A 57671-nucleotide genomic window follows, 5' to 3' on the forward strand; every position below is an offset into this window, starting at 1 on the left:
GCTTTGGTAATCTCGGCGACCTCGAGCAGCCCTGATCCGCCCTCGGGGAAAAGAAAGGTGCCGCCGCTGATCGGATCGGCGATCTCCCCGCCCGGAGCCAGATTGACATCAAGAGGTGTAATCGTGCCGATGGTAAATGAGCTTCCCGAGGGATTGTCGGGATCGGAGAGTTTCTCGCGGCCACAAGAGAAGAAGAAAATAGATGAAATACAAATAATCATGGCGAGCGATAGAATTGCAAACCGGAGCTTCATAGTGATCTCCTTCTACAGGGGCCAAGTTCCGAAAGCTCATTCCAGCTTTGCGCTTCCCAAGTTACAGCATCTTCAACCTGCCCATCAAGGGGATAATCCAGTTTTGAGGCTGCGTTTGTAGACACGTCTCGCCTCAATGAAGAAATCGTTAAACCGCCCGTCGATGAAGTCGGGGAAACTATGATCGGGACCGGAGAATTTGTTGAAACGGTAGCGGAGGCAGGTATGCGCCCAGACGCCTTGACCCATATATATCTTGTCGGCTGCGCCCTTCAATGAAGCAAGAACAAGTTTGCCCATATCAAGGTAACCGGGATCCAAATTAACACGGCGTCGTTTTTCAACGGCGAACTCATCCTCAATCAATCCTGTAAGGGATCGGTATTTGGGCAGTTCTTCAGGATTGAATAATTTGTTGAAACAGAACCATGTTCTGTGCAGATCCGTACCCATCTCAGCTTCATAGTAGTCGGTATCAGCAAAGGGAAAGGGATCGCTCTTTAATCCAATCTGACCAAAATGATGGACAAGGGCGTCCTCTACAAGCGGCAGCAGGCTTGGATAACCGGTGAGACAGCTGCAGATCCGCAGGACCGGCTGTGGCGCGATCATTTCCGACATTGCTGCCGCTCCCATTCCTCCACGGCGCACTGAGCGATTTTCTGAGAGATGCCGAAGCGGGCTGCAATCTGTTCCGCATAGCTCCCGCGCAATTTAACATTCTCCTTGTCCCGGCCGGTATCGACGCGCAGATTCATTCCATGTGCGGAAAGACGGGCGTCTGAGGTGACGCGGTTTAAATGAAGCTGATTCATTCCTGAGGTCTCAAACGACTGAATCCAGAATTGAATGAAATTCTCTTCCGGAATACCCCAAGGGCGGAGCCGGTATCGATAAGTCTCTTCACCCCGATCGTTCACCATATAGAGCCCAATTTCCTTCCCTTGATTAACCGGCCGGTATTCGAGACGGTATCCGGGGAGCCGGATGGTGGTGGCGCGGGCCGAATTCAGTGAAATCGGTTCGGGAACGAGATAACCCGGATCCAAGAGAAACCGGCGGTCGCCCAGCTCGACCATTAACGCACAGTGGATATTGGCCCCATGTTTCATATCGGCCATGACGGGGTAGGTTTTGAAACCCAAATCGCCGGTGATCCGGCGAAGGGCGTTGGTGAGCGAGAAACAGGTTCCGCCGGTTCCCACCAGCGCATGATCTCCGATGACCTCCTCACTTCGCCGCAGTGGAGCGGTTTCGGAGGGTGGGAGAATCTGGGCATCAGAACCCGGCCTATGCGGATTCGCCGGCTGATGTTTCTTGATAAACTTGGTAAGATTTTCCCAGGGGAGATTGGCGAATTGATGGGAGACCTCACCGAGGAGATGCAGGTCAGGGGTTTTCGGCCGGATATTATACAAATCTATAAAAATGGCCGAGGTTTTTGAGATCTGGGTCAAAGCCGTGTCCTTTATTGATCCGCACTAAATCATGAGGATGGCGCTCAGTTAAAGCCGGAATACAAAATTATGATAAAAGTCCTTCCACGATATCGCAAGCTCAACACCTTCCTGCGTTCCCTCTTTGGAGAGAGGGTTTACCGAGTGAGCTTGCGGGGGGATTTTACCTGTCCGAACCGGGATGGGCGTCTTGGTTCTGGAGGGTGCCTTTTCTGCAATCAAGAAAGCACTGAACCGTTGGGATTTGTGCCGGGACAGCCGCTATCGCAGCAATTGAAACAGGGAGCTGAATATCTGGGCCGACGATATGGAGCGAAGAAATTCATCGCCTTTTTCGAGAACTATACGACGACTTACAAAGACGTCGGCACACTGGAACGCCTCTATTGTGAGGCATTGTCGTATCCCGGCATCGTAGGGCTTGCGGTCTCGACGCGGCCGGATTGCCTGCCTGACGAGGTTCTCAACCTTCTCAAGCGAATTTCCCGCGAGACATTTCTATGGGTTGAACTGGGGATCCAAAGCGCTAATGAGTCCTCGCTCGAAATGATGAATCGCTGTCACACCGTGGAATGCTCTGAGCGGGCGATCCAAGCTCTGCATGAAGGGAATATAGCTGTTTCGGCTCATGTGATCCTGGATTTGCCCGGCGAATCAATGCAGGAAGTATCAAAGACGGCCGCTTTTTTGGCGGATACGGGCGTGCAAGGGATAAAGATCCACAATTTGCATGTCATCAAGAACACACGGCTGGCAGAAATGTACAACAATGGCGATTACACGCCCATGGAATTGACTGATTATGTCGAGCTGGTGATCCGCTTTCTTGAAAAGATCCCTCCCCATGTAATTATACAAAGGCTTAGCGGCGAAGCGCCCCGCCGGCTGACGGTGGCGCCGGAATGGTCCGTCAACAAATTGGCGGTGCTGAATGCGATCGAGGACCGGTTCGAGCAAACCGATTCTTGGCAGGGGAAGGGGTTGGGAATCTCTCGTGAAGAATTAATGCGCCCCATCAACCTCCCCGGCCGCCCTGCTGACTGACCGCATCCCTCCATCCCGGCCGCGCGGTGGCCTCTCTCCGGTATGAAGGAACAGCTTTCATTACCGATAACTGATACTGAAGTCATAAGATAGAAGACTCCAGCTATGGAGATTCTCCCTGAAGGAGGAGGGATAGGGATTGCCAAGCACATTCTTCTTGGGGCAGTATTGTAGTGGTTAATCGATTGAAAGATAATGGAATAACGTTCGCGGCCGCTTACGAGCCCTTTCAAATATTTCAAGGCTGAGGGTATGACGGACAGATCCAAGATCTTATGCGCCATGGCCATCCTCTGCGTTTTGGGCGCTGCGGCGGGGAAGGCCGGCGCCTTTCATGAACAGGGGACGGCCAATTGCAGCGGTTGCCACACCATGCACAACAGTTTGGATGGAATTCCGGAATCGCCCTTCAGCCACCCCGGCCTTCTGCGTTTCGAATCCGCCACGGATCTCTGCTTATCCTGTCACGCCGTTGAAAACGGAGCGGTGTTTGGTCCCGATCCGCTCAATCCGCCGCCGGAAAAGGGCGCGGGGAATTTCACATTTCTTCTTGAAAATAACATTAACGACGGCAATAACGGGATTCAAAATCCGATCGAAGGTCATCATGCCGGACACAATGTTTCGACTTCGACTTGGGGTATCCCCATAGATCCTGCGAACAATGTCGCCCCAGGCGGGTCTTATCCGGCGGACCAGCTGGGTTGTACAAGCTGCCATGATGCCCATGGAAATCAAAATTTCCGGATGCTGCGGGATACCCAGACAGGCAGCCGTGATGGTTTCGTCTTCATCTATCCCGCGCCAATCGCCTTAGGAATCAATATTCAGCAGGGGCAGGAAAGTCTGACAAATCATACAGCTTATCAATCCGGATGGGCGGATTGGTGTGCAAATTGCCACGGATACTATCATGAAAATATCGGCCAGGGGCACGGCTTTGATCATCCCACGACTGAATTCATGAGTGGCGAGGAGTACATGTCCTACAATGAATACAGTGGGCCCAGTGATCCATCCGGCGGGGATTACATGGTGGCTTATATACCTGAAGTTCCCTTTGAGGATGAGGATGTGACCATTTCAAGCTCAATCGGCGCATCCGCATCGAGCAGGGTCATGTGTCTGTCGTGTCATCGCGCGCATGCCACCAGCGCGCCGATGAACACCCGCTGGGATCCGAATATTGAATTTTTAGATGAAGACGGTCAGGTATCCAGCTCCTACCCCATTCCCAGTCCCTATCCGGAGCCCGGGCAGCGCGCGCTCTGCGTCAAATGTCATTACAGGGGTTTGGAGAGTCATGGTTTGAACCAGCCCTGTATGAGGTGCCACCGGTCCGGCGGGCCGTAGCTCCTATTTCCGCTTCCATTTGGAGCGCCGGGTCTTTTTGCGACCCGGCTTCTTCTCAAACGGCGGTTGTGATGAGATAAGGCAATTAGCCCCATCGCCCACTAAATCAAGTCGTCCCGCCTTATGGAGGGCGTTCCTTACATCCTGCCAATTCTCCAGTTTGAAGTATTGCATGAGGGCCCGCTGCAGTTTCCGCTCGCCGAGGTGTTTGGCGATATAGACCTGCTTCATTGTGATCGGATCGTACCCTGTGTGATACATGCAGGTCGCAATGTCAAAGGGTCCAGGGATGAAATCCTGAACCTGGTCGGGCTCGTAATTATTCTTTTTTAGAAATACGGCGAGATTGATCATTGCATCAAGATCACTACCCGGGTGCCCGGAGATGAAATAGGGGATGAGATACTGCTCCTTGCCGGCACGGCATGAGGCTTTGTGGAACTCCTTATGAAATTTCTCAAAATCAGCAATGGCAGGTTTTTTCATAAGGGCGAGAACCCGGGGATCGGTATGCTCGGGCGCCACCTTCAGGTACCCGCCGACATGGTGCGAGACAAGATCTTTCATATAATCCGGGTCTTTGCGGGCCAGATCCATGCGAATTCCGGATGCCACAAAGACCTTTTTAATACCAGGAACCGAGCGGGTTTCACGCATCAAATTTTTTAGGGGATCGTGGCTCGTTCCGAGGAATTTGCAAACGGTCGGATGCAAACAACTCAAACGACGGCAAATCTTTTCGATTCCGGGTTCTGTGCAACGCATTTCATACATATTGGCTGTCGGGCCGCCGATGTCACTGATGACGCCTTTGAAATCACGCTGGGCCGTCTTTTGCAGCACTTCTTTTAAGATTGATTTTTGGGACCGGCTTTGAATGATGCGCCCCTCATGCGCTGTAATCGAACAGAATGTACACCCGCCAAAACACCCACGCATGATCTGGATCGAATCACGAATCACTTCAAAGGCCGGAATCTTCGAGTTCCCATAAGAAGGATGCGGCTTCCCCGTGTATGGAAGATCATAGGCATGATCCATCTCAGCCTGTCTCATCGGAAAAGCCGGCGGATTAACAACGACGCGGTTGTTGCCGCATTTCTGAATCAGACCTCTTGCATTGAATGGATTCGTCTCGCGATGGGCGATACGCGTCATGGTACAGAACGAGATCGGATTCGACTTGACCTCTTCATATGACGGCAATTCGATAAAATCGTCGCCCTGCGGCGGATCGGCGCTGGCGCCCAACGGGTAAGCAACGCCCCGCATATCGCGAAGATCGGTGATGCTCTCACCGGCGCCCAATCTTTTGGCTGCTTGAACAATGCCGAGCTCGCCCATCCCGTAGATCAGCAGATCGGCCTTGCAATCCATAAGGATGGGACGCCGGACCGTATCACTCCAGTAATCGTAGTGGGCGATGCGGCGGAGACTGGCCTCCACGCCGCCTGTTATGACAGGTACCCCCTTGTAGGCCTCCCGCGCTCTTTGACAATAGGCTAATGTGCAACGATCCGGCCTGCGGTTGATTTCGCCATTGGGTGAATAAGCGTCTTCATTCCGGACCTTGCGGCTTGCGGTGTAGTGATTGATCATCGAATCCATATTGCCGGCGCTGACCGCGAAGAAAAGACGCGGCCTTCCAAACCGGCGCCAATCATCCGCCGAGTGCCAGTCGGGTTGACTCAAAATGGCGACACGAAATCCCTCTGCTTCCAAAACACGGCCCAAGATGGCCATGGCAAAACTGGGGTGATCGATATAGGCGTCACCGGTGATAAAAACGATATCCACGTCGTTCCATCCGCGCTCCTGGATTTCCTTGCGGGTCATCGGCAGGGGCGGGGACTCAATGGGTGGTTTGTGATTCATCGCATTCCTCTCATGGATCCTTCCTTGGACAGACTCTACCGTGATTGTATTCATTTTCCCAGGAGGGGATTGAGATTCCCTCCGCACACTCAGGCATGCGAGCACAGATAGGATGGGTTTTGATTTTGAGTCGGGTACATAAACCCTGTAACACTCACCCTGTAAACAAAATAGGGTATCTGCTCTTGGGTTGTAAAAACCAGCATCGGTGGGTACACTAAAACTTTTGAGGATCGGAAGACACTCCATCACCTTGGATAATCGAAGGAGCGACTGATGACAAGTTGCATAAAGGTTCTGGTTTCTGCAGGCGCTATTTTTATCTTTTCAGCCATGGTTCCTGCGGCCGCACAAAATATTGATGCCAAAGAGTACTGGCTGGACAATGGCATGCAGGTGCTGATGGTTGAGAGACATGAATCACCGACGATAATGGCCTCTATCTTCGCCAGAGTCGGTTCTGCCAATGAGACGACCGGTATCACGGGTATCTCCCACCTCTTTGAACATATGATGTTCAAGGGAACCGAAAAAATCGGAACCAAAGACATCAAGCGGGATCGTGAAATCATGGCGCAGCTCGATTCGTTGCGAGCATTGATGCGCGATGAAGAGAAAATCATGCGCGAGCAGCTCCGGCGCGGTGAAATCGAAGACATGTTGGATCCGGAGGCAAAAACACCACGATATCGTGAACTCGACGCAAGATTCGATGCATTGATTCTCGAGCAGCGCGATTTGATTATCAAGGATCAGCTTAACGAAATCTACAATAAGAATGGCGGTTTTTTTCTAAATGCCTTCACTGCAGAAGATATGACCGGGTATTTTGTCCGTGTTCCCAAGAACAAGATTGAATTGTACATGTGGCTCGAATCCGACCGGTTCAGCAATCCTGTTTTCAGGGAATTTTATTCCGAGCGAGACGTTGTCCGCGAGGAGCGCCGGCTGGGCGTCGATTCGACGCCAACCGGACTGATCGAGGAAGATTTCAGCGCTATGTTCTGGAAATCATCGTCATATCATTGGGGTGTTATCGGCTGGTCTTCAGATCTAGGAAGTATCACCCGCGAGCAAGCTCATGATTACTTCGGAACATATTACGCGCCGAACAATCTGACCATGATTCTGGTGGGTGACCTGGAGCCGGACAAGATGATCAAGCTGGTCAAACAGTACTTTGAACAGATTCCGCGTGGAAGGAAACTGCCACCGGATGTTTACACATTGGAAGAGAAGCAGCATGGTGAGAAGCGGTTAATTGCCGAGGCGGAAACAAACCCCAAGGCCGAGATCTGGTATCACACCGTTGCATGGAAACACAAAGATAGTTATCCCCTTGAGGTTTTGGCCGGCATCATGAGCGGGAAGACCGGGCGGCTCTATAAGGAACTCGTGGAGCAGAGAGGGATCGCAAAAGGCTCCAGCGCCGGCGGCAGACGCATGTTCGGTGGGGGGGGGCTTGGAGGTCAATGCCAGCCAGCAGTCGATGAAGTATGCCGGCGCCTTCATGATTTCCGCCGAGGGTCTTTCCGGTGTCCGTAGCGAGCAGTTGGAGGAAGCGATTTATGATGTTATAGGCGATCTCCAGAATAGCTTGGTTTCGGCAGAGGAGTTGCAGAAGGTGAAGAACCAGATCCGGGTAAGGAAAATCCGCGCGATGGATATGATGTCCGGGATTGGCATTTTGTTTTACATGGGAGGTGATGCCGCTTATGGCGATTGGCAGGAATCCAATAACAACCCCCAGAAGATCGAATTGGTGACGGTTGAAGATGTTCAGCGGGTGGCGAAGAAGTATTTTTCGAAGGATCAGCGAAATGTCTTGATCATCAACGCCAAAGAGGGTGCCGGCGAGGAAGGACAGGGCGAGAACCCCAGGATTACTCAGGCCATTAACATGATCAAGTCCATTCAAGATCCAGCGCAATTGGAGCAGATGATAGACATGTTTTCCATGCGGTTGGAGCAAGTTGAAGACCCAGAGGAAAAGGCACAAATGACAAGGGTGCTTGAAACTGCGAAAGAGCAGCTCAAAAAGTTGAAAGCCGCTGAGCAAGAATAACGGGAAAAGCGAAGGAGAGGCGAAAATGAAAATGTTTGTCATTCTGTCATCTGCGCGAGTGGTAATGCTGGTATCCATTCTTGTCCTTGGCGTGTTGCCGGTTCTAACATCCGGGTTGTCTGCTGATGGTATTGTTGATCACCCGGATCAATTGAGATTTGAAGCGTTGAATTATCAGCCGCCCAAGCCGGGCGATTACCGGCATGAGTTGAAGTGCGGTATCAGGGCCTATATCGCAGAAAACCAGGAGGTGCCGACATTTCAAGTCACCGTATTGATCCGGACCGGCTCGATTTATGAATCGCTAGAAAAGGCCGGATTAGCTTCAATGACCGCCTATCTTATGCGGAATGCCGGTGTCGAGGGGATGACCTCAAAGGAACTTGACGAACGCCTGGCCTACTTGGCGGGGGAAATCACGATCCGCATCAGCGATGCTGAGGGACAGGCTACGCTCTTTTGCTTGTCAAAGGATATAGATGAAGGTTTGGCGCTCTTGAAAAATGTTTTAAAATCTCCAGTATTTGATCAGGAAATGGTGGATCGTTATAGAACCGATGTCCTATCAGAGCTGGAGCAAAGGAACGCCGAAACGTCATCAATCGAGTCCCGCGAATGGAACTTTCTGATGTATGGCGATCATCCGAGCACGATAGGGGATCGCAAGACCGAACAGAGTATTAAATCAATTACGCGTGAAGATCTCGGGGCCTTTCACAAAAAATACTTTTTTCCAGAGAATTTCACGCTCGCTGTCTCCGGCGATTTCAAAACAAGGAATATATTATTGAAATTGGATCAGATGTTTGAGGGGTGGGGCAATCAGCCTCTCGATCTCCCGATCATTCCAGATCAAATTCCTGATCCAATACCCGGGGTCTATTTGATCAAGAAAGCGGATGTGAATCAGTCGAGAATCAGAGTGGGCCACCTGGGCGCCAAAAGGGATATTGAGGACCAGTACGCTTTGATGGTGATGAATGACATTCTTGGAGGAGGCGGATTCACATCGCGGATTACGCGGCGAGTTCGATCCGACGAAGGCCTTGCCTACAGTGCCGGCAGCAGATTCGGGCGTCCCATCCTATATCCAGGAACATTCTATGGGTTCTTCCAAACCAAGCATGCGACGGCGGCCTTTGGAACGCGGCTCATTGTTGACGAGATTAGGCGTATCCGCGAAGAAAAATGTGATGAAGAGACCGTAGAGAATGCCAAGGCCGGTTTCATTAGCAATATTGTGAATCCCTTCAGCAACAAGAACTCCATTGTCAACACGTTTGCGGAGGATGACTATACGGGGCGGCCGGATGATTATTGGCAAAATTATACAAAAAACATCGAGGCGGTCACGGCGGATGATGTGCTTGCAGCTGCACAAAAATATCTGCATCCCGACAAGCTGGTTTTCCTGGTTGTTGGAGATCCAGAGGCGGTGGAAGCCGGTTCAGATAAGCATGCAGAGCGCTATTCCGACTTCGGCGATATGACCATCCTCCCCCTAAGAGATCCAATGACCCTCGAAGTGAAGTAGACAATCCAGAACCTGTCGTGGTCCCGGCGATTACCATTGCCGGGGCCCTTCTGATGCCCTTTAATGTGACGCGAATGAACCAGGTTGATGTAATCCCCTAAAACATAAGGCGTTAGGGCTTACTTGTAAGTGGCAAAGAAACCCCCGAATGCCGCCGATAATATTGTGGATATGCCATCAAACCAGGCCCGGGCGTTGTGGATTCACGCTGGAGGGACACCAGGAGTTAAAAGGGGGGATGCTTTATGCGGCTAAAAGTAATGACGTTTATTCTTATCGGCATCTGTTTTCTTGCCGTCCAGGCCGCGCCTGCGGCTGAAGTTCAGTTCGGAATCAAGGGCGGGGCCAACCGCGCGCAGACCAGCCTGGATAATCCTCCATCTGATCAGGACAGAGGCGCCATCACCGGTTTTGGCGGGGGCGCGGTTCTCACATTCGGCCTGGGGGAAGTCATCAGCTTAGATACGGAAATTCTATATCTCCAAAAAGGTGTCCATACAGAAGCTGTTCTTGATGATGGAAACTGGGCTCAGGGGTTCGAAAATGATTTCAAGCTCGACTATGTCACCTTTTCCCCACTATTGAAGATCGGGGGGCAAGGAAAGTCCTTCTCACCATACTTTATCGCCGGTCCGGAGATCAGTTATCTGGTGAAGGCCACCGCCAATGAAACTTATTGGTATGGATCCCCATCGGAAAAACAGAAAAAGGAAACCACCTTGGATGAATTTATGGAGGAGCTTACGTGGGGCTGGACCGCGGGTGGTGGCCTCGAGATTCCGACAGAGAGTGTCTCCATTTTCTTCGAGGGACGCTATGCTCAAGGCTTGAGTAATATCTGGACGCAGGAAAGCACTTCCGCCTGGGGTGAGGAGAAGCCGAGCGGGATCTACATTTTTGGGGGCATTCGGTTTTAATTATCTGACGATGCCGCTCTCAAAACCCCGGTAGCGCCGGCTGCCGGGGTTTGTTTATTCGGGGCTCTTTTCATGAAAGAGACAATATTCTGGCAGACGAACAAATGATTAGATGCCTCGACGCCCTCTGGTAGGAGCCATTTCCTGTGTACGACTGTAACGGATATTTGACAGATTTAGCACGGTGAGTCCCAATGTGTACGCCATCCTGTTTCATTTGTGGCGCTTAACTTCTATCACCTAACTACTTTATGGAAAGGAAGTTGAGTCTCTATAACCACTGTCACGCCCCTTGACAATCGAGCTAATCGATGCTAATATAATAGTGCCTTTTGGGTAATGGCGGGGAGTGTGCCTCGTCATCTGGGCAGAGTCATCTGTGCAGATTTTTCTCCGCAGTGACATCTGGGGCTGCAAATGAAAGGAATAATAATATGTACACCGATAACTTCAGAGCGACTGGCCGCCTAGTCGCTCCTTTTGTTCTGGTAGCGCTGCTGATGATCTCATCAGCCGTGCTGGCGCCGGTGTTGGGTGATTGGGATTTGCATTCTGTTGATACCAACCTGACTGGTGCGAAGAGTGTATTTGCGGCCGACATGAATGATGATGACGTGCCGGATCTGGTCGCAACAGGCTCAACGAATCATGAGGTCTTCTGGTACGAAGCACCTCTCTGGACCAAACATGCTATTGATGACAGCTTGGGTGGCGCTCAAGACGTCTTTGTCGCTTTTGTGAATAACGATACCATTCCGGACGTTGTGGCCACCGGCTTAAGTGCCGATGATGTTGTTTGGTATGAAGGACCCACATGGATAAAGCATTACATTGATGCTGAATTTGATGGAGCAAAAAACCTCTTTGTCATCGATCTCGATGGCGATCTTGATGTTGATGTTGTCGCGACCGGCAGAGCGGCGGATGAGCTTGCTTGGTATGAGAATGACAATCTTACCTGGACCAAGCATACAATCGATGCAACTCTGGACTATGCCGAAGCGGTTTATGTCGCTGATCTCAACGGTGATGATGATCTCGATATCGTTGCTACATCCTATGGTACGGGTAGTGTCTATTGGTATGAAGGACCGAGTTTTACAAGGCGCATCGTTGCGTCAGCTCAAGTCGGTCCCATGTCGGTCTTCGTCGCGGATGTAAATGGTGACGACATTCCAGATATCATCGGGACGGAGCAGGATATCAGTGATGTTGTTTGGTATGAAGGACCTGGGCCTCTCTGGTACAAGCACACGATCGATAATGATTTGTATTCGGCCCGCGAAGTTGTTGCTGAAGATATGGATGGCGATGAAGATCTCGATATCGTCGCATCCGGATACCTGGCGGATGACGTTGTTTGGTATGAGGCTCCATTCTGGACCAAGCATGCTGTTGATTCAAACCTTGACGGTGCTTATGGAATCGTCGTCCATGACATGGACGGTGATCTAGGACCTGATGTCGTCGCGGTTGGGCAGCAGGGCGGCGATGTTAACTGGTATGAGAACCCGAATTCCTCGGTTAACGTTTACATTATCCCTAATCCTGTTCAGATTAGCCTTGCCGATGAGAATGGCGGAGATTATTCCGATTCATTTGTTTGCTATTATCTCGGTGGCGGCTCCGGTGGCGTCTACGGGTATTCAATCGATGTGGAGTGGGACAATACAGTCGTCTCCGCCTCGAATTTTGATTTCCAAAGACCGGATACCGGACCCTTCGCCTCAGCTATTCTCTTCCAGGTAACGACAAAGGCGTCTGATGGAAATGGGATTTACAGAGTCCAGATCGATGCCGCTCTCGGAGGTGGTGGAAGTGGAACATTCGGTGAGGATGAGCTGTTCAAGGGGCTGTTCACTGCTGTCGGCGCACCGGCTTATGCGACGTCGAATCTGAACCTCATTCTGAATGAGTTCAGAGACAACCTGAACCAGACGCTGAGCGGATTTACCGCCCTTGATGGCTTGGTACTCGTCGATCTGATCAATCCTTCGGTGGTTGGGGTAGCAATCGCCAACCAGACCTTGGCGCACACAGATGATTTTATCAAAGACACGGATGATGCTCAGGTTACGGTGACAGTTGTCGATGCCAACCCTGCCTTCTCGCTCGCGAATATCGAGGCGGATCTTTCTGGCTTGGGAGGCGGCGCAGCGGTGAACCCGGACAGCTATGTAGCTAATGTAGCGACATGGACATTGCCGGGAGTCGTTTTAACTCCGTCGGATGGAACGGTGACGGTGACGGTAACGGCCACGGATCCGGAGACGAATCAGACTGTGAATTCCGGAACCATTACAGCAGATAACACCAAGCCGACAGCTTTTACCGGAATGACTATCCTGCCGGGTCATCAGACAATCAGCCTCAGCTGGGATGATCCATCAACGTATGATCTGAACTATGATGGTGTTGTTATTCAATATAACAACTGGGGCAATTACCCGGCCTACGCATATGACGGTGGTCCGGCCGATCCGGGATTCCCACAAGGTGAGGCAGAGGGAACGAACCTCTATACCGGAACCGATCTACTCGTCGATCATACGTTTGTAACACCTGCTCGCGATATTTACAGTTATGCCGGGTTTGTCTATGATATCGCCCGGAACTACAGCGATCCGGAGGTGAGCGGCGACAATGAAGGCCGTGCGACCAACTACTGGCTGGCCGATGTTGTCCCGAACACAGCATGGGATGGTTTCGTCAGTACGGCTGATATCAGCGCTTTGGGAGCGACCTATTACCAGTACACTAACAACCAGTGCGACGTGGGGCCTACCAACAATGGTTCGCCGCGGGGCATCCCGGTGCCCGATGGTACGATCGGTTTCGATGATCTTATGATCTTCGCCCTGAACTATGGTGTGGTTTCTCCTATCCAAGCGCCGCCGGCATTCTCTGATGACATGATCGCCGGCGCCGGCGTTGGTATGAATCTTGAGCTTCCGGAGGCGATCAGTACCGGCAGCGAGTTTGTCGCAACCGTCATGTTGGAAGATGAAGATGCCATCGTTAAAGGTGCCCGTTTTGTTGTAACCTTTGATGCGAGTGTTGTTGAGTATCTCGGCGTTCAGAAGGGCGCGCTTCTTAATTCCTTGGACACCTTCTTCAAAGAGGTTTCAACAAACGGCTCGCCCGACCTTCATATGGCGGCTTTGGGCGCTGGGATGACCTTCGGCGGTTCCGGCGAATTGGTTCAACTCCGGTTCCGACTGATCAGCTCCGGTGACATGATGCTGAAGCTGGAGAATCTCATTGCCCGCGACGTGGGTAATAATGACCTGATGCCGATGACCACCGATGTCATAACCCCGTCATCGACAGGTATTCCTACGCATGTTTATCTGAAGGCCAATATGCCCAATCCGTTCGGCCGTTCCACGAGCATTGTTTTTGGAATGCCTAAAGCGGGTTCGGCGCAGTTGGCTATCTATGATACTTCCGGTCGTCTCGTACGAACCCTGGTTGATGGTTCGTTGCCGGCTGGTGAATACAATTACACTTGGGATCGCCGTTCAGCGGCCGGTAATCCGGTTTCCAGTGGTTTGTATTTCTATCAGCTTTCAACGTCAGGACGCACCGTTACCCACAAGATGGTGGTTGTAGAATAGCTGTAATGATCTGATAAACCTCAGGGGGTGGTAATCCACCCCCTGAGGCGCTTTCTATAGTGATGTGTTCACCTGGGCAGGGAAACCCAAGGGAGTAGGAATCTGGGGGGGAGTGTGGGAATGACAACAAGCGAAAAAAAGTATCAGCTCATTAGATTCGCCTCTGCTTTCACTCTTTGTTTACTCATTTGGTCAACATCTGTATATGGCGGGATTAGCGTTTCAATTTCCCCCGGCACTACTTCTGTTCAGCCGAATGATGAGTTCACCGTGTATCTCAGCATCGATGAAGCGGGTAGCGAATTTGACAGCTATGAGACCGTTATTGAATATGATGAAACCTTGATCGAGTTGCTCTCCGCGAGCCAGGAAGCGCTGATGTTGGACCCATGTGGCAATACATGGTGGGTTCCACCGACGCCAGGCGCGGATAGTGCTTTCATATCGCACGTTTTGCTTTGCGGCGGCTTGACTGTAACGGGGCCTGGGAATCTTTCCTCTCTAACATTCCGGGCGCTGCAGAACGCCAATGCAGAGATTACCTTCGATTATATTTATTTTTGGATAGCCGGCGAACTTGTCCCGGATATTGTGTCGCATGATGGTTTGGTCATTATTGGCGGGGCGGGTGCAGTTAATGATATAGATGGGTTTACTGGTTTGAAACTGGATGTTTCGCCGAATCCGGCGCAATCCGGCCTTCGGCTAACAATGGATATGCAGGAGAGAGGAGCGATCGATCTCACCCTATACGATCCGGCCGGCCGCAAGGTCAGCGCCCTGGCGCAAGGCCGATTTCTGGAGGCGGGTCAGCATGAGCTGGCTTTTCATTCCCGGGATCTGCCGGCGCATATCAGTCAAGGCCTCTATTTTGTGGTCCTTCGCACCAAAACAGAGCAGATCGTGCGGAAGGTGATGTTGATTCCTTGATCAGCTGAATTGAAAACTGTACCAGTTATGGGTGGACGAAATGCAATTTTCGTCCACCTTGTTTTATGGTAACCTGATGCGGATTATGGGTTGGCAGCCAATATTTTGCATTGCCCCATGTCGGTGTTGGGGAGTCACCGGTGGCTGAGATTGTGGGCTACCGGTTGCTCTGGGAAGTCCATTTTAGTTGGATGGTTCCGGTTTCCGATGTAAAAATTCAAATATAAATGAAACAGAGAAGAATCTGAGATATGGAATACGGGAGGCCGCATGACAAAGACAACCGGAACTTACCTGAAACACCTCGCTAGGATCCAGGGGTTGTATGGCGATGGTCATTCCCGGTGTAAGACGGATCTCCTCCAGCTTCTCGATCGCCGGCGATTTAAAAAGGCGGGCGAGGTGCTGAGGCTCCACGAAATCCTCTGCTTTCTCAGGGCTTATCCGGATGACCGTGAATTGCTGGCACATGTTGAGGATCAATTATCCCGCTTTGCTGATCGCTCGGACCTGCGGCGGTTCCGCAAGGCGCTTGCCGACACCGGTGTTGCGGGGACCGCGATTAATTATCAGTTTTTCTGGTTTACCGCTACATGGCTTGCTCGTCGTTGGCCTCAGCAGATTTCCATCAATTGGACGGATTTTGATCGGAGTGACAAATTGGCGGACATGCTGCATCTCTTGTTGCTCTACAGCGAAACTCCAGCTACGGATGAATTGGATTTTTCACCACGCGAATGGATTGATCAACTGAAGCATCCAGATGAAACCGATGCCGCCTTTGTCATCCGCCGTTTTGACGCTCTGCGGGCGACCTCTTTCGGCCGAGAAAAGTTTTATGAAGATCTGGATATTCCTATGCAGATTAAGTACAAACCCGGAACGGCTTCACGCACCCATGCAAAGTATAATAATTCCCCGGTCATCTTCCAGAATAGACCTCTTGATTATTCCCGGCCGGATATGTTTCAGGCCATGAATCAACCAGCAAAAGTGATCCATTCCGTACCGCCTCACGAGGGGCAAAATCTGATCAATATGGCGCGGGAGGCGATGATCACCCGCAGCCGTGATCTGGATTCCTTCATGCACGCCGACAAGAATGATGTACGACTGGTGGATTTCGGCGACGGGTATCAGTTTGTGTGCTTTGGAGCGATACCAGAGCGGCGGCTTATTTTGGAATCGGTCTATGGGTATCTCACACTGAAGAACGGTGTTCCGATCGGCTATGTCTTGACAAGTTCCCTCTTCAATTCCGCCGCTGTCGGTTATAATGTTTTTGAAACATATAGGGGCGCCGAATCGGCAGCCGTCTATGGCCGGATTCTTGGGATGACGCGGGCGCTCTTCGGCGTCGATGTTGTCTGTGTGGATCCGTATCAGCTAGGCCACGACAATACGGAGGGTCAAGAGTCGGGAGCTTGGTGGTTCTATCAAAAACTCGGTTTTCAGTCCCATGATCCGAATATTTTAAAACTTATGCGGAGGGAATTGGCCCGGATAAAACGGAATCGGAAATACAGGTCCAGTAATGATACCCTCCAGGATCTTACCGCCGAACACCTGTTTTTGTATCTGGACAAACCCCGCGAGGATGTTATCGGCCGGATTTCACTTGGGAATATCGGCTTGCAGATTGTCCGGTATCTGGCAAAACACTTCGGTTCCGATCGCGAGACTGCGGCCCGTGTTTGCGCAGACGAGGCGGCGAAATGTCTGGGTGTTCGATCCCGGCGCTCTTTCACGGTCGGAGAGAAACAGGCGTGGGAGCGGTGGAGCCCCTTGATTTTGGCGCTTCCAGGGATCAAGCGGTGGAGTCTCACAAACAAAAAGGCTCTGGTTCATATTGTAAAGGCAAAGGGCGGGCGGCGCGAATCGGATTTTGTGAAACTATTCGACAAGCATCATCTTTTGCGCCGGGCATTGTTAAAATTGTCTGAGCGTGACTAGAATCCACCACGTCCGAGGCCGGTTCCTTGCTAACCGGTCGACTATCGCAAAAGTGTTAATTTCTGGGCTTGATATTTCTGTTCAGAATGAAAACCCAAATAGTAGATGCCGGGCGGCGCCATCCCACAATTTTCATCTTCTCCATACCAAGTGAAGTTATGCCAACCTGTTGATTGTCGGGTCAGGCCGCTTGTCCAAATCTGCCTGCCTTGGACATCATAGATGCGAACCTCAATCGGGAGCGCTTGGGGAACCAGATACCGTACTGTAGTTGATGAGTAAAATGGATTCGGCCGGCCCGGTTCCATTATTAGAAGATTCTGCGCAAGCCTGCTCAGGCTCGACCGGCTTGTATCTTCATCGATAATCTCCTCGATGGGGAGCCCCTCCTCAAAAGGGTTATCAAATCCCATCAAATATCGGATTGTGGGCGCGATATCCTCGATGGCGTAAGTATTGGAAGACGTTATTCCCCGCAAGATGCCGGGCCCAATAAAAATCGCCCAGATATCTCTACAGCCGCTACAATTCTGAGCACATTCCAAATGGCCGGGAAGCCATCCATGCCCGTGATCCAAAAAGCCCTGTTCGACATCATCAAGATGGCGCCCGTGATCGGTGCAGATTACCAGTAATGTTTTGCCGGAATAGTAACAATGCGATTGCAGGAATGGCCAAAGCACATCGATAATCTGATGTTCCGCCTCTTCATAAACGGTTTTTAGCCTATCCCAGTAACATGCCGTATCAAATTCACAACATTGCATTCCCTGAATGTGGGCAAGAAAATCGTATTCCGAAAGATTGATGCCCATCCACTTGACATCGTTTTCATTCAAGTGGCTTATGGCGCGAGCCATAATCAGCGAGTCGGGGCCTTCGTAAACCGGTAAGCACAGACAGGGTATAGGAGGGGATTTGACATAGAGTGTGCAAGCCTGAAATGCTATCCCATAATCTGGATGCTGTGAGTAAATTGTCGCAGCAAGAAGATGCCATTTTCCACTGACAATAACGACTGCCGATTCCGGATATCCCCGCTGGTGCCGCAGGAGTTCCGGAAGCATCGGATTAGCCGGATGACCTTCCATATTGTTACAAAATCCAGGATCTCCACACCCGAACAAAATGGTGTGGTTAGGATCTGTTTTGCCTCGAGTTTCGTTATAAACATAGGGCAAATAGGCTCCGAGAGAATCGGTCCACTGCAATAATCGCTGATTCCATTGGAGGAATTCGGACATGCGGATACCATCGATGGTAACCATGACCGTTCTCAAGTTTTCTGGTTCGATCGGCGGGTCCGCTGGAGCGTTGACCGGAAGAGCTACAAGCAACCAGATGGGTAAGAGTCTATGCAATATACCTGACGCTGAACCTTGCCGAATCATATGAACCCCCAGGCACTGGATATCGATCGACAAAGACAACTGTACTCAGCATCCGCGAAGGGCGGCAGATGCAAGCAGTGCTTCCAATTCAAAATAATTTCAAGGAGACAGCTTCACTGGACAACTCCGCTTTCCTTTGGCCATTATTTTAATACAGCATATTAAGGATAGTCAAGAATATGTTGGTGTCCCGGGATTTTAAAAAGCCCATATGGGGACCCTCAGCCCTCTCTCCCCTAAAAAGAAAAACGATTATCTGTTGTCCTGCAACGAGTTGAGAGATCCATCCGATTGGGCTTTTCGACCCACCTTCTCTCCGGTGGTCATCTTCCTCATAAGCGTCTGTCCTCTCGTCCCCGATAATTACCGGTAGAAAGGCCGGATATACCGGCAAGGGTCTCGGGTTTGGTTGGATGTTCATTCAAGTGCAAAATTACATTCACCTTCTTGCCGATTGAAGAAGATTCAGAGGGGCGCTTCATGGCGGCTAAAGATGAAAGAACAAAAATAATCCGGCGGCGCTTTTTTATCGGCGGGAACCGGCGATCAAGATCGAAAGAAGCTTGGGGTTGGATCTTCCTGCCGATTGGAATCCTCATACTCGGAGCGATCGGTCTCATTGTCACCGCAGTCGGTAACGCCTATGTATTGGAGCAAGTTGAGATGCGTGTCCGGGACACAATGCTTCAGTGCCGGGCATTCCATGAGTACGTTCAAAATGATCTTCACCCCGCATACTATAAAATGATGGAGGATGAATATCTCCCGGCAGGTTTCTATGCTCCGGAATTACTTTCATCTTCATATATTACGAGGAATTTCCAGAAGCATTACACGGAAGAACGGCAAAAGTACGGATTGCCGGAAATCACTTATAAGATGGCGGCTGTGAATCCGCGTAATGAAGTGAATGAGGCGACACCTCTGGAAGCCGGTCTTATCGACTTCTTTAATGAGAATCCAAACAAGACTCATTATAGTGAAGTGATCAAAGAAAATGGTGAAAAGTACTTTTTATATGCCCAACCCTTTCTTCGCAATGAGGAGAAGTGCTTGAAATGCCATGGTGAACCGGATGAGGCGCCTACTCAACTTCGTATAAAGTACAACTGGACTAGTGGTTTTCAGCGAAAGGTCGGAGATATTGTTGCCGTCGAGACCTTCCGTTCGCCCTTAGAAGGAGAGTTTAGCGCTGTATTTTCAATCCTCCTTGGATTTTTATTCCTTTCCGGTTTGGGTCTTTTCCTTCTATTCATGAATCAACGTCTGAGGTTTAGGGTCAGCAAGGGAACAGAGGCGCTGCAGGAGAGCGAAGAAAGGCTTAGGGCCATCTTCGATTCCACGCGTGCGTTAGTCTATATGAAAGATCGTGAGCTTCGCTACACTCACTGTAATCCCACCATGGAAGAACATTTCGAGCTCTCGCACAAACAGATCCTTGGTAAAACCGACAGGGACCTGTTCCCTGAAGAAAAGGCAAATGAGATAGCCGTAATAGACTATGAGGTTCTAAAAGGCAAGACTGTTCGGAATACCTATGCCTGGACTATCGGCTGCCGCGTGTTTTTGCTCGACACCACCAATTCCCCTGTGCGGGATTCTTCAGGCCGTGTCATCGGCTTGTGCGGAGTTTCGCAGGATATTACCGAACAAACAAAGCTTCGAGAGGAGAATGATAAACTCGTAGAGCAATATCATAAATCTCAGAAAATGGAAGCGATCGGGTCTTTGGCCGGAGGACTGGCACACGATCTAAATAATCTACTGACGCCGGTTCTTGGTTACGGGGAAACCCTTCTCGGGGATTCCTCACTAAAGGATTCACAAAGAGCGTCAATGGTTGAAATCCAGAGGGCCGCCCATCGAGCAAAGGATCTGGTACGTCAACTGCTTGCATTTGGCCGCAAGCAAACTCTTGAAATCAGACCCGTAGATCTCAACAAGGTCATCAAAAATTTTGAGAAGCTTCTCCTCCGGACAATTCGTGAAAATATAAAGATCCAAATGAAACTTGATCCAGATCCTCCAGCGACAAAAGCCGACGTGAACCAGATTGAAAGAGTCATCATGAATCTGGTGATTAATGCGCAGGATGCCATGCCGGATGGGGGCAACTTAATTATCGAAACAAGCGCGGTGGAATTGGCCGAATGCCGTGAAGAGGGGCATCTTGGAGTGCGCCCCGGCGTTTATAGCCTGCTGACAATAAGTGATGACGGCTGTGGCATGGATTCCGAAACCTGCGAACACATCTTCGATCCATTTTTCACAACAAAAATAATCGGCAAAGGGAACGGGCTCGGACTTGCAACTGTATATGGAATTATTAAGCAACATTCCGGAAACGTTATGGTCAATAGCAAGCCGGGAAGGGGTACGGCGTTTAAAGTATATTTACCCGCAACTTACGATGCTGAATATAGGGCCGAAGCATCCTCGGAAGTATATTTAGACAACACTGGAACTGAAACGGTCATGGTGGTCGAAGAGTATGATATGGTTCGAAACCTCGCCGTGAGAATTCTCGAACGCAAGGGGTATAGGGTTCTGTCGGCGGAAAATGGATCGAAATGCCTTGATCTTCTTGAAAATCACCGCGGGCCTTTAGACCTTATTCTTATGAATATGAAAATGCCGGATATGAATGGTAAAGATCTCTACAAGGAAATCTTAACACGCTACCCCTTGGCAAAAGTCCTCTATATGTCAGGGCTTTCGAACCATGAGATCTGCCAACAGGGAAATTTTGTGGTAGATGCTGGTTTTATCAAAAACCCCTTCTCGGTTGAAGACCTTTCCGGGAGAGTGCGTGAGGTTTTAGATGGAGCGGATAGTTCAGGTCATGAGGAGGCGGCTGGATAAAACGTTACCTGCGCACTGAAGGCAAACAAGGTATGCGGGGCAGGCAAATAAGGACATATCATGAAAAGTAATGACCATATTGAAAACAATATTCAGAATGAACTGAGTGAGGCAAATGTTTATATTGCAGCGCTTGAGTATTTCGTAGCTGAACGCTATCAATCAAGGGAAAGAATCAAGGCGTTGAGCAAGTTAAGGGGAGATCTTCTTTCAAAGGGTACATTGAAGGATAAACTCAAACTCATCAGTGATAGAGTTGTAAGAATATTTGAGGCTGATTTTTGCCGCATCTGGATAACTCAATCGGGGGATCTATGTGAAAAGGGCTGCATCCACGCACAAGTTCTCGAAGGTCCGCATGTCTGTAAGTACCGGGACCGATGTCTTCATCTCATCGCCAGCTCAGGTCGTTACGCCCACATTGACGGAAAAGTGCATAAGAGAGTTCCTTTTGGGTGTTATAAAATAGGCCGGGTTGCCGCCGATATCGATCCTAAATTCATCACCAATGATGTAACCCATGACCCGCGGGTTCACGATCGAGCCTGGGCCGCGGAACTTGGACTGGTTTCTTTTGCCGGGTATCGTTTGCAATCTGATGAGGGCAGGTCGATGGGTGTGTTGGCTCTGTTTAAGAAGCACGAAATATCACCCGAAGAAGACTCTCAGCTGGAGGATATTGTTTTCACGGCGGCGCATGTGATTCAGGAAACCGCGGCTATAGAAGCGTTGCGGGAAAGTGAATATAAGTACAGACGATTGTTTGAAAATGTTACAGATGCTGTGATGATCTTTGAAGCGGAGACACAAAAGGTCGTTGATGCAAACAAAAGCGCCGTTGATTTGTATGGATATACAAGGGAAGGATTGTTGGAACTCAAGTATCCTTATATATGCGCCCAAGTAGATGATACAAAGATCTCAGAAGGAGGGATGTCGAAAGATACCGGAAACACCGGCCAAGTCGGCTATCATCGGAAGAATGATGGAACCATCTTTCCGGTTGAAGTGTCTGAAGCCGTCTTCATGCTGGGCTCAAGTAAAATGATCTGCAGGTTGGTGAGAGACATAACGCAACGTCTGGAGAGTGAGCGCCTGAAGGAGCAGCTTCTCCAGTCGCAAAAAATGGAGGCCATCGGTACGCTCGCAGGCGGAATTGCCCATGATTTCAACAATATTCTTTATGCCTTGATCGGGTACGCAAAACTTGCCATCCTGGAGTCGGATCCAAATTGCAACGTTCATGATTACCTCAAGCAAATTGAAATTGCCGGACACCGAGCGGCTGAACTTGTAAGACAAATTCTCGCCTTCAGCCGGCAATCGGAGGGCACCCAAAGACCTGTTAAATTGCAGGCCATAATATCTGAAACAATCGCTCTTCTTCGCGGCACCCTTCCGGCCACCGTTGAGATTTATCAAAGGGTCTCTGATGATTGTCCTCCGGTGGAAACGGACGGGGTCCAAATTAATCAGATGCTCATGAATCTTTGTACAAATGCATTCCAGGCCATGCAGGATAGACGAGGTGTCCTGGAAATCGGCCTGGATGAGGTGATAGTTACCAAAGAGCAAGCCGCTCGTGTTGAAGGACTTAGACCGGGGAAATATGCACGTCTGGTTGTTACTGATAATGGAGTTGGCATGAGTGAATCCGTCGCCAAGCGGGTATTCGATCCCTATTTCACGACAAAAAGACCTGGGCAGGGATCGGGTCTCGGGCTCTCCATTGTTCACGGGATTATAAAAAGCCACAAAGGTGCGATCAATATAGTGAGCTCACCAGGGCAAGGCACCAAATGTGAGGTTTATCTACCAATCAAATGTTCAGACGGGAATGATTATGAGGAACCAGAGAATCAGGAGAGGGGCGAAGCTTGGACTGGAACTGGGCATATTCTATTTGTTGATGATGAGAAAATGATTACAGATATGGCGGATAATATCCTGTCAGATCATGGATACCGAGTTTCAGCGTTTACTGATAGCACCAAAGCCCTCGCGGCTTTCCGTGAAAGCCCAATGTCTTATGATTTAGTCATTTCTGATATTACCATGCCGAAAACGACGGGTATTGAGTTGTCTCAGGAGATTCGAAGACATCGGCCGGACATACCGATTATCCTTTGTACTGGATATTCAGATGTCTTGGATCTTGAATGGGCCGAAAATTTCGGAATAGAGGCTTGCCTCGAAAAGCCGATTGATCTGGTATACCTAAAACGCGTCATTTGGGAGGCGCTGGAATTCCGGCCGGTCAAGGAGGCATGATTGGTTCATCGGGTATTGCAGCACTAACCTCATGACTACCTTACCGGACGCATTTTAGACCCATGCTGTGATGCCCATCCTCACAAAAGCCGTCTCCGTTCAGCAAATGATGTTTGCAGCAATGAGTTTGGTGGATAATGATGGTTGGAAGATCAATGGGCCGCCCTGGATAAAGGGGGGTCGCATATGTGGAAGGTGAAGATATGACAGCGTATCGTGTAGAAACGGATTCTATGGGCTCAATTAATGTACCGGCCGACCATTATTGGGGTGCTCAAACACAACGTGCGGTGTTGAATTTCCCGATCGGCGTTGCTCGATTCCGCTGGCAACGGCCTATCATCCGAGCTCTTGGAGTATTGAAGTGGGCCGCCGCTCAGGCCAATAGTGATCTTGGTGAGCTTTCAGCGAAAATGGCAAGGCTTATTGTGACGGCTGCAGATGAAGTCATTTCCGGCACTCTCGACGATCATTTTCCCTTGGTTGTCTTTCAAACAGGTTCGGGAACTCAATCTAATATGAATGCTAATGAGGTCATTGCGAACCGGGCCATTGAATTGGCCGGGGGAGTCATGGGCTCAAAGCATCCAATACATCCAAATGATCATGTCAACAGGGGGCAATCATCCAATGATGTCTTTCCTACAGTCATGCATATTGCTGTTGTCGAAGAATTAGACAAAAGACTTCTGCCGCCTCTTATACAATTACGGAATACTTTGGCTGGAAAATCCATGGAGTATATGAATATAGTAAAGACAGGCCGCACCCATCTACAGGACGCTACACCGATTACACTGGGGCAGGAAATCAGCGCTTGGGCCGCTCAACTTGAATTTTGTATAAAAGCAATCGAAGGATCTCTGGCCGGGCTCTACGACCTCGCCATTGGCGGAACGGCGGTGGGGACCGGCTATAATGCCCAACCGCAGTTCGGTGAGCGTGCCGCCCGGTATATTTCGGAATTCACAGGGTATCCCTTTCGGGTCGCGTCCAACAGGTTCGCCGCCCTTGCGTCTCATGACGCCATAGTTCAAGTCTCGGCCGATCTCCGAATGTTGGCCGGAGGGTTGATGAAGCTTGCGAATGATGTCCGGTGGCTTTCCAGCGGGCCCCGCTGCGGAATCGGTGAGATGAGCATTCCGGAAAATGAGCCAGGTTCTTCAATCATGCCTGGAAAAGTCAATCCGACACAATGTGAGGCATTGACGATGGTCTGTGTTCAGGTATATGGAAATGATGCAGCGGTTGCATTTGCAGGGAGCCAAGGTAATTTTCAGCTCAATGTCTTTAAGCCGGTCATGGTTCATAATGTTCTCGAGAGCGTCGAATTACTTGGAGATGCCAGCAGGGCTTTTCATGACTTCTGTGCGATCGGTATTGAGCCGAATATGGTGAGGATACGGGAGAATCTAGAAAAAAATCTGATGTTGGTCACGGCGCTAAACCGCCACATCGGATATGACAAGGCAGCTCAAATAGCAAAAAGGGCTCATGAGGAGGGTTTGACACTGCGTGAATCGGCTTTGGCCTCCGGATTCGTCACCCTGGAGCAATTCGAACAGTGGGTCTCACCGATTGATATGACGCGGCCCGGGTGATTTTGTATAGGACATTTCCTGTGGAGACTTTCAACGCGATCACCTATGCTCGTAAATGTTGATACCTTTTATGTTGACGAATTCCCGCAAACCATATTTTGATAACTCACGGCCGATTCCACTTCTCTTTATTCCACCAAAGGGCATCCTTGGATCGGATTTTACGATTGAATTGATAAAAGTCGTTCCGGCCTCAATCTGTTCAGCCAAGCGGATACCGCGGTCAATATCCCTTGTCCAAACACTGCCACCCAAGCCGAATATTGAATCATTGGCGACGCGTATCGCTTCCTCTTCATCTTTTACGACAATAATCGGAGCGATAGGGCCGAAGACCTCTTCAGACACGATTCGCATCTCAGGTCGCGTGTCGGTGACAACCGTGGGCTCGAGAAAGAAGCCTTTGCGATCTAAACGCTTACCGCCCGTCACGACTTTAGCTCCGGCTTTAACGGATTGATCGAGCTGTGCCAGCAGTTCATCAAGCGCCTTTTTATCTACAATAGCTCCTACGTCAGTCTTGTCGTCTAGGGGATCACCTATTACCAGGTCATTCATCAACTCGGAAAATCGTGCGGTGAAATTGTCGGCAATATTTTTCATGACTATGAATCGCTTGGCGGCAATGCAGCTTTGTCCGGTGCTGACCATCCGACCCGTAACCGCATTACGGGCAACGACCTCAATATCAGCATCCTCCAGAATAATGAAGGGATCTGATCCGCCCAATTCGAGAACGACCTTTTTTAGATTGCGGCCGGCCGTTTCCGCAATCCGGGCGCCGGCGCCGGTGCTGCCGGTCAATGATATCCCTTGAATCGCAACATCTGCCATAAGGCCGGAAACAGCTTCATGAGTGGCGAGAATTGTCCGGAATATGTTTGGTGGAAACCCGGCCTCTCTGAAAAGCTCTTCAAGTCCGAAGGCACACTGCGGCACATTGCTGGCGTGTTTGAGAAGGCTCGTATTGCCCGCGATCACACCAGGAACGGCGAAACGCATGGCCTGCCAGTAGGGGAAATTCCAGGGCATAATGGATAGGATCACGCCAAGGGGTTGAAAGATGACACGATGCTCTTTCCCGTCGGCTTCCACCCGTTCCGGTGCCAACCATTCTTCAGCCTTCTGAACATAGACATCGCAGAGTAGAGCGCATTTTTCAACCTCGGCCCTGGATTGGGTGATGGGTTTCCCCATCTCAATCGACATAAATCTTGAGTGTTTCTCCAGGTTGGCTCTGATGACCCCCGCCAGGTTTGACACCAGATCCAATCGTTCCTGCAACGGACAATCCCGCCATTCAAGATAAGCGGCATGGGATTGCCGGGCGATCCCCAAGACCTCGTTCTGAGACATCGTCTCATAACTATCTATAATTTCTTCAGTTGCCGGATTGATCGTCTCGTAGCGCATGAGGAATCCTCCCTGATGAGGTGGCTGATCGATATAGGATGGATCCTATCAGGTTTCTGGAATTCGATGAAGCTCGATGGGAGAGGCCCATTACCGATACGACTCGATGGAAGCGGCCACTTACCGATACGACTCAATGGGCGCGCCCGGCGTTAAATCCCTGCCGCGCAGGCCCGGGAAATTAGAGTCATATCTATAGGTCCTGAACACGGCGTTCAGATTGGCAATGGCCGTACTGGGGATGAGGTCGCCCTGCTGAAGCGGTCCCGAATCGGCAACCGGATTGACATATTTCCATAGCATGACGCTTGAGGCGGTGACCTCATAGAATGTCCCGTGCGCTCCCTGGCAAATCAGTGTGTTGCCGTTGGGCAGCCGTTGGGCGCCGGAAATAAAACTCGAATAAAAATCGGCCGGATTCCCGGCCATATAGCTCCAGTGGGGGCCGGATGGTCCATATGTTTGGCCGGTCAATGTATATTGTCCCATCGCGTCTACCGGAACTATAATTTCGTCAACAGATGAATAATCACCCCCCGGTCTTCCATCGCCGTTGTTGAATACCAGAACATTCCCTTCCCCCGGCAATCCTTCCGCAATCCATTGGGCATCATGTTGTACAAATAGTCTTTGATCGTTTCTGTCGCCGGCCCCATAGGCGGCGGGATTGCCCCAACGATAGAGCAGGTCGCCGCCCTTGCCGCTGTTTCCACCGGAATGCCCGGCCGCCTCTTCAGTGGTCGTGCTGTGATCGATGATCCAAAACTCGCTGAATTGACGAACACTGACGATTATCTGATCGAATGTCTCGTTATAATCGATTCCGTTTGTGTGATTCCAGTCGGCCCGGCCGAATCCGTCTTGATCGTAGTTGATGTCAATAAGTTCCAGGTGTTCGGCGACAACCCCATAGTTGGATTTTTCCGGGTATTCCTCTTGTATCAAGTGATCCCAAACATGCCATTCCCAGACAATGCTCCCGCCGGATGATTCGCCCGGGTGGATCTCGATTATATGATCCGGCCAGAGCGTTCCTTCACTCAGGGTGCCCAGCCGGCGTCCGGCCGCGTAGGCTTCTATTGCATTTTTGTATTCCCAAGCGAGCATCAGAAGGTTTCCATCGGGAAGGAACTCAATGTCATGATGAGAGAGATGGGTGTCGCTTACATATTCAAAATACCAAACAATCGAACCATTCCAATCGATCTCTTCCACGCGCCCGCCGGCGCCCCCTCCCATGAAGGGCGGCACGCCGGATGGATCGAAGGCCGCTGTTCGAAGCAGATGGCCGTTTTCGAGAAGATAGGCCGAGTTTCCCGGAACATATTCACTGGGCCAAGAATGTACAAGATTACCCTCCATATCGATAAGGTAAGTGGCGCCGTATTGCAAGGGCGCGAAGAGAGTATATCCGGGGTATGTCCCTTCTCCATTGATGAAGAGTCCGATGGTCCGCGGCGCCGTCAAACTGGAAGCTTCCACAACAAATCCGGAAAGTGCTTGTACACGGCCCAAATCATTCCAGGTCGGAATCATTGTTCCTTGGGATTCTCCGTAGTGAATCCGATCCTGATTCGAGTTGTTCCGTTCATCAGGCTGGTCGGCGGTCCAGTTTGTGAAGGAGAACTCCTCCCCAGTGATCCAAAACCAACTCCCAAGAGGTTCCACCGATCCTTCAGGCTGATAGGCGCCGATCCAGGGTCCGGCCAAAACCCCATTGGGTCGCATTAGCCAATATTCAGAGCTGTCGATTAAATCGAAGATAAATTCGTTTTCGGTCTCTGAAGTTATGGTCGCTAAATATCCACCCAGAACGTTCGCAGAATCAAGAGCGGCATCCCAGCTGATACCGGCGGGGGCCGATACCGGAAGATAATGATGCGTTGTGCCGTCCGGATGATCCCAGGAGATCCAGCCATTTGCCGGGTCGTCTCCTTCTCCGGGATCGGTGATGGTTGAATTCTCATCGGAGCAGGCGAACAAGATGATTGGAATGATAAAGAGTATGTTGAAACAAATATATTGAAGCGGCCGAGTGCGGTTCATTTATACCTCAGAGCCTGCTCATCGTGATCCGGATCAATATCAAGGGTGTGATCCGGCTAATATGCTGTCACTGGTATAGTTCGACCGCTTCAAGCTTTGACTGAACTCTTATTTTAAAGTGCAGATCTTCATTCCCTTAGAAGTACCAGCTTCCTGGATTTTTGCTCATCACCGGCGCTGATACGGCAAAAATAAACCCCTGATTGGATATCGCGCCCCTGGTCGTCCCGCCCGTCCCATACGAGAGAATGGGGTCCGGAGGACCTGTAGGCCGAGGGCGCCAAAGTTCGGATGGTACGTCCTGTAAGATCATAAATAGATATGGTGACGCTGGTCGATATTGACAGGTCAAATCGCAGAGTCGTCAGATCCCGGAAGGGATTTGGGGAAGCATTGTAAAACTGGAAATGACTCACTGCGATCGGACGGTTTATTCCGGCGGTCGGTTCAGCCCCTTCCGGGCCGTAGCCGGGGATGGGATATCCCTCTTCATAGGCTCCCAAATCAGCTGTCAGACCGGACACATTGTCGTGAATGTTGTCCAGAATGATACCGCCATCAACCGCAGTGCAACCGGGAGCCAAACGCAGGTCCTGGCTGCCGGGGTCATAAGGTTCAAAGAACCCGCCTTCACCGAGATAGGGGCCCAGAATGGGTTCTTCCGCATCAAGGAAAATACTGATGTCGATTAGTTTGGCGTTTAGCTCCATGCCGGTGGCCGATTGAAAGTCTTCGAGAGTAGGATAAAGCGGGCCATTGAAATCAGCGAAACGTCCCTCATAGGCCTGGTACCATCCATTCCAATCCAGGTCGGCCCGAACACCCTCGGTATAGAGGCAGATCGGATTGCCGGAATACCCCGGATTGCTGCCGCCCAGGAATAGGTTATTCCGAGCAATGGTGTTTCGCCATTGCCCGCCGCCCCAGCCGCGGGGATCAGCGCCCACGAAGGTATTGTTATAGACGATGATTCCAGTGGGCCAAAGGTGGAATTTCAACGGCTTCAGCTGCCAATTATAGACAACATTGTGATGGATATAAACGGGGCCGCCATAGATCGGCTGGCAACTGATGCCAGTCAGGACATTTGTAAAACGATTTTTATAGACTCGGATATTGTGCCTGGATCCGTCTGTTTCAATTCCGTCATCGGTGCAGTTATAAATTTCATTTCCATAGACGTCACAACTGGATGTTTCGATGGAACCGTCTCCAGCGCCGATGTGAATGGCATCATACCAGTCGTATATTTCATTGAAGCTGATGACATGTCCCTTGCCCAGAACATTGATGGCGTACGCATCCTCATCCCTTCCATCTTCCCAATTGAGATGCCCCTGGATGATATTTTCTGAGATAAGCGCATCCCGATGCCCCGCGCCCAAAAGATAGATGCCCCCCATTTCATAAGTTGTTGGAACAGTTACATCGATCATACATTTTCTTATAACGACGCCGGTTGTCGTATAACCTCGGATTGCCATGTGTTTGGGCCGAATCACGGAAACCTGCTCCAAGTGCACATACTCACTTGATGTCAGATCGACGACAGGTTTTGTTATACTCTCGCCGTCAAAAATAACTTGGGAAACATCAGTCCCTCGCCAGACGATCGGATTCTCCGGAGTGCCACAGGTCGTCAGGGCCGCGACGCCGGTATAAACACCGGGTTCCAAAATAAAGATATCGCCGGGTTCCGCGGCGGCATTAGCGGTGCTGATGCCTTGGAACGGGTCCGCCTCGGTCCCCGATCCGCCGCCGCCGCCCGGTATGACATAGCGAATGCGGGGATTTGCCGGGTCTTGTGGAACATGACGCGTTCTAACCGTTCTTGTTTCCACCGCAGTACCGCCGTCGGGGTCGGATAATGTCAGACGAAAATCGTATTCTGTGTCCGGATTCAAATTGAAAATGGATCCCGCCAATAGATTCCCTGGATCGATATTGTCATCATTGTAACTGCCCGGCTCCACCCGTAGCAGGGGTTGCGCTGGAGTCCATTCGGTGAGAGAACCTTTGCGATATTCCACTTGGACGCTGCAATCGAGGTTGTCATCGCCTTCGATGAACCATTTAAAATCAACATTTTCTATGGTCGCATTCTCTTCAATTTCCCCTGGCATGACCGAGTCGGCCGCTAATACCGGGGTTAAAGAGAGGCACGTCAAGAGCATCATACGAAAGATGAGTATGGATGCCTTCGAAATGGAGAGGGGTTGAGGCAAAGGTTGATGCATGGCAGCGTCCTTTCCTGGGTGTTGAGCAAAATGAAGACGGACAGCCACGGTATGGCACCGGAGCATGGTGTGCAACATTCATCCGAACGATTCTCCCCGTTCGCCCGGGTGCGGGACATCAATCCGGGCCGATGATCATGACGATCAGATTTGATATCGGCCGATTGATAAAAATCCCACACAAGCTGAATGTGCCTGACACGGTTGAGGTATTCTAGGTGCGGCATGTGTGCGGTGCAATGAATATTAAGTATAGAGATCGACGCTCGCGCGCGGGAAAGCCCTGAAAAGACAGGCTATATCTATCTTTTTATATTCCATATGGTTAGGCGTTCTGCTTTTCCCAGGAGCCTATCCCTCGGTGACCTATACTCCGTAAACTCTAATCGAACCATGGACCGGAAGGAATTCGATCAAGCCGCATCTATCTTCTTCCGATACAATGAGATGAGGTCCATGTCCTTTTGGAAGGGGATCCGGCGCGGACTGCGTGATTCCTTTACCTAAGGTGAACCGGATCGTGGAGATAGTATGCGAATTCTTATAGCCGAAGACGACTTGACCTCCAGAAGGATACTGGAAACTGTCTTGAAGAAATGGGGTCATGAGGTCATTTCAACCAGTGATGGTGAGATGGCCTGGGTCGAGATTCAGAAGGCTGACGCCCCGAGTTTGATCATTCTGGATTGGATGATGCCGGGGATGGATGGGGTCGAGATTTGCTACAAAATCCGAAAGGCCGATGATCACAAGCCCAGATATATCATTTTACTGACCGCAAAAACTGAAAAGAAGGATATTGTTCAGGGTCTCGATGCCGGAGCCAACGATTTTGTTTCGAAACCATTCAACAGGGATGAGTTGGAGGCCAGGATCAATGTGGGCCGGCGCGTCGTTGAGCTCGAAGATAAACTGGCGAAAAAGGTGACCGAATTACAGGAAGCATTGAATCAGGTTAAAACGCTGCAGGGGATTATTCCCATCTGCATGCATTGTCATAAAATCAGAGATGACCAGGAAGCCTGGCAGAAAATGGAAGAGTATGTGGAGGATCATTCCGGTGCGGAATTCAGCCACAGTCTGTGCCCGGAATGCTTGGATAAATACTACCCTGCCGATCCCGACGATGATGAGAAGGACGAGGATAAGGACCAGGATAAGAAAGGCCTGGCGTTTGGTTGATTGCGGTTATTGAGCTGCCCCCCCTATTTGCTTTGATCTCTGGTACTCATACCCATGAGTGTATAAGCTGCGGTAGACAATCCGTATGAGCCCGCCTTAAAATCGGATGCCGCCAATTCAAGTATCCTGCCCGAAGGATCCCATCTTACAAGACATCCTTGCCCCCAAATCCTGGGTTGAGTTGAGCCGCTTCCATCGATGCGCAAAGACATTCCGGAAGGGGCATCCCGGCCGGATCGGCGGAAAACGACATCTCGAAAAGTCCGCATAAATTTGAGCATAATCTCTGGATCTGCGAGACCATTTAGGTTCTCAAAGTACATCTCATAGACGACCCTCATAAAGTACTGGGCATACTGTATTTTCTGCCATCCTTCATCATGCCCTGAGATCTGATGCTTCCACCGTAAAGTCGGAGCATCTTCGCCGACGACATCCAAGTGCTCCCGCAATTGACCGGCGATTTCTTCGACGCGATCGAGATAAAATGATTTGCCTGTGATCTTCCAGAGATAAAAGGCCAGACGGAGTTGATTGGCTCGGGGATGAACGAATCGCTTGTAGAAACCCGATTGATGATTCCAGGCGGCAAGAGAATCATTCCGACAACGCGCATACCACTTGGCCAGAAAGTGATTTTCAAGATAGTCCAACCAGTCATCCGCTTGCTCCGCATATTCAGGTTTAAGATCACGATTAACATGCAGGGCATATGTGATGAGTGCGATATTCCCATGGGTCATCGCTTCGTCCATGGAATGGGCGTCGGTTCCGTAGTAAGGCGATTTCGGATCTCCCTGCCACCACCATCCGAGGTTTCCATCCGTGGATCCATCCTGAAGGGAGTCTCTTAACTGGGCTTTTGCAATGTTGCACAATTGCAGAACCCGGTCGAGAAATGACAGGTCGCCGGTCGCCCGAAGGACCATAAGTAAAGCGGCATTATAATCGCCGAAATACCTTCCATATATATAAGTATCATTGGAATCAGCTCTGGAGGTTGCTGTATCCCAGCTCCTTTCGATGGAGGCAGAGACCTTGTCGTACCACGCCCGTTCAAGGACGGTCAGCGAATCACGGTGGAAGTCGGGATTCCCCCGGAGGGAAATCATGGGCTTTTGAGCCTTACCTGCGCATAAGGAACCGCAGAGCAGGATGATGATAAGGCTCATCTTAACCAATGAATGTGCAACTCTATTTGCGAAGGGTATTTTCACAAGACTCCCATGAATCGGTTAACCCTCTTTTATAAAGGCTGCGTAGCCGGAGGGGAGAGACGCCGGGATTTCCACCTTTCTTGAAGTAAAGATAAATCCAGAGGTATATCGAAGATCGAGGAGCCGCCTGTATTGTGCTGCGGCATGCCGATCCCCGGCCTCCGGCCTGCGGGCCACGCGAAGCATAATAGCTCGGGCAAACCGGTTCATTAGGAGCAAGAAGGTGCAAAAATGCTGAGAGAGCCAGCGAAATGCCGGTTGGATGAACGGTATATGCCGCGGAAACAGAAGATTCTCAATTTGGAAAGCCGGTCCGATCAGCGATGGGAAGATGCGAATCGGCTGAAATCCATATTTCAACAACAGGTACTCGAGACCCATATGGGACATATGGAAGTATGACATTCCATGAAATGGTTCGAGAAAGGCGGTGTAGCCGAAGAGGATCCCGCCGTCTGAGAGAACCCTTCGGATTTCGGAAAGCGTCCGGTCGGGTTCCGGCATGTGCTCAAAAACAGCAACACAGAGCACGCCGTCAAAAACCCCGTCGGCAAAGGGCAATTGATCCCCATCACCATGAACACTGGGTGCGTCTCCTTGAAGATCTAATCCAATCCATTTCCCGCCCTTTTCTTCAACATGTTTGCGGTAGATACCTAATCCGCAACCGAGATCGAGAATCAGCTTGCCTGAAAGATCCCCGACAATATTGAAGAGATCCTTTCCCCCATGTGGAGGGCGGTCATAATCGACATCGGAGCGCAGCAGATCATTTGTCCCGACCTGACGGTCCAATACACCAGTGCCCAAACGATCCGCCATAAAAACTCCTTGAGATTCTGTGAGGTGCGAGAGATATCCTTTCATGCTGCCCAAAGTATAGAATAGATATTCGGAGGATTCATCACAACGGCGCCGGGTCTTCCAGTGACTGATTCTTATGCCGTGGCGGAGTTTTCATTTGCCGCCATGATCCCGTGACTCCACTATCATCAAAGTGCGCAAAGGGCTACACGAGCCTGTATCAATGGACGGTGGCCGTTCAGCCTCTGTTCAGACGGATTGATCTCCTCGCCGCCGGGACGAGGTGCTGGTGTAATGCATTAACTGGTAATAAGATAACAAAATGACAGCTGAACTCAAGGACCGGGATATCATCTGCATCGCCCCCAGTTTCTGGAAGACGGATGCGCCTCTGAATGTGCATCATGTCATGCGCCGCTTGGCCGCGCAGAACCGGATCCTCTTTGTGGAATCGCTGGGACTCAGAGCCCCCAAACACAACCGGCGGGATTGGGGCAAGGTCCGCGATCGCATCAAGGGATGCCTCATGGGTCTGCGCCGGACACCCGAGGGCCTTTGGCTTTTCTCTCCTTTGGTGTTGCCTTTTCCCGGTGTGGGATTCATCCGGCGGATCAATCGTTTCTATCTCATCCAGGCGTTAAAGTGGATCATGTGGAGACTAGATATACAAAAACCGATTCTCTGGATATTTCTGCCGACAGGGGCCGACTTGGTGGGGAATCTCGGAGAGTGCCTGGTTATTTATCATTGTGTCGATGCCTATGGCGAGAATCCCGGCGTTAATAGGGGGGCGATCAACGCTCTTGAAGAGAAGCTTCTTCTACATTGCGATCTTCTTTTCACGACATCAAGACCCCTGTTTGCCGAGAAGATCCCACAAAAAGGCCGCTCGTTTTTCCTGCAGAACGTCGCCGACATATCTCATTTTGAAAATCCAGGGATGCCTCCAAAGGAACTTTCTTCCTTAGAGGGACCAATTCTGGGCTATGTCGGGAATTTGGCGGATTATAAATTGGATTTGGAACTCCTTCTACAGATGGCGGGGGAAAGGCCGGATTGGAATATCTGTTTGGTCGGTCCCCACGGCGCCGGCGATCCGGGGACCGACCTAGGTCAACTTGAGGAACAGCCGAATATCCACCTGATGGGGTCAAAGGATTATTCGGTCATACCGAGTTACATCGCCGGATTTGATGTCTGTCTTATTCCATTCCGCTTGAATAGTTCAACGCGATCTTCATTTCCATTGAAGTTCTTTGAGTACATGGCGGCCGGTAAGGAGATCGTCACAACCCCCTTGGAGGCCCTGAAGGAATACAGATCACGCCCGGATCTTTGTCATTTCGCTGAAAATGCCGTGGAATTCATTAGAGCGGTTGAAGTCGCTTTGGCCCGGTCTCAGGTCGAGGAGCTGGTAGAAGCCAGACGGATGGAAGCAAGAAAGAACTCGTGGGAGCTGAGGATCAAGGAGATTCATGAAATTATTCTTCAAGCGCTGGAGGAGTTTGGGGGAAAGCCGGGGGAAGATCCAAGGGGAGGCCGGGAGTGAGACGTTGGTATCTCAGCGTTAGTGGCGGCGGGTTCGCCAGCAAATTGCTGGGTGTGATAAGAGAGGCGCTCCTGGCCCGATATTTCGGCACCGGTCCGGTTGCCGACGCCTTCCGCGCTTCTCTTGGCGCCACGCTTTCACCGGCGCATCTCCTGACGAGCCGTATTGTACAATCCTGTTTCATCCCTCTGTACGCCACCTATAGAAAAGAGAGACCGGAGCGGGCGCGATCGCTGTTCCTCCTCATGCTGGTATTTTATCCATCGCTGGGTCTTCTTCTCGGCTTTCTTTTGTTTCTCTTTGCCGGCCCCGTTATTCATCTCCTTCTGCCGGGATTCGACCTGGATAGATTTGCTCTGGCGGTCGCCATGCTGCGAATCATGTCGATCGGAATTCCCTTCTATACGTACACTTCTCTTTTGGATTCGCTGGGTGTGGCCCAGGAAGATTTTACCATTCCGAGTTTGAGACCGGCTGTGCAGAATGTTGGGATGCTCGCGACAATTATCTTGGCGGCTTCCATCTCACGGCCGGAAGTGATCGCCTATGGATTTACCGGCAGCTACATCCTCATGTCCGTTGCGGCGACATGGTTATTGTGCCGGCGAAATGAAATTCCCCACAGAATTCCTCTGGATTCAACCTTGGTTAAGGAGACCGCCTATGCGCTCTGGGTCCTGGCCCGGCCGTTGATCTTTGTCTCACTTTTGGCCGAGACCTATGTCCTAGGTGAGAGATATTTGGCCTCTCTGGTTGGAGGGGGCTCAATTGCATCGATTGAGTATGCCCGCTTTCTTACGGAGACGCTCCATACCTTGCTCATCGTTCCGCTGGGGCTGATCGGTTTGGGTTATTTTAGCACCCTCGCCATTCAGGATCTCCAGGAAAAGACGGATCGCAATCTAGCGCGTATCTATATTGTCCTCATCCCTGTCTCCGCATTTTTCTTCATGAATGGGGAAATCATGCTGCGACTTCTCTATATGCGGGGCCAATTTGATGAAAACTCTCTCAGTATGACATTCGGAGCCCTGCGGGGTCTGAGCTTGGGATTGTGGGCTTATAGCGCACGGTACTTCCTTCATCGCATTTTCAATGCGCGTTTGATGAATGGTATTGTTCTCCGGGGTGAGGCTCTCCTTTTTCTCTCCAGTCTTCTTGTGATGTTTCTTTCATACAAAAAACTGGGCGTCTTTGGACTTGGATTGGGAACATCCGTAGGTTCCGTTCTCTCATTGTTTTACTTTTCCCGAAAGGTTGAATATGAGATGCCGCTGGCAAGACGGTGTTTCTCGGTCTTCCTGCCCGCCGCCGTCATCTATATTATTATTTCGTGGTTTTTCGGACGTTTTGTGGACGCCGGTCTCCGCCCGGTCCTCCAGGTTCTTTTCTCGATGGTATTCTGGGGGAGTGTCATGGGAGCTAATGCGGATGCCAGGGGGCTTGTGCTGAGTTGGTTCAGGATGAAGCGGCGGTGAGAAGGCCGATAAAAATAGACTTCCTTGCCTGGCGGCCCATCAGCAATGCCAGCGCACGCTGCCGTGGGGCCGCCTACAAGCAGGCTTTCGGTGAGATGGGATATGAGCTGAATTTCCGCCCACCGGCGCCCGATGGGATTTACCGCTTTCTTAACAGCAGGCGGGGGTTGATGCGCATCCCCGCAAAAATCCTCTATTTTGTTATCGTCCTGATTATGCGAAAGATACAGATTCTGCGGGCTTCACGCGCCGACGCTGTCGTGGTTCAGAGAGAACTTTTCACCTTTGGACCTCCCTTTTTGGAGCGGATCCTCGCCTATCTCCAGCCGAATCTGATTTACGATATTGATGATGCGGTGGATATGACGCCTCCACATATACGCAGTTCCGGCCGTCGATTTCACGACCAGCGGAAGCCGGAAAAGATTCTTTCCCTGTGCCGGCACCTTGTCGCGAGCACACACTTTCTTGCAGAGCGATTTCAAAGAGAGCGCATCCCAACGACGATCATTCCCACACCGGTTGACACGGAATTGTTTCAGCCGTCCGGACCGTCTGCACGGGGGAATCCAGCCCTGGGTTGGATTGGCACCGGCGGAAACTTGTACTATTTAAAACAGATCTCAGATGCTTTGGTCAGCGTACAAAGGGAGTACGGATGTGAGGTTGTTGTTGTCTCCGAGTGGGACTTCCAGGCGCCGGGCTTGGAAGTTAGGAACCTCCGCTGGAGAATGGAGGACGAAGTTGAACTGATGAGCCGCTTCGATATCGGCCTCATGCCTCTCGTGGATAATCCTTATACCCGGGCGAAGGCCGGCTACAAAATTCTGCAATATTGGGCTACAGGCAAGGCGGTAATTGCGTCTCCCGTTGGATTCAACCGAATATTGGTACATCACGACATTAATGGCCTTCTTGCCAATACGATGGATGAATGGACCTTTCAATTGGGCCGATTGATCCGCGATCGGGATTTGCGGGCCCGATTGTCGGCGGCGGGGCGCCAGCGTGTTGAAGATGAATATTCAATCGAGAGATGTGCCGTGAAGTGGGATGAAGTGTTCAAGAGGCTATTGAAAAGCTGAAATCCGGCTACGCATCACATCCAGCGGTTCGTGTCAGTTTTGAAAATTTGACGCCCTTGAGACCGCCGAGTTCCAGGCTCAATTTCTCGATTTCAGACGGCCGTCCGCGGATGATAATGACTTCGAGGCAATTGTTGTGATTCAGATGAACGTGCGTATTGCAAAGGATATGTACCAATCGGGAATGCTGCAGATCAATAATGTTCTGAACCAGCCCTTGCTGGTGATGGTCGTAGCTGATCGTAAGGACGCCGACGACTTCTTCGCTCTCGGAAGCCCATTTATCCAGGATGAGTTGTTCCCTAATCAAATCGCGGACAAACTCAGACCGGGATGCATATCCTTTGGAAATGATTCGGTCATCGAGTTCTCCCAGAAGATTGACCGGCAGAGAAACCGTGAAACGGATAATATCAGTCGACACTAACGCCCCCTAATCCCAATCATGTTTATGAAAGTGTCTGTGTGAGACATCGCCATGGCGATGCTTATGCGTGTGGATCAAATTCGCATCCATCAGCTTCGTTTGATCCTCCAGCAGTTCCGAGATCTCCCCATCGAAGATCAGCTCATGATCCTCTGACAGCACCATGGTGCGATCACCCAGCTCCCCGGCGAGACTCAAGTTATGGGTCGTTACAACCGTCGTCACATCCAAATCCTGGAGAAAGTCCACCAGCCACCCTGTGCTCCTCGGATCAAGATTTGATGTCGGCTCGTCCAAAAGGAGAACTTTGGGTTCCAATGATAGGAGCGCCGCCAAACAAACCTTCTGTTTTTCGCCGCTGCTTATCTGGAAAGGGGGGTGTTTCAGATATTTCTCAAGGCCCAGAAGGCGCGCCCAATATTGCACCTTTTCATCAATATGAGGAAGTGCCAACTGTCTGAGACCGAAGGCGATCTCGTCATAAACGGTCGGATTGAACAACATTGTATCGGGATTCTGAAAAAGAAGAACGTTTTCTCTGCGGAATTTTTGATGAAGTGTCTTGTCATTCAGTGAAGATCTGGTGATTGGATGGAGATCGTACTGGTAGGCCCCCTCGGCGGGGAAGAGCAGGCCGTTTAATATCTTGAGAAGGGTTGTCTTACCGCTGCCATTGGTTCCCAGCATGACGACCTTTTGCCCTGATGGGATCTCAAAGGAAAGGTCGCTGAGGATGCAGGCGCCGTTCCCATAGGCGAAACTGAGATGTTCGACCCTAATCATTGATGAATCCTCTCGATCGCATTGCTTGGGAAACTTCCGAAGCCTGGGTCACGGCCTTTTGCAAAAAGAATCCCCCCAATGTCGCCGCATGTCTATAGAGATCACGAATAGCGAGCCGCCGGATGCTCCGGCTTTTTAAAGCCAGATGAAAATCCACGGCCAGCTTTTTAAAGGTGTTGATCTGACTGTAGGAAAGGGTCAGGAGAAATAGAAGAGTCTGAGAAAATGCGAATGCTCTAAAGGGGCTGAAACGCTCATGCAGTAGAAATGTCATCGAAGTAATCAAAAAAACACGCAGGTTAATGAGGCAAATGTAATAAAGGGAAATTTTGTTGTTCAATAACGAGATACCAATATATGAAAGTGTGACAACGCTGTTAAATATAATTATGGAGAGCGCGGCTTTTCTTGCGATCATTATCGATCGGCGGAATGCCAGCATATAAACACAGGCAAGCATTGCCGCAAGATAGAATAAATCATGTATGGCTGTCGCCAGAACGACAAGACAAAAATACGCGGCCAATGTTATTCTATCTTTCATGGAGCCGCCGGCGGTTTTAGTTTTTCATAAAAACGGCATATCAATACCGTGAGAAATCCCTCTCCAATACCTATCAGACAATGCGGTAAAATGATCGCCGGAAGAGTGATCGAGAGGCCGAAGGGGAAGAATAGCGGAGTTCCATCCGATGAGTGTGCGATAACGGGTTGAAGCCCCAATATAACGGCTGTGAAGACGGCGGGAACGACGACGGATGTCCAACCAGCGGCGAAGAGGGCGATGGTATTGTTAAATCGAGAGAGGGCTTTATAAAGAGACCAAGCGGTCATTCCCCCCAACAAACCCATGGCGATCGCATTTACCGGAAGGGTTGTTATGCCCCCGCTTCCAAAGAGCAAAGCCTGTAGAAGAAGAACCAGTGATGTGGCGAGGAAGGCGGTCCAAAATCCGAAAAGAACCGCCAAAACTGCGATTCCCGATGCATGTGCGGAGGTGCCGCCGGGGAGAGGAACGGCGATCATCATTAAAACAAAAGCAAGGGCGGTCATCACTGAAAGATGAGGGAGGATATCACTGCGGAGTCGGGATCTTAAATATCGCGCGCCGGTGGACCAGAGGCCGGCGCAAATGGCGTAGGCCGGCAAATATATTTTAGGCGTAATAAAGCCATCGGGGATATGCATCGCTGCTTTCCTCAGAGGAGTGTTGAGAAGGTCATGATAAGTCTGTATTTCTCCCCGCCCTCGGCTCCTTGCTGCTCTGATTCTTCATTGAGGTCCACCCAGGAGGGTATTTTAATTCCAAACCCCAGACTCGTCGATTTGACATAGAGGCGGAATCCTGGGACCCAATAGACCACCTTCCCGCCGGTCGCCTCTTCACCGATCCCGTCAAGTTCATCGCGGCTCAATTCCAGGAAATTCAATTCTAAATTGGCGTCAAGTCTCAGTTTGCCGGGCGAATAAGTGAGGATGCGGTTTGATAGTGCGGCGTTAAAGCGCAGCTCATTGCCAAAGCGCATTGAGGTGCCATCGCAATACTCATATTCATTGAAGCCGATAAATGAAGACTCGAGGACCACAGTCAGTGGACTGAATATTTGTTTTGTTATCGTTCCTCCGATCGTATAAGAGGGCTTTCCAAAGCCCAGGGACATCCCCGGGTCGATTTCCCCTGCTGTGTTCTTCAGATTCGGATTTCCGGTCGGCAATGAAAGACCGCCGTAAACGCCGAAATGCCAGTCCTCGAGGTCGTCAAGGCTTTCATTCCTTGGGACGAGACGGGGACCGCCGTCCCATTTAAACCCGCAAACACCCATAATCGATATATCGGCAAAGCCGGATGTGTTGTAGGAGTTGTCTTCTACAACCTTGCTGTAGAAAGGGAAGAAGGCATACAGAGAGAGATACGATGTCACGCCGTGTCCGATGCCGTACATCCAAAAGGCGCTGACCTTTCCTTCATCATCCCGTTCGGCCGTATTTGTCTTGAATTGAGCCCAATCCAGTTTTACATAACCCAAAAAACTGGATTCCGGCAGGGTCGCGGAGCTGGAAGTTTCTATGGGCGCTCCGGGCCCTTCCAATCCCGCAACGCCCAGTGAGGCGACACCGTGATGGGCATGTCCGCAGAAAGGGAAGAGGATCAAAAAAATGATGCACGCCGCCGTTAGTCTCATTTTGATTTTTTCCTGTAAAACAAGCTGATAACTCCGAAAATACCGAAGAGGATCCCCAAACCCGACAAGATGCGGATCCAACGATTTGGAATGGATGAACCGGTTTCAGAGACCAGCCCACCTTCGTCGATCGGCAGTGTTATATCCAAGCCGTGACCATCTTCTGAGAAGGCGCGAATTCGCCAGTCCCCGGCCCGGTCCGCCATAAAAATGATTCTTCCTTTTTTGTCGGTCCGGCCGACCTGAAAGGGCGTACTCTCACCTGGTGGGTATATCTCAAAACTCTCATATGAAAAAGGGGAGTCATCACCGAATGTTAAATGTAGAATATTTGCTTTTCCATAGTTTATGGAGTGGTTTAACTCATGCGCCTGCGATGAACTCGAAAATGTCAGTATCAAGAGAAATAATGGCAGGTGTGCCGATTTCATGGTTTCTCTCCCATGCGGAAGCAGAGTGCGGCCGTGTGGATTTCAGTGTCGGCTTCTATGGAGTCCAGCGGCCAGCTAATTGTGGTTTGAATCAGCTGAAGGTCCGGATGACGGAGGCGGATATTGATCTGTCCATCTGCTCCTGTCAGTCCCCGGGGTTTACCGTCATAAGTCACCACGGCGCCATTCACGGGGACCTTATTCTTCGTGACGAGCAGCCGAAGTTTATCGCCCACCCCGAGAAGCAGGGGATTGCTGAGAGGCGCCAGTTCCAGGTGTCCGGTCAGCGGTCTGATAAAATCCTCATTCCAGCTATCTATATATTTAACGCTTTCATAAGAGAGCCAGCTTTCCAACGGATGTTCCACTTGTGTTTTGGGGATGTTCTTGGTGCCATAGGGTGTTTTTGTCCAATACCCGGAAGAAAAAAGCACATGGATCAGCCGGCACCCGGTGCCAATGCGCATTGGAAAAACCACTTCCGGTTCAATCGGCGATAACGGCCCCTGTTCATCGGAACAGAGGACTTCGAGTATGGAATGCGGGTCGTACTCGATGGTCGCTTCGCCGGGGTGGGACGATGACCGGTGTCCCCTGTAGAGCGAGAAACCCTCGGGGGTCTTTTCTATCCAGAAATCATGGGCGACAGCCTGGGATCCCAGAAGAGCGAAAATGAGGATGAGGAGCGCCCTTTGTTTCCATAATCCCATACTCGACCCCCTTCAGTATTACGAAAATATAATTCGTAATACCGAATCTAGCAGAAATTCCACGATCCGATCAAGGGACATCGGTTGCGTGGAATTCAGCGCAAGGGGAGCTCTATCTATATGAGAAATTTAAAGATAGCAAAAGTAACCAGGAATTTTTCGTTAAATTTGTTGGGATAGAAGAATTGGACCATCTGGCTCTAACTTCAAGAGTGGTAATATGTTATGCCACTTGACGAATGCCCGTTGACAGTGTAGAATTAACGCAGGTCATTCATGAGATTTCTGAAGGCGCCGGCTCGGGTCCTCTGGTATGATCATGAGTTCCTATTGAGTTCTTAGGTCTCCATCCTGCCACGCCTTTGGGATGGAAGTCGTCCTGTGTACGTCGCAATACAAGGACCGATTGGAGGGATTTATGAGGATGGATCACCTGCCTCGGTTGGCAGCCGGACTCCTTGTCTCCGCAAGCGTCCTGGTTCTTCTGGGATTGGGAGCCGACAGCGCTCTCGCGCGGATGGGAGATGCTCCCTTAAGTTTATTGTACAATGTTAGTAATGAAGCATCAATTGAAACGATCGTGATGCCGCCCGTCGACGCCGATCGGCTGCTTCAGGAAGACATAGACCGGGCGGCGGCCGGCATTGATGGACCGCTGCGTTTTGCGCAACCCCATGATGTCTATTTAAACCTGATTGAAGCCGGGACACTTGATGAGCTGGAGAACGGCGGCCGTATTTGGCGTCTTCGTTTCATCTCCGGTGGTGCCTATAGTCTCAACTTCGGGGTCACATCCTATCTCATTCCTCCGGGCGGAACGCTTCATCTGTACCCAGCCGGTCAGGTATCCGCGGATTTGATATGGGAAGGCCCCTTTGATCCAGATGAAAAGGTCGAAGGGGAATTCTGGTCGCCCGTCATTCCGGGTGATGATGTTATTGTCGAGCTGTATGTTCCCGCGGATGCCGCCTTTGAGCCGGAGGTCATCATTTCCCAGGTGAATCATGATTATCGCGGATTCGGAAAAGCCCGGGATGACGCTCAGCAGGGTTGGTGCAATATAGATGTGATTTGCCCCGAAGGCGATCCATGGCGGGATGAAATAAGATCCGAAGGCGTTTACACGATCAATGGATCTTGGATGTGCTCGGGCCAGCTGGTGAACAGCTTGACTTCAAGTCCGACTCCATTCTTTCTGACGGCGTATCATTGCGGGATCTCGACGAGCAATGATCACACGGTGAGGGTTTATTGGAATTATGAGTCTCCCACCTGCGGGCAGCTCGGCGGTGGCAGTCTATCGGATAGCCAGCAAGGTTGCACGGAGGTGGCCGACTATTCCGCCTCGGATTTCTCTTTGGTGGAAATGACCAGCACGCCTGCGGAAGCTTCGAATGTCTATTATGCCGGTTGGGATGCCCGTACGAATTGGAATCCGAGTCAATGCACGGCTATTCATCATCCCGGCACCGACGAGAAATCGATCAGTTTCAACTTTGACGCGCTCATGATCACATCGTATATCGGGACATCGGTGCCCGGTGACGGGACGCATTGGCGCGTGGATGATTGGGAGGTGGCGACGACAGAGGGCGGTTCTTCCGGTTCCGCTATTTGGGATGAGAACCACCATATTGTCGGACAGCTTCACGGCGGGTATGCCTCCTGTTCATCGATTACGAGTGATTGGTACGGACGCCTCGCCATCTCCTGGAGCGGCGGGGGATCCTCCGCCACCAATCTGCGGTCCTGGCTCGATCCGGAAAACACGGGAACTCTGGTATTGAACGGCCGGGATTCAAACGCATCCGCTATCGAAAATGTTGAAGTTCTAATCCATAAGGGCGCGTTGCGTCCCATTTCCCCGAACCCTGCAGCCACCCGAATGGGGATTGGATTTGATCTGCATCAAGCCGGCGCCATCCAATTGGATGTTGTGGATGTCACCGGCAGGGTCGTCACCACATTAGCAGCCAAGAATTATCAAGCCGGCAGCTGGCAATTGGGGTGGGACGGCACGTCGTCCAGTGGCGAGCGGCTTTCGTCGGGGGTTTACTATGTCCGCATGTTGATAGATGGTCAAGCGGCGGATACAAAGAAGGCCGTATTGGTTCGCTAGTCAACTCTTCCGGGTAAACATGGATGTTTTTAACAAGGGGTGAAAAATGAATAGGAAGTGGGTTCAGATCATCATTGCCGTTGTTGGATGTCTCGCTTTTACACTAGGGACGATATCGGCGGACTCCCGCATGACGACAAGGGAGTATTTTGAAAAGTGGGATAACCATTTCAAAGACCTTACCGAGATGAGGGCGGGAACAGCCAACACCTCGGGTACCGGTTTCAAGCCGTACCAGAGGTTCAAATGGTTTTTTGAGAGAAGGCTCTCACCCGATGGGAACATGATTCCCGGAGTTCGTTGGAAGGCCTATGATCAGTTGCAGGAGATGGTCAACGAAAAAGGACGGGACGGTGAAACCTGGTTCACACTCGGACCCATTAATGTCGCGGGCCGTTGCCTCGCGATAGAGGTTCATCCCACAAACTCCGATATTGTCTATGCCGGATTCGCCAGCGGCGGAATCTGGATGACAACGGATAGCGGCAGCAATTGGGCGCCTCTTGGTGATGATCTGCCAACGATGGCCGTCAGCGCGATTGAGATCGACTCGAATAATCCTGATCGTATCTGGATCGGAACCGGGGAGGGCTGGGGCAATACCGACGCGGTGCATGGCGCCGGGCTGTTGCGATCCCTCGATGGCGGTCTGACCTGGGGAACGACGGGATTCAATTATTCAGTGAGTTCCGGTCTGGATGTTTTCGAGCTGGAGTATAACCCAGCCACGGGCACGCTCCTCCTCGCCGCGGAGAACGGACTCTGGCGATCCACAGACGGCGGCGATTCCTTTGATGAGGTTATGCCCTCCGGAAAGTGGATGGATGTGCAGTTGAAGAAGGGTTCCACTGACACTATATTCGCCTGCTCCTACTACTGGGCGGAAATGGGATTCTGGCGTTCCACCGATGATGGATTAACCTGGACCCGGTGTACGACGGGCGTTCCGACCGCTGGGTTGAGTAATATGCGTCTTGCCCTCTGCGACGCCTATCCCGATATCATCTATTGGGCGATTGCGAATGGCAGCGGTGGCATGCTGGGGATTTGGCGATCGGTCGATGGCGGAGACAGTTTCGCGCAAGAATATAGCGGCTCGCCGAATCATTATGGTACTCAGGGCTGGTACAACCTCACAATCGCTGTTGATCCGACCAACCCGAACAGAGTGATGTCGGGCGGTGTTGAATTTTACAGATCGACAAACGGCGGAACCTCCTTCAGCCAAATCGCATCGAATGTCCATGTCGATCATCATGCAACGGCATGGGATCCGTCTAATCCGGCAATATTCTGGGTTGGAAGCGATGGCGGTGTTTACCGAAGTGCAAACTCCGGGGTGTCATACTCGAATAAGAATCTCGGCCTCGTCACGATGCAGTTCTATGCGATGAATCATTCCAAAACCCTGCCGACCCGGGCGCTTGGTGGAACCCAGGATAATGGGACTTATATATTCAATGACAATCCAAACTGGGGTTCGATTCTCGGCGGCGATGGGTTCTTCTGCGAGGTCGATTATGCCGATCCGAATTATGTCTACGCTGAGTTGTATTTCGGCGATCACCGAAGGAGCAGCACGGGCGGAACGGGAATGGTTTCGATCAACAGCGGGATTACCGAAAACGGTCCCTGGTCGACACCGACGCATATGGATTTCGCAAATCCCGCCGTCCTCTACACCGCTCATAACACGACGGTATTCCGAACCACTAACAGGGGGAACTCCTGGTCGCCGATCACATCCGTACCAATCTCGGGATACGGCACCTCGATCCACCAGTCCCTGAATAATCCCGATTATTTTGTTGTCACCTCGAACCAAAAAATCTGGGTATCGACCGATCATGGGAATACTTGGAATGACCGAACCAGCGGCGTCATTACAGCGGGTACTCTGAGTGACAGTCATTACCATCCGGATGATCCCAACACGATACTTATAACCCTCGCGACCTATTCGAGCACGCAGCCTCAGGTTCAAAAGACAACAGACCAGGGTTTATCATGGTTCCCGATTGAATATGGTCTTCCGGAAGAGCCGGTCAACACCATCGAAATCGATCCGTCGCATCCGGATTGGTATTTCATCGGCACCGATCTGGGCGTCTACATCTCCTACAACGCCGGAGCGACGTGGACCCCCTTCAACGTTGGATTGCCCCATGTTGTTTGCTCCGATCTGCGGCTTCACAACGATGAACGGTTTCTGCGGGTTGCCACCCACGGCCGTGGGATGTGGGAGGTTGATATCAGCAATCTGACGGCCCCGGCCGCGGATGTTCAACCTGTCGAGCCGCAGATTCAGCCGCTCACCCTACGTGTTCTCGGAACCCCGGCCACCAACAGCGTCGTTCTGCACTATGGTTTGCGGCGAGCGGGCGCTGTGAAGTTGGCTCTCTATGATGTCACCGGGCGGATGGTTAAGGGCGTGGTCGATGATTTCGCGCAGGCGAAAATCGACAACGCCACTGTCGACGTCTCAGATCTTCCGTCAGGTGTCTACTTCGCCCGACTGGAAGCTAATGGGGCATCGATTTCCCGGAAGGTTGTCGTGGAAAAATAATCTCTCATAGTTCATGAGACGGATGTCGCCGGCACCGCCCCCACAAACAAGTGGGGGCGATGCTTTTTCCCTCTGAAATAATACTTGAATTTCATGTATAGTATTTGTACTCTAGGAGTGGAGTCGATACAGGAGTGGACGATTTGCCGCGCGGCGAACCAATCTCCATTCCCAAAGACTGAAAAGCGGGGACTGAAAACGGGGACTGAAAATGTGAAACTGTGTGGGGTGAAGTGTTGAAGATTACTTCATTGGAAGAATATGGACTCCGCTGTATGGTTCAACTGGCCCGTCATTCAGACAGGGAGCCTCTTACCATTGCGGAGATAGCGCAGGAAGAAGGATTATCGCTTCCCTATGTTGGGAAGCTGATGAATCTTCTCAGGCAGGAGGGTCTTGTCATGAGTGTCCGCGGCAGGGCAGGGGGTTATATTTTACCACGCCCCGCCGATCAGATCACTCTGGATACCGTCATTACGGCCTTGGGCGGAGACCTGTTTGATAAGGATCATTGCGGCCGTCATCCGGCTGGACATGATGTGTGCGTTCACTCCGGGGACTGCTCGATTCGGTCCGTTTGGTCCACAATGCATCGCATTATCAATGACACGCTGAAGAAAACCAGTCTATCCGATTTAGTGGGAACGGAGAATCAGGTCTCGCAGACTCTAGAAATGCCGGCATCAGCAGCCGATGGGGAAAGAGAGGCCGGTGGTATCGAGCTGCCGTGATCGGCGGCGGGGCCTGATGGTTCAAAAGGCGGAGGTTAAAGATTCCCATATGGGCGGATCACTCGATATCGCGCAAATCCGCAAAGAATTTCCTATCTTTGACCGCTCCTTTCATGGACACCGGCTTGTTTATCTAGACAACTCCGCCACATCCCAAAAACCGATGTGTGTGCTGGATGCCCTGACGGGATTTTACAAGACCTCTAATGCTAATGTTCACAGGGGTATCTCGACCCTTTCCCGGGAAGCAACGGAAGCCTATGAGGAGACGCGGCGGAGGGTCGCCGGCTTTTTAGGGAATGTCCCCTCGAAGAGCATCGTCTTCACAAGGGGAACGACCGAATCGATCAATCTCATCGCTTGGGCTTGGGCCCGGCGCCGTCTGAAAGCCGGAGATGAGATTCTTCTCACCGAGATGGAACACCACAGCAACCTCATCCCTTGGATGCTCATCGCCCGCGAATCAAACCTTGTGCTGCGGCACATCCCCGTCACTGATGATGGACGACTTCAGCTGGAGGCGCTTGATGATCTGCTGACGGAGAAAACGAAAATCGTTTCGGTGACCCGCCAATCAAATGTCACAGGTACAATGAATCCGGTGGCCGAGATCGCCCGGCGGGCAAAGGCTTTCGGTGCGAAGGTCCTTATCGATGGTGCGCAGTCCGTTCCACATGAATCCACCCGGATCGAGGATTTTCAGTGCGATGCCCTAGCCTTCTCCGCGCATAAGATGCTGGGACCCACCGGCGTCGGCGTATTGTACGCCGATCCGGCCTTTCTCGAAGAGATGGAGCCGTATCAAGGCGGGGGGGAGATGATACAGGAGGTCACTCGCGACCATGCCACATGGCGCGCGATCCCCTGGAAATTCGAAGCGGGGACCCCCAATATAGCCGGTGTGGTGGCGTTCAAGACGGCGTTGGATTTTCTTGAGGCGGCCGGATTGGAGAAGATTGCGGCGCACGAGAACCGGTTGAGGCGGTATGCCCTCGATCGCCTGCTCGCAATCGAGGGGCTCCGGATCCTGGGCGGTGATACCCATGAAGATCGGGGCGGGGTCCTTTCATTTGTTCTCGAGAACCTCCATCCGCACGATCTTGCAACCGTGTTGAATGAGAGGGGGATTGTTATTCGCGCCGGCCACCATTGCGCTCAACCCCTTATGCGGCGATTTAATGTCGCCGCCGCGGCGCGGATCTCCTTTTACATTTACAATGATACAGATGATGTCGACGCCCTCGCCGAAGGGATTGATGAAGCTGTAAGGTACTTTGCCCCATGAAATCAACGGAGCTGGACGCCCTCTACCGTAAAGTATTGCTGGATCATTACCGAGATCCCCGTTGCCGGGATCCGATATCCTCTCCCACTCACCGGCAAAAAGCCAGCAATCCCCTCTGTGGCGATGAAACGAGCCTCGCCGTGGAGCTGGTGGATGGCCGGTTCCTGAAGATCCAGGTGCGAAGCGGCGGATGCTCGATTTGTGTCGCTTCGGGCAGCATGATGGGAGAAATTGTACAGGGGCGCACGGAAAAGGAAACGAGGCGCATCGCCGATGCTTTCCAGCTTTTGATGAAGGGTTCTCCTATTCCTGATAATGTGGATCTGGGGGATCTCCGGGTGTTGGAGGGTGTTTTGCGTTTTCCAGAAAGAGTCAAATGTGCAACACTTCCTTGGGTTGCGCTGGAGGGAATTCTGCTGGAGCGGGAAAGGGAGTTGGAAGGGGATCAGAAAAAGGATCGGGAAAAATAAAATGAAGCCCCGCAGCTACAGCCAAGTCGCGCCGCTCGTAAAAAAAGCTCTAAAAGATTATTTCACGATCGAAGAAATGCGTGATTTACACCGTGTGGAGACATCGCGGCATTTTGGCCTCGCGATCCGCCATATTTTATTGTCGATGATTGCCCTGGCCATTTTGTTTTGGTTTAAGCAGCCCATCATCTGGATTCCCGTCGCGCTCTTTCAGGGCTTTCAGATTCTCGGTTTTACAATCCTTCTTCACGAACAAGTCCACGAGATCATCTTTCGCGGCCGCCGCCCGCGACTTAACCGCCTTATGGGTTTGATTTATGCGTTTCCCAGCTCGATATCGGCGACGCAATTCCGAATCTGGCATCTGGATCATCATAAAGAACTGGGTTCCTCGGTGCACGATCCCAAGCGGGCCTATCTCACACCCAAGATTGTAAAACGGTGGTACAAGCTCCTCTATCTCACTCCATTTCTATTCGTTATCTATTCGATTGCGTCGAAGAAAGAGGCTGCGACCTATACACAGGCCGAACGCCGGCTCATCAATATCGAGAGAACGGTCGGGATTTTTCTGCATCTCATCTTCGCCGCCCTTTTGGTCCTCGGCGGCGGATGGAATGCAATGCTGCGGGTTTGGTTTATCCCATTGTTCCTTGCCTTCCCGATCGCCTTTACATTAAATCGACTGGGCCAGCACTATGACATCAACCCTGATGATCCGATCAACTGGGCCACATTGATCAACAGCCACCCGTTCTGGGATTTCATCTTCCTTTATTCGAATTTCCACCTTGAGCACCATTACTTCCCAAGGGTGCCTTTTTACCGCCTGAAGGAGCTTAATGAGCGCTTGCAGGGCTTTTACACAAAGCACGGTGTGAAACCCAAAACCTATGGCGGGATCCTCCGGGGATGGTTTATTGAGAATAAAACTCCCCACACCGACTGGTATCCGCCACGGAAGGCGGCGGCTCTATCGGATGGGCGGCCCGCCGGGAGGCCATCCGCATGAAAGCCTGTATCCTTTGCCATGGAGGCGTGGGCGCCTCAGCCTCCGCCGTTGACGGGACGGCCGCCGCCGCTGCGGCCGGCGCAGCCTATCTCCGGCAAAACGCGCTCGACGCCGTCGTTGAAGCGACCAAGGTCCTGGAAGATGACCCGCGCTTCAATGCCGGGACAGGAGCCAACTTCCGGCTCGACGGCAGGACAATTGAGTATGATGCCGGGGTGATGGATTCACGCGGACGCGTCGGCGCTATCGCCGCCGCATCCGGGATGCGCTATCCGATCCTGCTGGCCCGCGCCGTTCTCGATTCCCCGCACCACCTGCTGGCGGGTGAGGGCGCCAACCGTCTGGCACAGCGTTTGAAGTTGGAGAGAAGACAACAGACGCCGGAGCGAACGCATGAAAAATACCGCCGAGCACTGGAACAATTGCTGAGCCGGCAGCCGCACTCCTTTGCTCAAGCCGCCTGGCATCGCGAAAACTGGCGTGACTTCTGGAATTTTGACGGAAGACCACCGCGCCGCCGCACAACCGATCCCACAAGGGGTGGCGCATGGGGTGGCGCAAAGGGTGGCGCAAGAGGTGGCGCAAGGGGTGGCGCAGGGAGAGGTGCCGGTGAATTCAGTTGCGATACGGTCGGCGCCGTCGCGCGCGATTCCCGCGGCCGTTTCGCCGTCTCCAACTCAACCGGTGGGACGACCCTTATGCTCTACGGACGGGTCGGCGACTCACCTCTGGTCGGCTGTGGTTTCTTTGCCGGGCCGGCGGGAGCGGTAACGACAACCGGCGTCGGTGAAGAAATTATCAACCGGCTGCTCGCCTTCCGGGTATACCAATGGATGGAAGAGGGTGCGACGCCGCAGGAAGCCTGCGCCCAGGGCGCCGGGCTCTTTCCTCGCCGGATCCCCGTTGGTATTCTCGCCGTCAATCGTGAAAGCGAAGGGGTCGCCGCCAGCCGTGAGATGCCATGGGCCGGTGTGATAATGGATAAACCGGGGAGCATGAAATCGATCATCCTGCCATCCTGAAACCGCCGGGATCGGGATCCAAATGCAATTAACGCGATTGTTCCCTGATGGTACGCGAAGATTATTTTAAAAGTCTCTTCGCCTCCGCCTCGAGTATCTCACAGGTTCTTCGTAGATAACGTTCATCCGTCCTGATATTCCCGATCGCCAATCGTAAAATCGTCCGCCCCCTCAACCGGGTAGATGAGATAAAAATCTCCCCGCTGGCATTAACATTTCGAAGCAATGTCTCGTTGAGCTTGTCCAGAGTTGCCGGGGTCATCTTATGGGGTGTTGCTTTTAATGACCTGGGTTCCAAACGGAAGCAAACGGTGCTAAACGGTGTGGGCGCCATTCTTCGGAAGAGGGTGGACCGGCCTACCCAGCGGGAGAATTGCTGAGCCAAACGGATATGCTCCTGCAAGCGCGTCTGAAGTCCCTCACGGCCGAAGGTGCGAAGAACAAACCAAAGCTTCAACGATCGAAAACGCCGCCCCAAGGCGACACCATAATCCATAAAATTGACAACCTCATCCGCCTCGGGCGTCTCGAGATAGGCCGGCACGAGCGAGAGGGCTTCGCGAATCACCTGCGGTTTCCGGCAATAAAGCACACTCAGATCGATAGGACAGAAAAGCCACTTGTGCGGATTAACCACAATCGAATCGGCCCGCTCCCATCCTTTGAAAAGCTCTCTTTTCTCGGGAAGCAACGCGGCCGCGCCGGCATAGGCGGCATCGACGTGGAACCATAATTTATAGCGCCTGCAGATCTCCGCGATCCGATCCAGCGGATCGACACTGGTTGTCGAGGTTGTCCCGGCCGTGGCAACCACGGCGAAGGGGCGGATCCCTTGATCCAGATCAGCTCTAATGGATTTCTCCAGGAGACGGGTATCCATCCGGAAGTTTTTATCGGAGGGAATACTGCAGACCCCTTTGCGTCCGATACCCAAAACAATGCCCGCCTTTTCAATTGAGGAGTGCGCTTCTTGAGAAATGTAATAGCGCAGCGGTGGAAGATCGCTCCGGCCGCACAAACCCTCGTCACGAACACCGGGGATTGTTTGGCGGGCCGCTATCATGGCGACGAGACTTGATAGGGATGCGGTATCTTGTATAACCCCCCAGAAGCGGGAGGGGAGGCCCAGCAGTTGACGAAGCCAGTCGAGGGTCACTTCCTCCAGCTCGGTCGCCGCAGGTGATGCCTTCCAGAGCATCCCATTGACATTGAGCGCGGCCGATAGGGTTTCAGCCAGGATTCCCGGTTGTGAACCCGTGATGCCGAAATAGGCCATAAAACCGGGGTGATTCCAATGAGTGATCCCGGGCAGGATGACCGATTGGAAATCGCTCCAAACATTTTCCATCGGTTCGGACCGGTTCGGCGGGTGCTGGGGCAATCGCTTGCGGATCTCTCCCGGCTGGACCTTGGCCAGGACCGGATATTCCTGCGGATTGGAGAAGTAATGTGAAATCCAGTTCAATATCCAGTCGCCGTACTCCTGAAACTCATCGGAGGACCAGATGTCGCCCGTGGAAGAAACAGCGGAATCCCGGCTCCTCTTCTCAGTCATCTTTTCCCACCTTACTCGGCGGGAGTGGGAGCGGTTCCATGGTGCTCGGCATCCATCCTTGCCAATTCCTTATCGAATAAATAGAGACCTTTTTCGGGAACACCGATGATTTTGATCTTGTCGAGAATCGAACCGAAGATGGATTCTTCCTCGAGCTGCTCGGCGATAAAATACTGCAGGAAATTGAAAGTTGTGAAATCCTTCAAACCAAAGGCGAGAGCGGCCAAATCGTTGATCTTTGAGGTGACAAGCTGTTCATGCTCAAGGATCTGCTCAAACATATCCTTCACAGAATCAAAAGCTGTCGGTGGCGCGGCCAGAGTCCCAAGAATCGCCATACCGCCGGTCTCATTGATAAACGAGAAAAACTTATCCATATGCGACATCTCTTCACCCGCGTGGCTCTTTAAAAACCGAGCGGCGCCTTCCAGACCCTTTGATTGGGCCCAAGCACTCATTTGAAGGTATAAGTTGGAAGAGTAAAACTCGAGATTGATCTGAGCATTCAGCGCGTCGAGCATTTCTTTTTTCAACATGGCTCATCCTTTCTTACATATCCACACCGACATATCCACACCTACGAATCCATTCTGATGAATCCACTGTTACGAATCCGCGAATCGATGGACTCCAGGAAATTCCTGGAAACACTTGAATTTCCCATGGGTGGAGGTGGGTGTCAAGCTGACGCTGGGAAGGCGTTTCTACAGAAGGGATTGCCGTATCGTAAGAATCGGCAAACAAAAAGGCTCCCCAGTTGCATCGGCCGGGTCGATCGACGATGCTTGTTTCCAGAATCCATGCAGGAATTTTTGGCCGCCCGGCGGGCGGCCCTGAAGAAGGGACTGATTGAACGGGGATCAGCAGAAGAATCAGGGGGGCATTATGAAAAGGAAAAGAATCTGGCAAGGAAGTGATAGGCGGGGCGGGCATCTGATCGGCGGGATTCTGCTTCTCCTCACAACCTTGATCACGATATTCATCACAACCTCCATTTCGAACGTATGGGCCGACGAATCTTTCGGCACTTTCTCCATCGCCGCCTATGATGCGCAAACCGGCGAGGTTGGGGTCGCCGTTCAATCGCGCGTCTTCAGCGTGGGGCCGCGCGTGGCGTGGGTTAAGGGGGGTGTCGGCGCCATTGCGACGCAGGCGCAGTCGAATGAGACTTTCGGCCCGCGTGGATTGCTCCTCATGGAAACCGGTCTCTCCGCGGAAGAGACACTCGAATGGCTTCTGGCGCAGGATCCCGGCCGGGAGAATCGCCAGGTCGGCATTGTCGATATCAACGGCGGCGTCGCCAACTGGACCGGGTCGGGATGCGCCGATTGGGCCGGCGATTCCTCGGGCACCGGTTTCACCTGCCAGGGGAATATATTGGCCAATGCCGAAGTGGTCGCGGGCATGATCAAGGCCTTCCAGGAAACGGAGGGTCAGGAACTGGCCCGACGGATGATTGCGGCGCTGCACGCAGCCCAGGCGGCCGGTGGTGACAAACGGGGGCAGCAATCGGCGGCGATCCTCATCGGCCGGACACATCCCGATTTCCCGGAGTATGCTTATCGCTATATCGATATCCGCGTGGAGGATCATACGGAGCCGATCGCCGAGCTGGATCGTCTTTATCAGATGTATGAGGCGCAGGGTCTTGTACAAGCGCATCTGAATTTCTCCGATTGGATGGAGGCCAACGGCGACATGGACGGCGCGCGGTATGAGCGGGAACGCGTCGCGCAAGTACTGACACGGGCTTTGAAAGAGGATGTTCGTGACGCCGAGATGTTGAACTCACTCGCCTGGTTCGCCGCCACCCACGATTTTCATCTGCCCGAGGCGCTGGAAGCGGCGCAGCGGGCTGTCGGCCTGGAGCCGAAGAACTCGAATATTCTTGATACTCTGGGGGAGACCCATTATCGGATGGGACACTACGATAAGGCGATCGAGGTGCAGAACGAGGCGATTGCCATTGCTCCGGACGATGAATATTTGAAGGAGCAGTTGAAGAAGTTTGAAAAGGCGAAGGCGGAAGGGAAGTAGCGCGGATTTCGATCCCGGGATCAACGACCTGAACGAGGCTTGTTCAGTCCCCTCCGCCGTCTATCGGCATCGCAGGATTGGAGAACCGCATGTCACAATTGAGAATGCCGGTTGTCATATATGGGTTCGGATGGATTCTGCGGATCCTCATGCTTACTTTAACAATATCCTGTCACGGCCAAAATGAAAATCAAGCCGAGGTAGGGGGGCACTGGGAGGTTTGGACGCCGTCCGATTCGATCCTCTTGGAAAGGCCGAGGGACTTCATCGAATACGAGAGTGTGCCGATCTCGGGAATCTGTCCCATTTCCGATACGGCAAAGACCGGCGCCCCCCGTTGCGGATACCGGTGGAATCGCGATGCGTGGGAACTTCTGGGCGCAGGTCTCAACGGAGAGATCGATGTTTTTCTCATCTACCAGAATGATTTGATCGCCGGCGGCGCTTTCACGGAAGAGAAGGGCGACAACCTTGATCATATGGGGCGATGGGACGGCGAGAGCTGGAAACCTTTTCACAAGGGTATTAATGGACGTGTCCGCGCCTTAGCCGAGTTCGACAGTGCCCTGATCGCTGGAGGTGATTTTACGACGGCCGGCGATGGGACGGTCTTTCATCTGGCCCGCTGGGATGGGAACCTTTGGCGCCACATCGGCGGTGGGGTCAATGGTCCCGTTCGAGCCCTGGCCGTCTATGGCGGCGACCTTATCGCGGCGGGCCAATTCGATCACGCCGGAAGGGTCCCCGCTCAAAATATCGCCCGGTGGAGTGGGGATGAGTGGCACTCGATGGGCGCCGGCTTCAATGGCCCAGTTCACGACTTGATTGTTCATGAGGGGCGCCTGATGGCCACGGGCGCCTTCTCGAAGTCAGGTGATGTTGATTTAGAGGGCGTCGCCAGATACGTCGAATGACCGGCGGCGGGACAGGTCTGTTCTTACAACTCATTTGGTGGCAATAAATTACAGAGTCCAGCCGGCGAGACTCTGTAACCGGTTGATTTATTTATGGTTATGCGGCCGGGCCTGTCCCGGATGATAAGATCTCTCCGATTTCAACCAACCTTCTCCAATCCGGCGGTCGATAGTATACTGAGAACTGTTGTTTGTTCCGGCCGCGCGGTCCTGTTGTTCATCGGGAGACCCCGAGGTTCTGTTATAAGCTCGGATAGATCCGAAGTCCTGTCGTAAAACCCGGAGAAATCAATGAAGGTACTGCTCATCAACCCGCCCAGCGATAACGAGCTGGTGGGAAACAATCCGCCCATTATCGAAGAGGAGCGCGGCTACAACCCTCCTCTGGGATTGCTCTATATCGCCGCCCACCTCGAGAAATTCAGCAGCCATGAGGTCTCGGTCATCGATGCGCAGGTGGATGAGTTGGATTACCCGAAGCTTAAAAAAATAATCGCAACAGAGAGCCCCGATGTCGTCGGAATCACGGCAATGACCTTCACATTGATCGATGTGATCAAGACGGCGGAGCTCGTGAAAGAGGTGAATCCCGAAATCCGCGTCGTCCTGGGCGGCCCGCATGTGCATCTTTATCCTGATGAGACGATTGCCCTGCCCTCGGTCGACTATCTGGTCCTGGGCGAGGGGGAGATTCCCTTTCACGATTTGATGGAGCATATCGATCAGCAGGATAAGCTCACCGGCATCACAGGATTGGTATTCCGGCATAATGGGAATGTGGTCAACACCGGTGTCCGAGGCCTTCGGGACAACCTCGATGAAATTCCCTTTCCGGCGCGCCATCTGACGCCCTACAAGAAGTACACCTCCCTCATGGCGAAACGAAATCCGATCACGACGATGTTTACCAGCCGGGGATGCCCCTACAAATGTATCTTTTGCGACCGTCCGCATCTGGGGAAGCTCTTCCGCGCCCGATCGGCCGGCAATGTCGTCGATGAGCTGGAAGAGTGCGTCGATCTTGGGATCCGCGAATTTCTGATCTATGACGACACGTTCACCATACAGCGGAAACGGGTTGTCGCGATTTGCGAGGAGATCCTGAAACGCGGTTTGGATATCGGATGGGATGTCCGCGCGCGCGTCAACACGGTCGACGAGGACCTGGCCCGGTTGATGAAGAAGGCCGGATGCGAGCGGATCCACTACGGAGTGGAAGCCGGCACCAACCGAATGTTAAAGGTTCTGCAAAAAGGGATCACGGTCGAAGAGGCCCACCACGCCTTTCGTT

At 51.7% G+C, this 57671-nt stretch carries 47 protein-coding genes (1 of these 47 running past the window's edge); 28 read left to right on the plus strand and 19 right to left on the minus strand.

Going from position 1 to position 57671, the window contains the following annotated elements; genetic code table 11:
* The 3 genes from KJ970_17320 to KJ970_17330 form a co-directional block, all read right to left on the minus strand.
* A partial coding sequence (locus KJ970_17320; GenBank protein MBU2692679.1) for a hypothetical protein occupies positions 1 to 254 on the minus strand: 254 nt, incomplete at its 3' end.
* Positions 255 to 338: 84 nt separating this feature from the next.
* Positions 339 to 875 (minus strand): DUF4416 family protein, encoded by a 537-nt coding sequence (locus tag KJ970_17325; protein ID MBU2692680.1) that lies wholly within the window; start codon positions 873 to 875, stop codon positions 339 to 341.
* Positions 863 to 1711 (minus strand): arylamine N-acetyltransferase, encoded by an 849-nt coding sequence (locus KJ970_17330; protein ID MBU2692681.1) that lies wholly within the window; start codon positions 1709 to 1711, stop codon positions 863 to 865. The genes KJ970_17325 and KJ970_17330 overlap by 13 nt, the downstream gene beginning before the upstream one ends.
* Before the next feature lie 69 nt (positions 1712 to 1780).
* Between KJ970_17330 and KJ970_17335 the strand changes: the two genes are divergently transcribed.
* Positions 1781 to 2755, plus strand: a complete 975-nt coding sequence (locus KJ970_17335) for a TIGR01212 family radical SAM protein (GenBank protein MBU2692682.1) — start codon at positions 1781 to 1783, stop codon at positions 2753 to 2755.
* A gap of 252 nt (positions 2756 to 3007) precedes the next feature.
* A complete protein-coding gene (locus KJ970_17340; GenBank protein MBU2692683.1) occupies positions 3008 to 4108 on the plus strand; it encodes a hypothetical protein in 1101 nt (366 codons plus the stop codon).
* A 3-nt stretch (positions 4109 to 4111) separates the two neighbouring features.
* On the opposite strand, the gene KJ970_17345 is transcribed toward KJ970_17340, so the two are convergent.
* Entirely contained in the window at positions 4112 to 5983 is a 1872-nt protein-coding gene (locus KJ970_17345; protein MBU2692684.1) for a YgiQ family radical SAM protein, read from the minus strand.
* A gap of 276 nt (positions 5984 to 6259) precedes the next feature.
* Here KJ970_17345 and KJ970_17350 point away from each other — a divergent pair, with 276 nt between their 5' ends.
* The 7 genes from KJ970_17350 to KJ970_17380 all read left to right on the plus strand — a co-directional run bounded on the left by KJ970_17350 (position 6260) and on the right by KJ970_17380 (position 16999).
* A complete protein-coding gene (locus KJ970_17350) occupies positions 6260 to 7528 on the plus strand; it encodes an insulinase family protein (protein MBU2692685.1) in 1269 nt (422 codons plus the stop codon).
* Complete coding sequence (locus tag KJ970_17355) at positions 7494 to 8048, plus strand: hypothetical protein (protein MBU2692686.1); 555 nt, start codon at positions 7494 to 7496, stop codon at positions 8046 to 8048. The genes KJ970_17350 and KJ970_17355 overlap by 35 nt, the downstream gene beginning before the upstream one ends.
* 25 nt (positions 8049 to 8073) lie before the next feature.
* A complete protein-coding gene (locus KJ970_17360; GenBank protein ID MBU2692687.1) occupies positions 8074 to 9582 on the plus strand; it encodes an insulinase family protein in 1509 nt (502 codons plus the stop codon).
* Between the two features lie 245 nt (positions 9583 to 9827).
* The gene (locus KJ970_17365) at positions 9828 to 10499 is read left to right on the plus strand and encodes a PorT family protein (protein MBU2692688.1); all 672 of its coding nucleotides are present in this window, start codon (positions 9828 to 9830) and stop codon (positions 10497 to 10499) included.
* Between the two features lie 434 nt (positions 10500 to 10933).
* Positions 10934 to 14116 (plus strand): VCBS repeat-containing protein, encoded by a 3183-nt coding sequence (locus KJ970_17370; GenBank protein ID MBU2692689.1) that lies wholly within the window; start codon positions 10934 to 10936, stop codon positions 14114 to 14116.
* A gap of 120 nt (positions 14117 to 14236) precedes the next feature.
* The gene (locus tag KJ970_17375) at positions 14237 to 15046 is read left to right on the plus strand and encodes a T9SS type A sorting domain-containing protein (protein ID MBU2692690.1); all 810 of its coding nucleotides are present in this window, start codon (positions 14237 to 14239) and stop codon (positions 15044 to 15046) included.
* Between the two features lie 270 nt (positions 15047 to 15316).
* The gene (locus KJ970_17380; protein MBU2692691.1) at positions 15317 to 16999 is read left to right on the plus strand and encodes a hypothetical protein; all 1683 of its coding nucleotides are present in this window, start codon (positions 15317 to 15319) and stop codon (positions 16997 to 16999) included.
* Between the two features lie 41 nt (positions 17000 to 17040).
* On the opposite strand, the gene KJ970_17385 is transcribed toward KJ970_17380, so the two are convergent.
* Positions 17041 to 18243 (minus strand): T9SS type A sorting domain-containing protein, encoded by a 1203-nt coding sequence (locus KJ970_17385; GenBank protein MBU2692692.1) that lies wholly within the window; start codon positions 18241 to 18243, stop codon positions 17041 to 17043.
* 594 nt (positions 18244 to 18837) lie between these two features.
* Between KJ970_17385 and KJ970_17390 the strand changes: the two genes are divergently transcribed.
* From KJ970_17390 to fumC, 3 genes are all read left to right on the plus strand, one after another.
* Positions 18838 to 21252 (plus strand): DUF3365 domain-containing protein, encoded by a 2415-nt coding sequence (locus tag KJ970_17390; GenBank protein ID MBU2692693.1) that lies wholly within the window; start codon positions 18838 to 18840, stop codon positions 21250 to 21252.
* 60 nt (positions 21253 to 21312) lie between these two features.
* Complete coding sequence (locus tag KJ970_17395; GenBank protein ID MBU2692694.1) at positions 21313 to 23523, plus strand: response regulator; 2211 nt, start codon at positions 21313 to 21315, stop codon at positions 23521 to 23523.
* A 203-nt stretch (positions 23524 to 23726) separates the two neighbouring features.
* Positions 23727 to 25124, plus strand: a complete 1398-nt coding sequence (gene fumC / locus KJ970_17400; GenBank protein MBU2692695.1) for a class II fumarate hydratase — start codon at positions 23727 to 23729, stop codon at positions 25122 to 25124.
* Between the two features lie 39 nt (positions 25125 to 25163).
* Here fumC and KJ970_17405 read toward each other — a convergent pair whose 3' ends face one another.
* The 3 genes from KJ970_17405 to KJ970_17415 all read right to left on the minus strand — a co-directional run bounded on the left by KJ970_17405 (position 25164) and on the right by KJ970_17415 (position 30760).
* Positions 25164 to 26537, minus strand: a complete 1374-nt coding sequence (locus KJ970_17405) for an NAD-dependent succinate-semialdehyde dehydrogenase (GenBank protein ID MBU2692696.1) — start codon at positions 26535 to 26537, stop codon at positions 25164 to 25166.
* A 120-nt stretch (positions 26538 to 26657) separates the two neighbouring features.
* Complete coding sequence (locus KJ970_17410; protein ID MBU2692697.1) at positions 26658 to 28583, minus strand: aryl-sulfate sulfotransferase; 1926 nt, start codon at positions 28581 to 28583, stop codon at positions 26658 to 26660.
* A gap of 128 nt (positions 28584 to 28711) precedes the next feature.
* Positions 28712 to 30760, minus strand: a complete 2049-nt coding sequence (locus KJ970_17415) for a right-handed parallel beta-helix repeat-containing protein (GenBank protein MBU2692698.1) — start codon at positions 30758 to 30760, stop codon at positions 28712 to 28714.
* A gap of 17 nt (positions 30761 to 30777) precedes the next feature.
* Here KJ970_17415 and KJ970_17420 point away from each other — a divergent pair, with 17 nt between their 5' ends.
* Together KJ970_17420 and KJ970_17425 are read left to right on the plus strand one after the other, a co-directional pair.
* On the plus strand, positions 30778 to 31038 hold the full coding sequence (locus KJ970_17420) for a hypothetical protein (GenBank protein MBU2692699.1): 261 nt from the start codon (positions 30778 to 30780) through the stop codon (positions 31036 to 31038).
* 313 nt (positions 31039 to 31351) lie between these two features.
* Positions 31352 to 32002: a response regulator transcription factor gene (locus KJ970_17425; GenBank protein MBU2692700.1), complete on the plus strand. Its 651-nt coding sequence runs from the start codon at positions 31352 to 31354 to the stop codon at positions 32000 to 32002.
* Between the two features lie 23 nt (positions 32003 to 32025).
* On the opposite strand, the gene KJ970_17430 is transcribed toward KJ970_17425, so the two are convergent.
* Entirely contained in the window at positions 32026 to 33174 is a 1149-nt protein-coding gene (locus KJ970_17430) for a hypothetical protein (GenBank protein MBU2692701.1), read from the minus strand.
* A 63-nt stretch (positions 33175 to 33237) separates the two neighbouring features.
* A complete protein-coding gene (locus tag KJ970_17435; GenBank protein MBU2692702.1) occupies positions 33238 to 34041 on the minus strand; it encodes a methyltransferase domain-containing protein in 804 nt (267 codons plus the stop codon).
* 304 nt (positions 34042 to 34345) lie between these two features.
* On the opposite strand from KJ970_17435, the gene KJ970_17440 reads away from it, so the two are divergent.
* Genes KJ970_17440 through KJ970_17450 form a run of 3 tightly spaced genes read left to right on the plus strand, consistent with a single transcriptional unit; the run spans position 34346 to position 38135 of the window.
* Positions 34346 to 35572, plus strand: coding sequence for a glycosyltransferase (locus KJ970_17440; GenBank protein ID MBU2692703.1), 1227 nt, complete (start codon positions 34346 to 34348; stop codon positions 35570 to 35572).
* Positions 35569 to 37050 (plus strand): hypothetical protein, encoded by a 1482-nt coding sequence (locus KJ970_17445; protein ID MBU2692704.1) that lies wholly within the window; start codon positions 35569 to 35571, stop codon positions 37048 to 37050. The genes KJ970_17440 and KJ970_17445 overlap by 4 nt, the downstream gene beginning before the upstream one ends.
* Entirely contained in the window at positions 37047 to 38135 is a 1089-nt protein-coding gene (locus KJ970_17450; GenBank protein ID MBU2692705.1) for a glycosyltransferase family 4 protein, read from the plus strand. The genes KJ970_17445 and KJ970_17450 overlap by 4 nt, the downstream gene beginning before the upstream one ends.
* 7 nt (positions 38136 to 38142) lie before the next feature.
* On the opposite strand, the gene nikR is transcribed toward KJ970_17450, so the two are convergent.
* The 7 genes from nikR to KJ970_17485 are packed head-to-tail and all read right to left on the minus strand — an operon-like array spanning position 38143 to position 42669.
* On the minus strand, positions 38143 to 38559 hold the full coding sequence (nikR, locus tag KJ970_17455) for a nickel-responsive transcriptional regulator NikR (GenBank protein MBU2692706.1): 417 nt from the start codon (positions 38557 to 38559) through the stop codon (positions 38143 to 38145).
* Positions 38560 to 38568: 9 nt separating this feature from the next.
* Entirely contained in the window at positions 38569 to 39345 is a 777-nt protein-coding gene (locus tag KJ970_17460) for an energy-coupling factor ABC transporter ATP-binding protein (GenBank protein MBU2692707.1), read from the minus strand.
* Complete coding sequence (locus KJ970_17465; protein MBU2692708.1) at positions 39338 to 39889, minus strand: energy-coupling factor transporter transmembrane protein EcfT; 552 nt, start codon at positions 39887 to 39889, stop codon at positions 39338 to 39340. Before KJ970_17465 ends, KJ970_17460 begins: the two co-directional genes overlap by 8 nt.
* Complete coding sequence (locus tag KJ970_17470; GenBank protein MBU2692709.1) at positions 39886 to 40533, minus strand: energy-coupling factor ABC transporter permease; 648 nt, start codon at positions 40531 to 40533, stop codon at positions 39886 to 39888. Before KJ970_17470 ends, KJ970_17465 begins: the two co-directional genes overlap by 4 nt.
* Before the next feature lie 11 nt (positions 40534 to 40544).
* A complete protein-coding gene (locus KJ970_17475) occupies positions 40545 to 41528 on the minus strand; it encodes a transporter (protein ID MBU2692710.1) in 984 nt (327 codons plus the stop codon).
* The gene (locus KJ970_17480; GenBank protein MBU2692711.1) at positions 41525 to 41959 is read right to left on the minus strand and encodes a hypothetical protein; all 435 of its coding nucleotides are present in this window, start codon (positions 41957 to 41959) and stop codon (positions 41525 to 41527) included. The genes KJ970_17475 and KJ970_17480 overlap by 4 nt, the downstream gene beginning before the upstream one ends.
* On the minus strand, positions 41956 to 42669 hold the full coding sequence (locus tag KJ970_17485) for a DUF4198 domain-containing protein (protein MBU2692712.1): 714 nt from the start codon (positions 42667 to 42669) through the stop codon (positions 41956 to 41958). The genes KJ970_17480 and KJ970_17485 overlap by 4 nt, the downstream gene beginning before the upstream one ends.
* Positions 42670 to 43087: 418 nt before the next feature.
* Here KJ970_17485 and KJ970_17490 point away from each other — a divergent pair, with 418 nt between their 5' ends.
* The 7 genes from KJ970_17490 to KJ970_17520 all read left to right on the plus strand — a co-directional run bounded on the left by KJ970_17490 (position 43088) and on the right by KJ970_17520 (position 51874).
* Entirely contained in the window at positions 43088 to 44788 is a 1701-nt protein-coding gene (locus KJ970_17490; protein MBU2692713.1) for a hypothetical protein, read from the plus strand.
* 46 nt (positions 44789 to 44834) lie between these two features.
* Complete coding sequence (locus KJ970_17495) at positions 44835 to 47354, plus strand: T9SS type A sorting domain-containing protein (protein ID MBU2692714.1); 2520 nt, start codon at positions 44835 to 44837, stop codon at positions 47352 to 47354.
* A gap of 233 nt (positions 47355 to 47587) precedes the next feature.
* Positions 47588 to 48085: an Rrf2 family transcriptional regulator gene (locus KJ970_17500; protein MBU2692715.1), complete on the plus strand. Its 498-nt coding sequence runs from the start codon at positions 47588 to 47590 to the stop codon at positions 48083 to 48085.
* A gap of 49 nt (positions 48086 to 48134) precedes the next feature.
* A complete protein-coding gene (locus tag KJ970_17505; GenBank protein ID MBU2692716.1) occupies positions 48135 to 49370 on the plus strand; it encodes a cysteine desulfurase in 1236 nt (411 codons plus the stop codon).
* Positions 49367 to 49840 carry an SUF system NifU family Fe-S cluster assembly protein gene (locus KJ970_17510; protein MBU2692717.1) on the plus strand — a complete coding sequence of 158 codons (474 nt, stop codon included), beginning with the start codon at positions 49367 to 49369 and terminating at the stop codon, positions 49838 to 49840. Before KJ970_17505 ends, KJ970_17510 begins: the two co-directional genes overlap by 4 nt.
* Before the next feature lies 1 nt (position 49841).
* Complete coding sequence (locus KJ970_17515) at positions 49842 to 50852, plus strand: fatty acid desaturase (GenBank protein MBU2692718.1); 1011 nt, start codon at positions 49842 to 49844, stop codon at positions 50850 to 50852.
* Complete coding sequence (locus KJ970_17520) at positions 50849 to 51874, plus strand: isoaspartyl peptidase/L-asparaginase (protein MBU2692719.1); 1026 nt, start codon at positions 50849 to 50851, stop codon at positions 51872 to 51874. The genes KJ970_17515 and KJ970_17520 overlap by 4 nt, the downstream gene beginning before the upstream one ends.
* Positions 51875 to 51935: 61 nt before the next feature.
* On the opposite strand, the gene KJ970_17525 is transcribed toward KJ970_17520, so the two are convergent.
* Together KJ970_17525 and ftnA are read right to left on the minus strand one after the other, a co-directional pair.
* Positions 51936 to 53429, minus strand: a complete 1494-nt coding sequence (locus KJ970_17525) for an amino acid decarboxylase (protein ID MBU2692720.1) — start codon at positions 53427 to 53429, stop codon at positions 51936 to 51938.
* A gap of 11 nt (positions 53430 to 53440) precedes the next feature.
* Positions 53441 to 53965 (minus strand): non-heme ferritin, encoded by a 525-nt coding sequence (gene ftnA / locus KJ970_17530; GenBank protein MBU2692721.1) that lies wholly within the window; start codon positions 53963 to 53965, stop codon positions 53441 to 53443.
* Between the two features lie 57 nt (positions 53966 to 54022).
* On the opposite strand from ftnA, the gene KJ970_17535 reads away from it, so the two are divergent.
* The 4 genes from KJ970_17535 to KJ970_17550 all read left to right on the plus strand — a co-directional run.
* On the plus strand, positions 54023 to 54346 hold the full coding sequence (locus tag KJ970_17535) for a hypothetical protein (GenBank protein MBU2692722.1): 324 nt from the start codon (positions 54023 to 54025) through the stop codon (positions 54344 to 54346).
* A complete protein-coding gene (locus KJ970_17540; GenBank protein MBU2692723.1) occupies positions 54315 to 55466 on the plus strand; it encodes a DUF1028 domain-containing protein in 1152 nt (383 codons plus the stop codon). Before KJ970_17535 ends, KJ970_17540 begins: the two co-directional genes overlap by 32 nt.
* An 89-nt stretch (positions 55467 to 55555) precedes the next feature.
* Entirely contained in the window at positions 55556 to 56380 is an 825-nt protein-coding gene (locus tag KJ970_17545) for a hypothetical protein (GenBank protein MBU2692724.1), read from the plus strand.
* Positions 56381 to 56671: 291 nt separating this feature from the next.
* Positions 56672 to 57671, plus strand: partial view of a B12-binding domain-containing radical SAM protein gene (locus tag KJ970_17550; GenBank protein MBU2692725.1) — the 5' portion only. It continues 413 nt past the right edge of the window; 1000 of the gene's 1413 nt are visible here — the first part of the coding sequence; it begins with the start codon at positions 56672 to 56674; the stop codon falls past the right edge of the window.

The organism is Candidatus Eisenbacteria bacterium, assembly GCA_018831195.1.
Lineage (GTDB): Bacteria > Eisenbacteria > RBG-16-71-46 > CAIMUX01 > JAHJDP01 > JAHJDP01.

Bases quoted from the DNA above. Each gene is read 5' to 3' on its own strand.
- KJ970_17475 (MBU2692710.1), bottom strand. From the start codon at position 41,528: ATGAGACTAACGGCGGCGTGCATCATTTTTTTGATCCTCTTCCCTTTC.
- KJ970_17440 (MBU2692703.1), top strand. From the start codon at position 34,346: ATGACAGCTGAACTCAAGGACCGGGATATCATCTGCATCGCCCCCAGT.
- KJ970_17480 (MBU2692711.1), bottom strand. From the start codon at position 41,959: ATGAAATCGGCACACCTGCCATTATTTCTCTTGATACTGACATTTTCG.
- KJ970_17335 (MBU2692682.1), top strand. From the start codon at position 1,781: ATGATAAAAGTCCTTCCACGATATCGCAAGCTCAACACCTTCCTGCGT.
- KJ970_17360 (MBU2692687.1), top strand. From the start codon at position 8,074: ATGAAAATGTTTGTCATTCTGTCATCTGCGCGAGTGGTAATGCTGGTA.
- KJ970_17365 (MBU2692688.1), top strand. From the start codon at position 9,828: ATGCGGCTAAAAGTAATGACGTTTATTCTTATCGGCATCTGTTTTCTT.
- KJ970_17340 (MBU2692683.1), top strand. From the start codon at position 3,008: ATGACGGACAGATCCAAGATCTTATGCGCCATGGCCATCCTCTGCGTT.
- KJ970_17350 (MBU2692685.1), top strand. From the start codon at position 6,260: ATGACAAGTTGCATAAAGGTTCTGGTTTCTGCAGGCGCTATTTTTATC.
- KJ970_17405 (MBU2692696.1), bottom strand. From the start codon at position 26,537: ATGCGCTACGAGACGATCAATCCGGCAACTGAAGAAATTATAGATAGT.
- fumC (MBU2692695.1), top strand. From the start codon at position 23,727: ATGACAGCGTATCGTGTAGAAACGGATTCTATGGGCTCAATTAATGTA.
- KJ970_17355 (MBU2692686.1), top strand. From the start codon at position 7,494: ATGATTTCCGCCGAGGGTCTTTCCGGTGTCCGTAGCGAGCAGTTGGAG.
- KJ970_17345 (MBU2692684.1), bottom strand. From the start codon at position 5,983: ATGAATCACAAACCACCCATTGAGTCCCCGCCCCTGCCGATGACCCGC.
- KJ970_17425 (MBU2692700.1), top strand. From the start codon at position 31,352: ATGCGAATTCTTATAGCCGAAGACGACTTGACCTCCAGAAGGATACTG.
- KJ970_17420 (MBU2692699.1), top strand. From the start codon at position 30,778: ATGCCTTCGAAATGGAGAGGGGTTGAGGCAAAGGTTGATGCATGGCAG.
- KJ970_17460 (MBU2692707.1), bottom strand. From the start codon at position 39,345: ATGATTAGGGTCGAACATCTCAGTTTCGCCTATGGGAACGGCGCCTGC.
- KJ970_17485 (MBU2692712.1), bottom strand. From the start codon at position 42,669: ATGGGATTATGGAAACAAAGGGCGCTCCTCATCCTCATTTTCGCTCTT.
- KJ970_17525 (MBU2692720.1), bottom strand. From the start codon at position 53,429: ATGACTGAGAAGAGGAGCCGGGATTCCGCTGTTTCTTCCACGGGCGAC.
- KJ970_17385 (MBU2692692.1), bottom strand. From the start codon at position 18,243: ATGTCCGAATTCCTCCAATGGAATCAGCGATTATTGCAGTGGACCGAT.
- KJ970_17380 (MBU2692691.1), top strand. From the start codon at position 15,317: ATGACAAAGACAACCGGAACTTACCTGAAACACCTCGCTAGGATCCAG.
- ftnA (MBU2692721.1), bottom strand. From the start codon at position 53,965: ATGTTGAAAAAAGAAATGCTCGACGCGCTGAATGCTCAGATCAATCTC.
- KJ970_17415 (MBU2692698.1), bottom strand. From the start codon at position 30,760: ATGATGCTCTTGACGTGCCTCTCTTTAACCCCGGTATTAGCGGCCGAC.
- KJ970_17325 (MBU2692680.1), bottom strand. From the start codon at position 875: ATGTCGGAAATGATCGCGCCACAGCCGGTCCTGCGGATCTGCAGCTGT.
- KJ970_17505 (MBU2692716.1), top strand. From the start codon at position 48,135: ATGGGCGGATCACTCGATATCGCGCAAATCCGCAAAGAATTTCCTATC.
- KJ970_17370 (MBU2692689.1), top strand. From the start codon at position 10,934: ATGTACACCGATAACTTCAGAGCGACTGGCCGCCTAGTCGCTCCTTTT.
- KJ970_17545 (MBU2692724.1), top strand. From the start codon at position 55,556: ATGTCACAATTGAGAATGCCGGTTGTCATATATGGGTTCGGATGGATT.
- KJ970_17490 (MBU2692713.1), top strand. From the start codon at position 43,088: ATGAGGATGGATCACCTGCCTCGGTTGGCAGCCGGACTCCTTGTCTCC.
- KJ970_17520 (MBU2692719.1), top strand. From the start codon at position 50,849: ATGAAAGCCTGTATCCTTTGCCATGGAGGCGTGGGCGCCTCAGCCTCC.
- KJ970_17540 (MBU2692723.1), top strand. From the start codon at position 54,315: ATGAAAAGGAAAAGAATCTGGCAAGGAAGTGATAGGCGGGGCGGGCAT.
- KJ970_17435 (MBU2692702.1), bottom strand. From the start codon at position 34,041: ATGGCGGATCGTTTGGGCACTGGTGTATTGGACCGTCAGGTCGGGACA.
- KJ970_17535 (MBU2692722.1), top strand. From the start codon at position 54,023: ATGAATCCACTGTTACGAATCCGCGAATCGATGGACTCCAGGAAATTC.
- KJ970_17510 (MBU2692717.1), top strand. From the start codon at position 49,367: ATGAAATCAACGGAGCTGGACGCCCTCTACCGTAAAGTATTGCTGGAT.
- KJ970_17515 (MBU2692718.1), top strand. From the start codon at position 49,842: ATGAAGCCCCGCAGCTACAGCCAAGTCGCGCCGCTCGTAAAAAAAGCT.
- KJ970_17495 (MBU2692714.1), top strand. From the start codon at position 44,835: ATGAATAGGAAGTGGGTTCAGATCATCATTGCCGTTGTTGGATGTCTC.
- KJ970_17470 (MBU2692709.1), bottom strand. From the start codon at position 40,533: ATGCATATCCCCGATGGCTTTATTACGCCTAAAATATATTTGCCGGCC.
- KJ970_17430 (MBU2692701.1), bottom strand. From the start codon at position 33,174: ATGAGCCTTATCATCATCCTGCTCTGCGGTTCCTTATGCGCAGGTAAG.
- KJ970_17410 (MBU2692697.1), bottom strand. From the start codon at position 28,583: ATGAACCGCACTCGGCCGCTTCAATATATTTGTTTCAACATACTCTTT.
- KJ970_17395 (MBU2692694.1), top strand. From the start codon at position 21,313: ATGAAAAGTAATGACCATATTGAAAACAATATTCAGAATGAACTGAGT.
- KJ970_17375 (MBU2692690.1), top strand. From the start codon at position 14,237: ATGACAACAAGCGAAAAAAAGTATCAGCTCATTAGATTCGCCTCTGCT.
- KJ970_17465 (MBU2692708.1), bottom strand. From the start codon at position 39,889: ATGAAAGATAGAATAACATTGGCCGCGTATTTTTGTCTTGTCGTTCTG.